The organism is Nioella nitratireducens, assembly GCF_001879715.1.
Lineage (GTDB): Bacteria > Pseudomonadota > Alphaproteobacteria > Rhodobacterales > Rhodobacteraceae > Nioella > Nioella nitratireducens.
The window spans coordinates 1-54,807 of record NZ_MNBW01000020.1; the positions used below are offsets into that span (position 1 = coordinate 1).

Annotated in this window: 54 protein-coding genes, 2 tRNA genes and 1 pseudogene; 21 read left to right on the forward strand and 36 right to left on the reverse strand. The window is 63.1% G+C overall.

The window, feature by feature from the left end:
• Positions 1 to 202 precede the first annotated feature (202 nt).
• The 5 genes from BKY27_RS19970 to BKY27_RS16330 all read left to right on the forward strand — a co-directional run bounded on the left by BKY27_RS19970 (position 203) and on the right by BKY27_RS16330 (position 6,070).
• A complete protein-coding gene (locus BKY27_RS19970) occupies positions 203 to 1,669 on the forward strand; it encodes a DUF6212 domain-containing protein (RefSeq protein WP_146636276.1) in 1,467 nt (488 codons plus the stop codon).
• Positions 1,670 to 1,673: 4 nt separating this feature from the next.
• Positions 1,674 to 4,268, forward strand: a complete 2,595-nt coding sequence (locus tag BKY27_RS16315; protein WP_071675556.1) for a glycosyltransferase — start codon at positions 1,674 to 1,676, stop codon at positions 4,266 to 4,268.
• A 34-nt stretch (positions 4,269 to 4,302) separates the two neighbouring features.
• Complete coding sequence (locus BKY27_RS16320) at positions 4,303 to 5,076, forward strand: FkbM family methyltransferase (RefSeq protein WP_158514992.1); 774 nt, start codon at positions 4,303 to 4,305, stop codon at positions 5,074 to 5,076.
• On the forward strand, positions 5,076 to 5,804 hold the full coding sequence (locus tag BKY27_RS16325) for a sulfotransferase (protein ID WP_071675558.1): 729 nt from the start codon (positions 5,076 to 5,078) through the stop codon (positions 5,802 to 5,804). The genes BKY27_RS16320 and BKY27_RS16325 overlap by 1 nt, the downstream gene beginning before the upstream one ends.
• A 191-nt stretch (positions 5,805 to 5,995) precedes the next feature.
• Positions 5,996 to 6,070: transfer RNA gene (locus BKY27_RS16330), tRNA-Gly, on the forward strand.
• A gap of 54 nt (positions 6,071 to 6,124) precedes the next feature.
• On the opposite strand, the gene BKY27_RS16335 is transcribed toward BKY27_RS16330, so the two are convergent.
• Positions 6,125 to 6,964: a tetratricopeptide repeat protein gene (locus BKY27_RS16335; RefSeq protein ID WP_071675559.1), complete on the reverse strand. Its 840-nt coding sequence runs from the start codon at positions 6,962 to 6,964 to the stop codon at positions 6,125 to 6,127.
• Between the two features lie 213 nt (positions 6,965 to 7,177).
• On the opposite strand from BKY27_RS16335, the gene BKY27_RS16340 reads away from it, so the two are divergent.
• Both BKY27_RS16340 and hisB read left to right on the forward strand, forming a co-directional pair.
• The gene (locus BKY27_RS16340) at positions 7,178 to 8,128 is read left to right on the forward strand and encodes a hypothetical protein (RefSeq protein ID WP_071675560.1); all 951 of its coding nucleotides are present in this window, start codon (positions 7,178 to 7,180) and stop codon (positions 8,126 to 8,128) included.
• A gap of 116 nt (positions 8,129 to 8,244) precedes the next feature.
• A complete protein-coding gene (gene hisB, locus BKY27_RS16345; protein WP_071675561.1) occupies positions 8,245 to 8,832 on the forward strand; it encodes an imidazoleglycerol-phosphate dehydratase HisB in 588 nt (195 codons plus the stop codon).
• Here the strand turns inward: hisB and BKY27_RS16350 are convergent.
• Complete coding sequence (locus BKY27_RS16350; RefSeq protein WP_071675562.1) at positions 8,829 to 9,440, reverse strand: DUF2306 domain-containing protein; 612 nt, start codon at positions 9,438 to 9,440, stop codon at positions 8,829 to 8,831. The genes hisB and BKY27_RS16350 overlap by 4 nt on opposite strands.
• 98 nt (positions 9,441 to 9,538) lie before the next feature.
• On the opposite strand from BKY27_RS16350, the gene BKY27_RS16355 reads away from it, so the two are divergent.
• On the forward strand, positions 9,539 to 10,126 hold the full coding sequence (locus BKY27_RS16355) for a TetR/AcrR family transcriptional regulator (RefSeq protein ID WP_071675563.1): 588 nt from the start codon (positions 9,539 to 9,541) through the stop codon (positions 10,124 to 10,126).
• A gap of 68 nt (positions 10,127 to 10,194) precedes the next feature.
• On the forward strand, positions 10,195 to 10,833 hold the full coding sequence (gene hisH / locus BKY27_RS16360; RefSeq protein WP_071675564.1) for an imidazole glycerol phosphate synthase subunit HisH: 639 nt from the start codon (positions 10,195 to 10,197) through the stop codon (positions 10,831 to 10,833).
• Positions 10,834 to 10,888: 55 nt separating this feature from the next.
• Here hisH and BKY27_RS16365 read toward each other — a convergent pair whose 3' ends face one another.
• Complete coding sequence (locus BKY27_RS16365; RefSeq protein ID WP_071675565.1) at positions 10,889 to 11,278, reverse strand: DUF2147 domain-containing protein; 390 nt, start codon at positions 11,276 to 11,278, stop codon at positions 10,889 to 10,891.
• Positions 11,279 to 11,421: 143 nt separating this feature from the next.
• Between BKY27_RS16365 and hisA the strand changes: the two genes are divergently transcribed.
• The 3 genes from hisA (at position 11,422) to BKY27_RS16380 (ending at position 13,281) form a co-directional block, all read left to right on the forward strand.
• On the forward strand, positions 11,422 to 12,141 hold the full coding sequence (gene hisA, locus BKY27_RS16370; protein ID WP_071675566.1) for a 1-(5-phosphoribosyl)-5-[(5-phosphoribosylamino)methylideneamino]imidazole-4-carboxamide isomerase: 720 nt from the start codon (positions 11,422 to 11,424) through the stop codon (positions 12,139 to 12,141).
• 73 nt (positions 12,142 to 12,214) lie between these two features.
• Positions 12,215 to 12,976: an imidazole glycerol phosphate synthase subunit HisF gene (gene hisF / locus BKY27_RS16375; protein WP_071675567.1), complete on the forward strand. Its 762-nt coding sequence runs from the start codon at positions 12,215 to 12,217 to the stop codon at positions 12,974 to 12,976.
• Positions 12,973 to 13,281 (forward strand): phosphoribosyl-ATP diphosphatase, encoded by a 309-nt coding sequence (locus BKY27_RS16380; protein ID WP_071675568.1) that lies wholly within the window; start codon positions 12,973 to 12,975, stop codon positions 13,279 to 13,281. The genes hisF and BKY27_RS16380 overlap by 4 nt, the downstream gene beginning before the upstream one ends.
• 67 nt (positions 13,282 to 13,348) lie before the next feature.
• Here BKY27_RS16380 and BKY27_RS16385 read toward each other — a convergent pair whose 3' ends face one another.
• The 3 genes from BKY27_RS16385 to rlmB all read right to left on the reverse strand — a co-directional run bounded on the left by BKY27_RS16385 (position 13,349) and on the right by rlmB (position 15,120).
• Positions 13,349 to 13,819, reverse strand: coding sequence for a CoA-binding protein (locus tag BKY27_RS16385; protein WP_071675569.1), 471 nt, complete (start codon positions 13,817 to 13,819; stop codon positions 13,349 to 13,351).
• A gap of 213 nt (positions 13,820 to 14,032) precedes the next feature.
• Positions 14,033 to 14,332, reverse strand: coding sequence for a hypothetical protein (locus tag BKY27_RS16390; protein WP_071675570.1), 300 nt, complete (start codon positions 14,330 to 14,332; stop codon positions 14,033 to 14,035).
• Positions 14,329 to 15,120: a 23S rRNA (guanosine(2251)-2'-O)-methyltransferase RlmB gene (rlmB, locus tag BKY27_RS16395; protein WP_071675571.1), complete on the reverse strand. Its 792-nt coding sequence runs from the start codon at positions 15,118 to 15,120 to the stop codon at positions 14,329 to 14,331. Before rlmB ends, BKY27_RS16390 begins: the two co-directional genes overlap by 4 nt.
• Positions 15,121 to 15,262: 142 nt before the next feature.
• Between rlmB and BKY27_RS16400 the strand changes: the two genes are divergently transcribed.
• Together BKY27_RS16400 and BKY27_RS16405 are read left to right on the forward strand one after the other, a co-directional pair.
• A tRNA-Tyr gene (locus BKY27_RS16400) sits at positions 15,263 to 15,346 on the forward strand.
• Between the two features lie 652 nt (positions 15,347 to 15,998).
• A complete protein-coding gene (locus tag BKY27_RS16405) occupies positions 15,999 to 16,811 on the forward strand; it encodes an IclR family transcriptional regulator (protein ID WP_071675572.1) in 813 nt (270 codons plus the stop codon).
• Between the two features lie 3 nt (positions 16,812 to 16,814).
• Here the strand turns inward: BKY27_RS16405 and BKY27_RS16410 are convergent, their stop codons facing one another.
• From BKY27_RS16410 to BKY27_RS16490, 17 genes are all read right to left on the reverse strand, one after another.
• Positions 16,815 to 17,963 carry an FAD-dependent monooxygenase gene (locus BKY27_RS16410; protein WP_199559117.1) on the reverse strand — a complete coding sequence of 383 codons (1,149 nt, stop codon included), beginning with the start codon at positions 17,961 to 17,963 and terminating at the stop codon, positions 16,815 to 16,817.
• 27 nt (positions 17,964 to 17,990) lie between these two features.
• Positions 17,991 to 18,590 carry a pentapeptide repeat-containing protein gene (locus tag BKY27_RS16415; RefSeq protein ID WP_071675573.1) on the reverse strand — a complete coding sequence of 200 codons (600 nt, stop codon included), beginning with the start codon at positions 18,588 to 18,590 and terminating at the stop codon, positions 17,991 to 17,993.
• Positions 18,590 to 19,057 (reverse strand): flavodoxin domain-containing protein, encoded by a 468-nt coding sequence (locus BKY27_RS16420; protein ID WP_071675574.1) that lies wholly within the window; start codon positions 19,055 to 19,057, stop codon positions 18,590 to 18,592. Before BKY27_RS16420 ends, BKY27_RS16415 begins: the two co-directional genes overlap by 1 nt.
• A complete protein-coding gene (locus BKY27_RS16425) occupies positions 19,057 to 20,301 on the reverse strand; it encodes an FAD-dependent oxidoreductase (RefSeq protein WP_071675575.1) in 1,245 nt (414 codons plus the stop codon). The genes BKY27_RS16420 and BKY27_RS16425 overlap by 1 nt, the downstream gene beginning before the upstream one ends.
• Entirely contained in the window at positions 20,298 to 21,818 is a 1,521-nt protein-coding gene (locus BKY27_RS16430; protein ID WP_233491869.1) for an aldehyde dehydrogenase, read from the reverse strand. The genes BKY27_RS16425 and BKY27_RS16430 overlap by 4 nt, the downstream gene beginning before the upstream one ends.
• A 13-nt stretch (positions 21,819 to 21,831) precedes the next feature.
• The gene (locus BKY27_RS16435) at positions 21,832 to 22,647 is read right to left on the reverse strand and encodes an aspartate dehydrogenase (protein WP_071675576.1); all 816 of its coding nucleotides are present in this window, start codon (positions 22,645 to 22,647) and stop codon (positions 21,832 to 21,834) included.
• 4 nt (positions 22,648 to 22,651) lie between these two features.
• Positions 22,652 to 24,325: a thiamine pyrophosphate-binding protein gene (locus BKY27_RS16440; protein WP_071675577.1), complete on the reverse strand. Its 1,674-nt coding sequence runs from the start codon at positions 24,323 to 24,325 to the stop codon at positions 22,652 to 22,654.
• 9 nt (positions 24,326 to 24,334) lie between these two features.
• Complete coding sequence (locus BKY27_RS16445) at positions 24,335 to 25,123, reverse strand: SDR family oxidoreductase (RefSeq protein ID WP_071675578.1); 789 nt, start codon at positions 25,121 to 25,123, stop codon at positions 24,335 to 24,337.
• Complete coding sequence (locus BKY27_RS16450; protein WP_071675579.1) at positions 25,123 to 26,046, reverse strand: VOC family protein; 924 nt, start codon at positions 26,044 to 26,046, stop codon at positions 25,123 to 25,125. Before BKY27_RS16450 ends, BKY27_RS16445 begins: the two co-directional genes overlap by 1 nt.
• A 24-nt stretch (positions 26,047 to 26,070) precedes the next feature.
• Entirely contained in the window at positions 26,071 to 26,880 is an 810-nt protein-coding gene (locus BKY27_RS16455) for an alpha/beta fold hydrolase (RefSeq protein WP_071675580.1), read from the reverse strand.
• An 8-nt stretch (positions 26,881 to 26,888) separates the two neighbouring features.
• Entirely contained in the window at positions 26,889 to 27,626 is a 738-nt protein-coding gene (locus BKY27_RS16460) for an SDR family oxidoreductase (RefSeq protein ID WP_071675581.1), read from the reverse strand.
• Positions 27,626 to 28,669, reverse strand: coding sequence for a Rieske 2Fe-2S domain-containing protein (locus tag BKY27_RS16465; protein ID WP_071675582.1), 1,044 nt, complete (start codon positions 28,667 to 28,669; stop codon positions 27,626 to 27,628). Before BKY27_RS16465 ends, BKY27_RS16460 begins: the two co-directional genes overlap by 1 nt.
• A 105-nt stretch (positions 28,670 to 28,774) precedes the next feature.
• The gene (locus BKY27_RS16470) at positions 28,775 to 29,542 is read right to left on the reverse strand and encodes an ABC transporter permease (RefSeq protein WP_071675583.1); all 768 of its coding nucleotides are present in this window, start codon (positions 29,540 to 29,542) and stop codon (positions 28,775 to 28,777) included.
• 74 nt (positions 29,543 to 29,616) lie between these two features.
• Positions 29,617 to 30,591 carry an ABC transporter substrate-binding protein gene (locus tag BKY27_RS16475; RefSeq protein WP_071675584.1) on the reverse strand — a complete coding sequence of 325 codons (975 nt, stop codon included), beginning with the start codon at positions 30,589 to 30,591 and terminating at the stop codon, positions 29,617 to 29,619.
• Positions 30,592 to 30,621: 30 nt separating this feature from the next.
• The gene (locus BKY27_RS16480) at positions 30,622 to 31,398 is read right to left on the reverse strand and encodes an ABC transporter ATP-binding protein (protein WP_199559118.1); all 777 of its coding nucleotides are present in this window, start codon (positions 31,396 to 31,398) and stop codon (positions 30,622 to 30,624) included.
• Entirely contained in the window at positions 31,382 to 31,705 is a 324-nt protein-coding gene (locus BKY27_RS16485) for a recombinase-like helix-turn-helix domain-containing protein (RefSeq protein ID WP_199559119.1), read from the reverse strand. Before BKY27_RS16485 ends, BKY27_RS16480 begins: the two co-directional genes overlap by 17 nt.
• 203 nt (positions 31,706 to 31,908) lie before the next feature.
• Entirely contained in the window at positions 31,909 to 32,721 is an 813-nt protein-coding gene (locus tag BKY27_RS16490; protein WP_071675586.1) for an IclR family transcriptional regulator, read from the reverse strand.
• Between the two features lie 111 nt (positions 32,722 to 32,832).
• Here BKY27_RS16490 and BKY27_RS16495 point away from each other — a divergent pair, with 111 nt between their 5' ends.
• On the forward strand, positions 32,833 to 33,780 hold the full coding sequence (locus tag BKY27_RS16495; RefSeq protein WP_071675587.1) for a cupin domain-containing protein: 948 nt from the start codon (positions 32,833 to 32,835) through the stop codon (positions 33,778 to 33,780).
• Positions 33,781 to 33,861: 81 nt separating this feature from the next.
• On the opposite strand, the gene BKY27_RS16500 is transcribed toward BKY27_RS16495, so the two are convergent.
• Positions 33,862 to 35,250, reverse strand: a complete 1,389-nt coding sequence (locus BKY27_RS16500) for a phosphomannomutase (protein ID WP_071675588.1) — start codon at positions 35,248 to 35,250, stop codon at positions 33,862 to 33,864.
• Positions 35,251 to 35,389: 139 nt separating this feature from the next.
• On the opposite strand from BKY27_RS16500, the gene BKY27_RS16505 reads away from it, so the two are divergent.
• On the forward strand, positions 35,390 to 36,382 hold the full coding sequence (locus BKY27_RS16505) for a hypothetical protein (protein ID WP_071675589.1): 993 nt from the start codon (positions 35,390 to 35,392) through the stop codon (positions 36,380 to 36,382).
• A 3-nt stretch (positions 36,383 to 36,385) separates the two neighbouring features.
• On the opposite strand, the gene BKY27_RS20170 is transcribed toward BKY27_RS16505, so the two are convergent.
• The 5 genes from BKY27_RS20170 to BKY27_RS16525 all read right to left on the reverse strand — a co-directional run bounded on the left by BKY27_RS20170 (position 36,386) and on the right by BKY27_RS16525 (position 42,296).
• Entirely contained in the window at positions 36,386 to 36,541 is a 156-nt protein-coding gene (locus BKY27_RS20170) for a hypothetical protein (RefSeq protein WP_158514993.1), read from the reverse strand.
• Between the two features lie 42 nt (positions 36,542 to 36,583).
• On the reverse strand, positions 36,584 to 37,675 hold the full coding sequence (locus BKY27_RS16510) for a helix-turn-helix domain-containing protein (RefSeq protein ID WP_071675590.1): 1,092 nt from the start codon (positions 37,673 to 37,675) through the stop codon (positions 36,584 to 36,586).
• Between the two features lie 100 nt (positions 37,676 to 37,775).
• Positions 37,776 to 39,041 carry an ATP-dependent Clp protease ATP-binding subunit ClpX gene (clpX, locus tag BKY27_RS16515; RefSeq protein ID WP_071675591.1) on the reverse strand — a complete coding sequence of 422 codons (1,266 nt, stop codon included), beginning with the start codon at positions 39,039 to 39,041 and terminating at the stop codon, positions 37,776 to 37,778.
• Between the two features lie 188 nt (positions 39,042 to 39,229).
• Entirely contained in the window at positions 39,230 to 39,853 is a 624-nt protein-coding gene (locus tag BKY27_RS16520) for an ATP-dependent Clp protease proteolytic subunit (RefSeq protein ID WP_071675592.1), read from the reverse strand.
• A 127-nt stretch (positions 39,854 to 39,980) separates the two neighbouring features.
• On the reverse strand, positions 39,981 to 42,296 hold the full coding sequence (locus tag BKY27_RS16525; RefSeq protein WP_071675593.1) for a toll/interleukin-1 receptor domain-containing protein: 2,316 nt from the start codon (positions 42,294 to 42,296) through the stop codon (positions 39,981 to 39,983).
• 512 nt (positions 42,297 to 42,808) lie between these two features.
• Between BKY27_RS16525 and BKY27_RS16530 the strand changes: the two genes are divergently transcribed.
• Positions 42,809 to 43,468, forward strand: a complete 660-nt coding sequence (locus BKY27_RS16530) for an NUDIX hydrolase (protein ID WP_071675594.1) — start codon at positions 42,809 to 42,811, stop codon at positions 43,466 to 43,468.
• A 128-nt stretch (positions 43,469 to 43,596) separates the two neighbouring features.
• On the forward strand, positions 43,597 to 44,040 hold the full coding sequence (locus tag BKY27_RS16535) for an RrF2 family transcriptional regulator (RefSeq protein ID WP_071675595.1): 444 nt from the start codon (positions 43,597 to 43,599) through the stop codon (positions 44,038 to 44,040).
• Between the two features lie 3 nt (positions 44,041 to 44,043).
• Here the strand turns inward: BKY27_RS16535 and BKY27_RS16540 are convergent, their stop codons facing one another.
• From BKY27_RS16540 to BKY27_RS16565, 6 genes are all read right to left on the reverse strand, one after another.
• Positions 44,044 to 45,777: a SulP family inorganic anion transporter gene (locus BKY27_RS16540; RefSeq protein WP_071675596.1), complete on the reverse strand. Its 1,734-nt coding sequence runs from the start codon at positions 45,775 to 45,777 to the stop codon at positions 44,044 to 44,046.
• A 107-nt stretch (positions 45,778 to 45,884) separates the two neighbouring features.
• Positions 45,885 to 47,558: a bifunctional protein tyrosine phosphatase family protein/NAD(P)/FAD-dependent oxidoreductase gene (locus BKY27_RS16545; RefSeq protein WP_071675597.1), complete on the reverse strand. Its 1,674-nt coding sequence runs from the start codon at positions 47,556 to 47,558 to the stop codon at positions 45,885 to 45,887.
• Between the two features lie 24 nt (positions 47,559 to 47,582).
• Positions 47,583 to 48,467 carry an MBL fold metallo-hydrolase gene (locus BKY27_RS16550; protein ID WP_071675598.1) on the reverse strand — a complete coding sequence of 295 codons (885 nt, stop codon included), beginning with the start codon at positions 48,465 to 48,467 and terminating at the stop codon, positions 47,583 to 47,585.
• 34 nt (positions 48,468 to 48,501) lie between these two features.
• On the reverse strand, positions 48,502 to 48,942 hold the full coding sequence (locus BKY27_RS16555; protein WP_071675599.1) for a DUF6691 family protein: 441 nt from the start codon (positions 48,940 to 48,942) through the stop codon (positions 48,502 to 48,504).
• 4 nt (positions 48,943 to 48,946) lie between these two features.
• Complete coding sequence (locus tag BKY27_RS16560; protein ID WP_071675600.1) at positions 48,947 to 49,378, reverse strand: YeeE/YedE family protein; 432 nt, start codon at positions 49,376 to 49,378, stop codon at positions 48,947 to 48,949.
• A gap of 179 nt (positions 49,379 to 49,557) precedes the next feature.
• Positions 49,558 to 50,223, reverse strand: a complete 666-nt coding sequence (locus BKY27_RS16565; protein WP_071675601.1) for a Crp/Fnr family transcriptional regulator — start codon at positions 50,221 to 50,223, stop codon at positions 49,558 to 49,560.
• 147 nt (positions 50,224 to 50,370) lie between these two features.
• Between BKY27_RS16565 and BKY27_RS16570 the strand changes: the two genes are divergently transcribed.
• The 3 genes from BKY27_RS16570 to BKY27_RS16580 are packed head-to-tail and all read left to right on the forward strand — an operon-like array spanning position 50,371 to position 54,698.
• Positions 50,371 to 51,105, forward strand: a complete 735-nt coding sequence (locus BKY27_RS16570) for an ABC transporter ATP-binding protein (protein ID WP_071675602.1) — start codon at positions 50,371 to 50,373, stop codon at positions 51,103 to 51,105.
• Positions 51,099 to 53,465, forward strand: a complete 2,367-nt coding sequence (locus BKY27_RS16575; RefSeq protein WP_071675603.1) for an ABC transporter permease — start codon at positions 51,099 to 51,101, stop codon at positions 53,463 to 53,465. The genes BKY27_RS16570 and BKY27_RS16575 overlap by 7 nt, the downstream gene beginning before the upstream one ends.
• Positions 53,466 to 53,471: 6 nt before the next feature.
• Positions 53,472 to 54,698 (forward strand): efflux RND transporter periplasmic adaptor subunit, encoded by a 1,227-nt coding sequence (locus BKY27_RS16580; protein WP_071675604.1) that lies wholly within the window; start codon positions 53,472 to 53,474, stop codon positions 54,696 to 54,698.
• Here the strand turns inward: BKY27_RS16580 and BKY27_RS19975 are convergent.
• Positions 54,695 to 54,807, reverse strand: a pseudogene (locus BKY27_RS19975) (IS481 family transposase); the annotation flags it as partial. The gene BKY27_RS16580 and the pseudogene BKY27_RS19975 overlap by 4 nt on opposite strands.

Consider the following 54,807-nt stretch of genomic DNA (forward strand, 5'->3'; position numbering starts at 1 on the left):
GCGTGGCAGACCATCGGCCAAGCCGGGCTGGACTGGGACGTGCAGGGCCAGTTCGTGGATGAGTTCGTGTTTTGAGGAAAACTTTCCCGCAGCCGCTATCTTTCGTTGATAGGATCGAGCGCGGCTGCTATCCAATTTCCACCCGTTTTTCGGGGTGGGTTTGCATATTTGATTGTCTCACGAAACTGGGCGAAAGTGATTTATGTTGGGTCAAATAGTCGTTGCAGAAGTCGATGAGGCGGATTTCCAACACCTGGACCTCGATCTGTCGCCAGCTTTTTGCGATTCAACCGGCCAAATTTCCTCCTCGGCTCTGAGTGATGAACATCATTTGTCAGACCTTATGCTGAACGCTCTCTGCGTGTTGGCTATTTCCTCCGATGGCATGAGATCCGCGGAAGCTTTCCGTGCCAGGTTCCGACACCATATGGGAACGGAACCACCACTTCTCTTGGATTTGAGAGAAACGCGAACAGAACAAAGACGCGGTCGTGTCCTGTCATGCATCGTGCAGTCACTTCTGGAGGACCGTATTCGCCAATCCCGGCGCCAGGTCGAGCTATTTCGCGATCTTTCCCATCTGAGAACATCCTACGAGGATCTGCACAGATCGTTCAGCCTGCTGGAAACCTTTGTTGGCGCGTCCGGCCTCGACCAGCGACAACTGAACCGCGACCTTCCACCCGCTGTTAACGTGGCGCCGGTGCGCCTGCTGTCTGCTCAGCCATTGCTGCAAAGGCTGCCCCGTCAAAGCAGCGGGATTTGTGAAGTGGCCGTACATCTTGCCCGCCCCCCCGAGGGCGAGGGACATTTGCGGGTCGCCTTGTCTTCGATCGAGGCTGGTGAGGTGCTGGCGACTTGGGAATTCGAGGCTGCTGAATTGTCTCGCGGATGGGTGAATCTGCCCATGGAAATCGCGCTCGGGCCGGATGACATGACCCTGGATCTCTCTCTCGATTGGTCCGGATTGCACCCACTGGAACTGGACTGGTGCCTGCGCCATCCCGACCCACGCTATAGTCTGCGCTCGGCATCGGCCACGACCGGGGCCGCAGATGATCGCGTGCTGGCCCTGAGGATCTGGAGCTATATTCCGGGCTGCACGGTGCCCGTCGCCAGCGACAATTGGCCAACCGGACGATCGGGCACATGGATCTTACCCGGCGAGGCCCTTGCCAAAGGCATCAGCCTCAATACCGACGATGAAAATACGAGGTATCTGGAGCAATTCGACATGCTTCAGGTTCACCCCATTCAGGGAGATTTCGCCGCAGCACTCCTGTCGGGCGCCATTGATCCGGGGATAGGTCAGGTCTCGGTCAATATCGGGTCGCTGTCCGACAGTGCCGCTGCGATCGACTACGCGATCGCAATAGCACCGACAGCAAACAGGATTGCCCCCGTCAGATCGGCAAAAGGCATCCTGAGGCGCCGGGGGATGCCTCTGAAGCCTGCATTGGAACGGTTGCTGTCTCTTCCCGCAACGCGGTGTTCCGAATGGTATCGGCTGAACGCGCAGGAAAAAGGCAGAATTGACCTGTTGCTTGCCGCGCCGACCACGGAACCTTTCGACCTGTATTTGATCACCCGAATGGCGGAAGAAGCGGAGCGACCCAGTTTTGCGTGGGCCACGTTCTCTGCCGTCACGCTGCGTTCGGATCGGGGATAGCCGGATGCGGGACACGACAGCCCCGACAAGTCCGCGTGTCGCCGTCGTCATTCCGGTGTTCCGGCATTCCGGGTTGGTCGCCGAGGCGATCGAGTCCGTACTCGCGCAAGAAGCACCATTCCGGATTCTCGTGACCATCGTGAACGACGGGTGCCCCTACCCGGAAACGGACGAGGTCGGTCGCGCTTATGCCCGCGCGTACCCAGATCGTGTCCTCTACCTGCGTAAACCCAACGGTGGCCTCGCCAGTGCCCGGAATTTTGGGATCAAGACCGTGATGGACCGCGTGCCCTCGGTCGATGCGTTCTACTTTCTCGACGCTGACAACAGGCTGCGCCCGCGTGCTTTGGCGCGTGCCATGGCGGTCCTCGACGAAGACCCCGGCGTTGACTGGGTTTATCCCAGCATCGACATGTTCGGCTTGGCCAGTGCCTGGGATTACAGCGGCCCCTATTCCCTGCTCCAACACTCCGCGATCAATATCTGCGAAGCTGGCAGCCTCGTGCGACGCAACGTGTTTGAGGATGGGGTCCTGTTCGACCAGAATTTCCGCCTTGGCTGGGAGGATTGGGATTTCTTTTTGTCAGCGGCCGATGCCGGGCATCGCGGACGTTATCTTGAAAACTTCGGCTTTCGCTACCGAAAGCGACCAGAAAGCATGCTGATGGAAGCCGATCGCGAATCTTCGCGTCTCAAGGGGCAGCTTGCACTGAAGCATAAAGACCTTTTTTCGCCGCGCTGCGCTGTCCGGCTTGAGGCCGAAGAGACCCCGCGCTTTGCGATTTACCTGCCCGACCGTGGGAATGTGCTACGGTGCGTCGATCCAGTCTCGCCAACCGCCCGTACCGTGGATCTCGACCAACACCTGCGTCAGGTCTGGCACGCTCACACTCTGCCCGGGTGCACACCTAGTCCGCCCTTCACCATCGTCATGGACAGCGCGGTGATGGACAGCCTGACCGCCGTCGGAGCCCTGCATTGGGTTCTTTGGAAGATGGAACGACAGCTTCGTTCGGAGCAGATCGCCTGCCTTCACATCGAGCAGGGCGCACCAGGTCGCATCTCGATCAAGGAAACGACTTTGGCAAGCGCCGACTGGCAAGTGGGAAACGCAACGGTCGCCGCAATCGCGCCGAAGGCGTTGACAGAAGTGCTGGTGGACGAAAATTCCTACTGGATCGACTCTCTGCTCAGCGCAAAACCTTCTCCACGAGTGGCCCACAGCGGTTTGCAATTGCCAGCCGAGATGGTCGAGCTCCGTCGGGGCCGTGGAACGGCGGTGGTCAATTTGCTGCGGCTGGTGCACTCTCTTCGGTCCTCACCCTACCGCGCCGCCGCGAAACAGGCATGGCAGTGGCGAGAGATCGGAACAGCCATGCGCAACAGGGAATACGAAATCCCACGGCAAGCATTCAACGGACATCCGGTATTCCCCCGGCTCACGGAGGCTGGCCGCAACATGGGCTTCCTGTTGCCCATGGCTGAATTCGCGGGGGTGGAACGGGTCGCCTACAACATTGCCAAGGCGATGAGGGCGCGCGGATGGTCAACCCATGCGATCTTGTTGGATACCAACTCGATCAAGGTTCTACCCGACTGGCAAAACGCCTTCGACAGCGTGAATTTTCTGTCCGACCCCGATTTTCGGCTTGGTGGGGCGGGAGCGCAGGACTTCCTCGGCACGCCAATTTCAGACTGGGCGGTATCAGGGCGTCATGACACCGTGCTCAGCATGCTCTACTGGCTCGATTGCGTCCTCAATTTCCATGGCGGCGCCGTGGCCGGGACCATGGGACAACTGCGCCGGTTTGGAGTGCGGACGGTCACGTCACTGCATGTTCACGACCTGACACATTTCGGCCGCCCCACGGGAAACACCCATGTCGGTTTAGCCTACGAGCACGGATTCGACTTTTTCGCGCCCTGTTCCGAAACCATGGCAACCTGGTTGCATGGCATGGGTGTACCGCGCGAAAAAATCGTGACCGTGCCCAATGCGCCGGGATTCGATCTTCCGGTCAGCGACACCCGAGACAGGGCGGCAGAGCGGCGCAACCGTCCCACCGATCTGCCTTTGCGTGTGCTGTTCATCGGTCGGCTGGACCGACAAAAAGGTATCGACCGTCTGGATAAACTGATCCAGTCCGCTCGGGATCGAGACATGCCGATAGACTGGCGTGTCGTCGGTGGTTCCGTGATGAGGGACGGCTCGCCTACGGCGCAGCTACGACTGGCCGTGCCGCCCGAGGCGCCACTCTCCGATCCTGCGGATCTGGCGGCAGCCTATGACTGGGCAGATGTTGTAGTCTTGCTGTCGCGCTATGAAGGTCTGCCATTGACCGTGCTTGAAGCGATGCGCGCAGGCGCGGTCGTCGTGGCCACCGATGTCGGCGCAATTTCCGAAGTCGTTTGCGACGGTCATACCGGCATCTTGATCCCGGATAGCGACGACATTTCCCGGGCGCTTGATGCGTTGGCTGATCTGGCGGGTGACCGTGACAGGCTTGGAAAAATGGCCGGACGCGCCATCGACATGGCCCGACACCGGACCTGGCACGCGGCAACCCAAGGCTTGTCTGACGCGCTCGACCAAACGTAATACCCGTGATCGCCCATCAGGAGACATGCCCGACATGACGACACCAGCCACTAACGCGACGATCAGGAACGACCTGATTTTCGACCTCGGCATGCATTGGGGGCTCGATACAGATTTTTATTTGAGAAAGGGCTTCTCAGTCGTCGCGCTGGAAGCCAATCCCGAGATGTGTGCGAAGATCGGTGGCCGATTTGCGTCCGAGCACGCCGATGGCCGTTTGGTAATCGAAAACCGGGCTTTCTGGTCCACCGAGGGTGACGAAATCGCCTTCCACGTCAACCCGGTCAAGGATGACTGGAGCAGCGTCAAGAGAGGTTGGGCCGAAAAGGGTGGCCATGACTCGCAGGAAATCCGGGTCCAGACGACCACGCTGGCCGGGCTCTTTGATCGGCACGGGGTTCCGCGGTACATAAAGTGCGACATGGAAGGGGTCGATGACCTGTTCACCGAACAGTTGGCGACCGATCCGCGCCGCCCCGCCTTTGTGTCCGTCGAAGCCATGTCCGTCGAGACGGTCTGTTACCTTCGCGCTGCGGGCTATGACCGGTTTCAGATCGTCAATCAGGCCCTTCACAACATGGTCCGCCCTCTGAACCCACCCCGCGAAGGCCAGTTCGCGGAGGTGAAATTCAATGGCCACATGAGCGGCCCGTTCGGCTTGGAACTGCCCGCCGAAAAATGGATCGACGCCGAGGAGTGCCTGGAGCGATTTCAGCTGTTTCGACGGTTGCAGCTGAAGGACGGGATGTTGTGCCACGGGTGGATCGACTTCCACGCAACCACGCAGCGCGTGTTGGAGGCCGCGTAGTGGCCAAGACCGACGCCCATGTCCGCTTTGTCATTCTGAGCGCGGCGCGCTCTGGCACGTCGCTTCTGGCAGATACCCTCGACAGCCACCCACAGATTGTTTGCCACGGCGAGATTTTCCACCCCGACCCGGAATGGCATATTCGCGGCGACATGGCGGGCTGGTCCAAAGAGGATAAGCGCGCTCTGAGCAAGGACCGTGACAACCTGTTGGACCGCGCATTCACCCAACCGGGCGCAAAAGCAGTCGGTTTCAAGATGTGGCAAAATCAGGCGCCGGACATTTCTGATCGTCTTCTGGCAGACGAGTCGGTGCGAAAGATCATCTTTGAACGTCGAAACAAGTTGTCCCAATTCTCCTCGACGGCATTGGCCGTTCAGACGGGGGTTTGGAATATCGGCCTCGATGGGAACACCCGCCCGCCCAAGGTCGCACCACTGGCATTTGACGACGCCGCGTTCCACGAATTCCTGTCCTATCAGAACGACGTCTTTTCCCACTATCGGGCGACGGCCCGCGGCCCGGTATTGGACATGGCCTTTCAGGGCCTGCTGCAAGATGGCTTCGGCGGGTTGCAGACCTTTCTGGGTGTCAAGGTGGCGCCATTGCAAGCCCAGAAGCGCCGGTTGCACGGCACGGATATTCTGGCGCGGTTCCGGCCCGAGGATCACGACAGGATTCGCGCGGTTCTGGATGGGCTCGGTCAGGCGGACTGGATCAGCGAATAACACGCTGAACCGCGCCCGGGCCGCCGGAGGGGCTGCGTTTCAAACCGCTCGGGCGCATTTGGGGGGCTGGAACCGGCGGCGATGGTTAGCGCCGGACTCCGCATGCACGGATTTTTGTGAAATCCGCGTCCGACCTGCGCATTTTCCCCTTGCAGCCCATTGGCCAGACGACTAGATACCGCCTCCACAGAGCGGGCGTAGCTCAGGGGTAGAGCATAACCTTGCCAAGGTTAGGGTCGTGAGTTCGAATCTCATCGCCCGCTCCAATTCGAAAAAGCCTTCGGTTGATCCGAAGGCTTTTTTCGTTTCAGAGCATGGGTTTATTCGCCGCGCATCTCGGCCAGGCGGGCGGCGGCATCCTCATCGCCCAGCTCCAGCGCGCGTTCGAACCACAAGATGGCCAGATCGTCATCCTGCTGCACCCCATCGCCGTCGCGCACGATGATCCCCATATTATAGGCGGCGGTGGCATCGCCCAAACCGGCGGCCTCGGCCCAGACACGGGCGGCTTCGGACCGGTCTTGCGGGAAGCCGCGCCCGTAATAGTGGCCAAAGCCCACCAGGCGCATGGCGATGGCGTTGCCCTGTTCGGCGGCAAGCCCCGCCCAATGCATGGCTTGCTGATAGTCGACCGCGACCCCGCGCCCATTGTAATAGGCATAGGCAAGGTTCGACTGGCCAACGGGCTGGCCCTGATCGGCGGCCATGCGATAAAGTTCCACGGCGCGTTCCTGATCTTGATCGACCCCTTCGCCGTTCATGTAGGCGACGCCAAGATTGACCTGCGCTGCCGCATCTCCGGCAGCGGCGGCCGCGATCCGGCGGTCGATCTCTGTGTCCGCAGCCACGATCGTGCCATCGACCGCAACCGAGAACCCGTCCCGGCCGTCAACGACCACCGAACCCGGGTCCGAGATGTCGTATCGGGTGCCATCAATGACGATATGATCATCGGAAATCATCACCAGATGGTCGTTCAAGCGGGCCTCGACCCCATCCGCGACGGGGCGGGACGCGACCGATCCGTTGCCGATGATGGTGACCGACAGGTCGCCATAGGTCGATGTGACCGAAGATTGCGCCAACGCGGTCATCGGCAGGGTGGCCCCTAGGCCGACGGCAACAGCAAGGGCGCGCAGGGCGGGTGAAAAACGGGACATTGCAAGGCTCCTTTGAAAATCCGGACCCGGCTCCCTGAAAAGACCGGGAACCGATTTCAAGCAGGCAAGGCCGGATTGTAGTGTATTTTAAACACAAAGTCAATGTGACGACCCCGCAGAGTGCCCCAGAAGCCCTTTTTTCTTGCCAATCATGGGTAAGCTCCCGCAGGCTATAGGTATTCCACATGTTGTTTGACATTAGAGGAGGTTTTCATGACCCGCCTTTCCAACTGTATTTCCGTTACAATCCTGACGCTTTTGGCCGCGCCACCGGTGGCGGCAGAATCGCCCCTGACCCTCGTCGGAATGAGCGTCTATCGTTATGACAGCCTGATCGACCATTCCGGGGATTCCGGCTCTTTCTGCTGCGCGCCTTACGTGCTTGGCGACGACGCGGGGGATTTCTACTACATCCGGGCGATCTTCGACGTGGCGTGGAGCGACGATCTCGACCGTGTGTCGGTCAACTCGTCCGACATCCTGCTGACCCTGCCCGACGACGAAGAGGGCCGCCGCGCCGTCGGGCGCTACGATTGGTACGGCATCTATAACCCGTCTGCGGACTCGATCTCGGAACGTCGCCCGCGCGACTGGCCGGAAGAGACAGCGCAGGCCTTCCTCAACGGCATCTGGTATCTTCCTGCCGGTTCGACTTCGGCCACGCTGACCATCGGCGAGGCGGATGAAATCCTCGACGTGCCAGTGAATCTGGCCGTCGAGGTTTCGCCGGTGATCCAGCCATCGCAAACGATGCTTTTCGCCCTGCGCGGAATCAGCCGGGTCGATGAGATGACATCTGAGGTGCGCTACAACGGCACCTCCATTCCCGGCCATCTGGCGGCCTCCGCCGGACAGATCCTGCGCGTGGCCTTCGACGCGACCCCGGCCTTTTCGACGGATACCGATGCGCAACAGGGCGAAAACCGTGCGTTCCTGCGCAATAGCTGGTTCACGCTGGTGGGACCGGACGGGGCGATCCTGACGCTGCTCGGCAGCCAATCCAGCGCAACCTCGTCCCCGCGGATCGAGTGGACCTATTCGTCAAGCTGGGACAGTGAACCGCCGACGCGGGACGCGGAGCTGGCCTTTCTCGGGGCCGGCATGCCGGGCACCTATCGGCTCTACTTCCTCGAAGACATGATCGGTGAGGTTGTCCTGCCCTGATATGCCTCCGCCGGGGCCTGCGACAGCCCGGCCCCGGCCCTTTCGCGGGATGCGCCCTTTTCCACGCGCCTTTCGCCGCCTATAAGGCGAAGGACTTGGATCAGGCGAGGCCCCCGATGCGCACAGCGACCATCACCCGCAAAACGGCGGAAACCGAAATTTCGGTCGAGATCAATCTCGACGGAACCGGTGCCTATGACAACCAGACCGGCGTGGGCTTTTTCGACCACATGCTGGATCAGTTGTCGCGCCACTCGCTGATCGACATGACCATCCGCGCCAAGGGCGATACCCACATCGACGACCATCACACCGTCGAAGATACCGGCATCGCGCTTGGGCAAGCCTTGATGCAGGCCCTTGGCGACAAGCGCGGCATCCGGCGCTATGGCGAATGCCACCTGCCGATGGACGATGCACAGGTGCGTGCTGCGCTGGATCTGTCCGCGCGGCCCTTTCTGATATGGAATGTTGACCTGCCGACGCCGAAGATCGGAACCTTTGACACCGAGCTGGTGCGCGAGTTCTTTCAGGCGCTGGCCACTCATGGTGGCATCACGCTGCATGTGGACCAGATCCACGGCTTTAACAGCCACCACATCGCCGAGGCGGGGTTCAAGGCCGTGGCCCGTGCGTTGCGGGTGGCGGTCGAGCCCGACCCGCGCAAGGGGGACGCGATCCCTTCGACCAAGGGCGCGCTCTAAGCGGTCACCGGGGCCTGTCGCGGACGGCGGCGGATCAGCCATTCGGCCACCAGCAGGTTCGGCACCCAGCAAAGCCACGCAACAATCACATAGCCGATGTCGAACCCGAAGCCCGCTTCCAAGAACGGCAAGTAAAGCCGCAATGTGACCGCGGCAAAGGTCAGTGCGGCAGACCGGATCATCCAGGCCCGATGCGCGACGATTCTGCGCTGCATGGCCAGCCAGACCGCGCGCCCGGTTGTGCCAAGCCAGAGCAGCGCCAAAATGGCGAAGCCCAAACCGGCCACTGGCCCCGCCGTCGTCCCGGCGGCAAGCGACAGACCCGCGACGCCAGCCAGCAGGATTACCAGACCATAGACCCGCCCCATCCGGCGGTGCAGGCGCGGCCGGTGGCCGCGCAACCGGGCGGTGAATTGAAGCGGCATCAGGATCAAAGCGACCGGCGCCAGACCGATATGGGTGTAGAGCGCCAAGGCCCGTCCATCGAGATGATGCGCCACGAAGGACATGGTTGCTTCCACCCCAAAGGGCAGGAACCGCCACGACACCAGTGCGACGCCAATGGACAAGACCCAGAAAAGGGCGACGCGTGTCTTGGTCAGGATCATGGGGGACCGCCTTTGATCTGCATTTTTACACTGTAAAGTTTATCGACGGATAGGGCCATCGCCTTGACGCTGTCAAGATCGTTGCTAGGCTGCCCGGCATGGCCGACCAAAAGACCAAGACCAGACACCACCACGGCAACCTGCGCGCTGCCCTGATCGAGGCAGGGATCGACCTTTTGTCCGAGGGCGGTGTCGAGGCCCTGACTTTGCGAAAATGCGCCGCCCGAGCGGGCGTGTCGCACGCCGCCCCGGCGCATCACTTCGACGGGATCGACGGGTTGCGCGTAGCCATCGCAGAAGAGGGATTTCTTCGGTTTCGCAAGCGGATGCTAGATTTTGCCGATGCAGGGGAGCAGAGCCCGCGCGGGCGGCTCCAGGGTATCTGCAAGGGCTACCTCGCCTTCGCGCGGGAAGATCCGGCGCTCTATGACGTGATCTTCAGCTTCCGCGCCAATTCAGAGCTGATCGAACAGGTGCAAGTGAACGCTGCCCCCGCCTATCAGGTGCTGCGTGACACCTGCGCCCCGCTGGTGCCGCCGGGGACGGACCCGCTGGTGATCGAAACGCAGGTCTGGTCGCTGGTTCACGGCTACGCCCTGCTCAACATGACCGGACGATTCGGCGCCTGCACGCCACCGGATGACGCCGTGCTGGCGCTGCTCGACCGCATCGGCATCGCTGCCTGAGCTTGGCCCTTGACGCCGCGCCCTATTCGCGCGACCCCCTGCCCTGCGATTTCCCCCGGAGGTGTCCCATGCCAACCGTCCTCGTCGATTATGAAAGCGGCAACCTGCATTCCGCCGAGAAGGCGTTTCAACGCATGGCGGCCGAGGGCGGGCATGGCCCCGTGACTGTCACCGCCGACCCGGATGTGGTGGCCAAGGCGGGCCGGATCGTGCTGCCGGGCGACGGCGCTTTTCCTGCCTGCCGCCGCGGCCTGCAATCCATCGACGGGCTGGAAGAGGCGCTGATCAATGCCGTCCAAACACGGGGGGTGCCCTTCCTTGGTATATGCGTCGGGATGCAGATGCTGACCAGTTGGGGCCGCGAGTATGAAGATGTTGAGGGCTTTGGCTGGATTCCCGGCGAAGTGGTGAAGATTGCGCCTTCGGACCGCAAGCTGAAAGTCCCGCATATGGGCTGGAACGATCTGGTGATCGACCGACCGCACCCGTTGCTGGACGGGCTGGAGACAGGCGATCACGCCTATTTCGTGCATAGCTACCACATGACCGTGGGCAATTCGGCCCATCTGCTGGCCCACGTGGACTATGGCGGGCCGATCACCGCCATCGTCGGCCGCGACAACGTTGTGGGCACCCAGTTCCACCCGGAAAAGAGCCAACAGACGGGCTTGCGGTTGATCGCGAACTTCCTTGGATGGCGCCCCTGACGGTGGGGTCTCGCCGCCCGTTGGGGCGGCGATCTCAAGGGGCCGAGGCGCTACGTCAATTCACGCGAGACCAAGTGCCGCCATCTCGGCAAATCCCCAGCACACAGCCACGCACGGCCAGGCTGTTTCCGTCGATCTGGACCCGGCTGTTATAAGTCTGGTCCCGGTCGGGCGAATAGACCCGGCCACGATAGGCCCCGCTACCGCGAGGGCGCATGTCGAAAATGATCTGCCGTCCGACATTCGGGCTCGACATCTCGGACCCCGACGGATCGTAGGCTTCGATAAGGGTGCCGCAATAGGCGTCCCCGCAGGGCACAACGTCGATCAGGCCGGTATTGCCATTGTCGTCGGGGGCGGTACGCCAACGGCCCTCAATCGGATCGGCAGAGGCCATGCCAGCCAGACCGATGGCGGCGACAAGCCCGAAAATGACTGCTTTCATGGTGGTCTCCTCCCTAGAAACGCAACCAGTGTGCGGGCAAGCGCCGCAATCTGGCAAGCATGACGTGAGGTTGCCTTGGCAAGGCGCGCCGCTTGCGGCAAAAGGGCGCCTACCGCACAACGCCCAAGGAAAGGCCCTGTCCCATGATCCTCTACCCCGCCATCGACCTCAAGGACGGCCAGGCCGTGCGGCTCTACAAAGGCGAGATGGAGAAGGCGACAGTGTTCAACGACCGCCCCGCCGAGCAGGCCAAGGCGTTTCAGGACGCGGGCTGCGAGTGGCTGCATCTCGTCGACCTGAACGGCGCTTTCGCGGGCGAACCGGTAAACGGCGCGGCGGTAGAGGCGATCCTTGCTGAAACCTCGGTGCCCGCGCAGCTTGGCGGCGGCATCCGCGATATGGAGACCATCGCCATGTGGATCGAGAAGGGCATCGCCCGTGTGATCCTTGGCACAGTGGCCGTCGAAAACCCCGACCTGGTCCGTGAAGCGGCGAAGGCCTTCCCCGGCAAGGTCGCGGTAGGCATCGACGCGCGCAACGGCAAGGTCGCCACCAAGGGATGGGCCGAAGAAACCGACGTGATGGTAACGGACCTTGCCCGCAGTTTCGAGGACGCGGGTGTTGCCGCGATCATCTACACCGACATCAACCGCGACGGCGCCATGGGCGGCCCGAACGTGGAGGCGACCGAGGCATTGGCCCGCGCCGTCTCGATCCCTGTCATTGCCTCGGGCGGTGTGTCGTCTCTGGCCGACCTTATCGCGCTGCGCGACACAGGGGTGATCGCGGGGGCCATATCTGGCCGAGCGCTCTATGACGGGGCGCTTGATCTGGGCGAGGCATTGGCGGCGTTGAAGGGTTGAGGCCGACGGGAGGATTTGCAATCCCCTGCCCCGCTGCCTAAAGACGAGACGAGCACAACCGGCGGAGCCCCCCATGCTGAAAACCCGCATCATTCCCTGCCTCGACGTGGCCGACGGGCGCGTCGTCAAGGGCGTCAATTTCGTTGATCTGATCGACGCGGGCGACCCGGTGGAATCGGCCCGCGCCTATGACGCGGCGGGCGCGGACGAGCTGTGTTTTCTGGACATCCACGCCACGCACGAAAATCGCGGCACCATGTATGACCTCGCCACGCGCACAGCGGAACAATGCTTCATGCCGCTGACCATTGGCGGCGGCGTGCGGACCGTGGAAGATGTGCGCAAACTGCTCTTGGCGGGCGCCGACAAGGTCAGCTTCAATTCCGCCGCCGTGGCTGACCCCGACGTGGTGGCGCGGGCCGCCGACAAGTTCGGCAGTCAGTGCATCGTGGTGGCCATCGACGCCAAGACCGTGGCCCCCGGCAAGTGGGAAATCTTCACCCATGGCGGGCGAAAGGCGACCGGCATCGACGCGGTGGACTTCGCCAAAACGGTCGTCGCCAAGGGCGCGGGGGAAATCTTGCTGACCTCGATGGACCGCGACGGCACGAGGGCCGGGTTCAACCTGCCCCTCACCCGCGCCATATCCGACGCCGTGCCGGTGCCGGTGATCGCATCGGGCGGCGTCGGCAATCTCGACCACCTTGTCGAGGGCGTAACGATTGGCGGGGCTTCTGCCGTTCTGGCGGCCTCGATCTTCCATTTCGGCGACTACACCATTGCCGAGGCCAAAGCCCACATGGCCGCCGCCGGAATTCCCATGAGGATGTCATGACCACACTCGCACGCCTGTCTGCAACCATCGAGGCCCGTAAGGGAACCGATCCGTCCTCGTCCTGGACAGCCAAGCTGCTGGCCAAGGGGCCAGAAAAATGCGCCGAGAAGTTCGGGGAAGAGGCGGTGGAGGCCATCATCGAAGCGGTGAAGGGCGACCGCGCGCGGCTGACCTCCGAGGCGGCGGATGTGCTTTATCACCTGCTGGTGATGCTCGCGTCGCGCGACGTGTCGCTGGCCGATGTTCTGGCCGAGCTGGAACGGCGCGAGGGCACGTCCGGCATCGAGGAAAAGGCCGGGCGTTGATCGGCACGCTTTGACCAACCCATGGCCGCGTTTCCCCCGGTGTCGATTGACAAAAACGCTGCGTGGATCACAGCTTTGAGCTGATGATGCCAGTGTTGAAGCCACCCATCCGCAACTCGCCAAACAGACGCTGGTATTCGATCTTTGGGCAGCGGTTCTGGATCACCTGAACCCCTGCCGCTTCGGCCTTGGCCGCAGCCTCGGCATGTTCGACGCCGATCTGCATCCAGATGGTCCTGAGACCTGGCAGATGCGCCAATGCCTCATTGACGATGGCAGGCACCGCTTCGGGCCGGCGGAAAATATCGACCACGTCCACCGGTTCCTGGATGTCGGACAACGCACCGACCACGGTGGCCCCGAACATCTCTTTGCCGATATGGCCCGGATTGACCGGGATCACCCGGAACCCTTTGACCTTCAGATATCGCGCCACGTAATGCGAGGGCCGCACCGGATTGGGCGAGACGCCAACGCAGGCGAAGGTTTTGCTTTCGCGCAGGATTTTGCGCAGCAGGGTATCGGAGGGAGTCGTCATACCCAAGCCATTAGCACAAGAAAAAAGCGCCCGCAGCGGAAATCGCCGCGGGCGCAAGTGTGGAACGAGGGACAGTGATGGGCGCCAAGTGTTCCAAACCAAGCGCCATGAGTGTTAATTTAGCAACTCTCTGGGCTTTTAAAAGGGGTGGAAACATATTTGTGATTGATTGCTTAACGATTTCTTTGCAGCCGGACCACTCCGCATGACGCATCAGTCGAAGATATCCTCGACCACGTCAAACGCCTCCTCCAGCATCCGCGACCACATCGGCTTTTTCCGCTTTTTCCGTTTCTTTTTTGACGAATATGGCGCTTCGCTCTCGTAGCGGACACGCGGGTCCGGTGCCGGTCGCGCCCGCTTGGGCGCCGGGGCAGCAGACTCTTTCAAAGCCTTCATCTCGTGCAAAGGCGCGCCGCAACGCCCGCAGGCCAGTTCATGGCCATGCCGTGCCGTAAGCTTCAGCGCCGTGCGGGTGCCGCAATAGCTGCAAGTGGCGATCTTGGTGGTCATGGGGTCTCCGACAGTCCTCTCGTCACTGCATATAGGGAGACAGCAGCCGCATTCGAGACGTTGAGCGACCCGAATGCGCCCGCGAAGGGAATGCGCACCAAATGGTCGCACAAATCTTGTGTCCGGGCGCGCAAACCCGGCCCTTCGGCCCCAAGGACCAACGCCACCGGACGGTTGGTCAGTGTCGGTGCCAGATCGTCGATCACCTGCTCGCCCTCGCCCGCCAGACCAAGGACGGTATAACCCATCTTGCGCAGCTCTAGGATGGCGTCGCCAAGGTTCTTGATCCGCAGGTAGGGCTGGCGTTCCAACGCGCCAGAGGCGGTCTTGGCCAACGCCCCGGTTTCGGGCGCGGAATGGCGTTGCGGGGCGATGACGGCCTGTGCGCCGAAAACTTCCGCCGAGCGCAGGATCGCCCCCACATTATGCGGGTCGGTCACACGGTCGAGCAGCAACAGCCGTGGGGAGCCCTGCCCCGGTTCGCACCGCTCCGACAGAGTCCCCCAATCGAGCGGCTTCACCTCTAGCGCCGCACCCTGATGGACTGACCCCGGATCGAGCGGCACCGGGAATTTGCGCGGATCGGCGATTTCCGGCTCGATCCCGCCCACGGCCAGCGCCTCTTCCAGCTTGTCGGCCGCGTTTTTCGTCACTACGAGCCGCAGCTTTACCCGCGCCGGGTTCATCAGCGCATCGCGCACCGTGTGCAGACCGAAGAGCCAGACCGTCTCGGCAGATGCCGCCCGCTTGGCACGTTCCTTGTCAATCACCCAAGCCGGTTTTTTCATGGCGGGGCCTCCTTTTTGGCTTGCCGGGCAGCTACGCCCCCTGCCCCGGCGAACGCAAGTCAAACTTCTTCGGATTTTCGTCTTGACGCCTCCTGCCCCGCAGATTATCCCCTGCCGGCGTTCGGTCGAAGGACCAATGCAAGGGCGACGTGCTGCAAGGTGCGGCAGCGGACTGTAACTCCGCCGGGGAGACCCACGCCTGGTTCGATTCCAGGGTCGCCCACCATTTACCTTTGTTTTTATTGGATAAATTCCCCGGAAGCGGCCGTTGCCTAAGCGTCGCCTAAGCTGAATGTTCCCACACAACGGCCCTGAAAGCCCCGGCGAACGCTCACGAAGTCGTGAACGTAGCGGTTGCTTTGCGGTGCGGCTGCGCTGCGTACTATCGGGCAAGTCATGGCTAAAGTGAGGAAATGGGCGATGCATCGGGAAGCTTGAAAAGAAGCTTGAAGAACTGGTCGGGTTTGTCGGTAGCGGTGGCGGCTTTGGATCACCGGACGCCGCCGAACAACACCAACGCGAGATTGATCTTCTCAAATTCAAGATCACAAGGCGCGACAATTTTGAGATCGCATTTATCAGCGCTACTATCGGCGCATTGGTGGGCGCGGCTATCACAGCGGTTAGTCAGATTTTTGGCCATGCACCCCGCCCCGCCCGAGGGGAGCAGGTCTGATTAGGTTGCCACGCAGTAGGCAAAACCTGGTCGCGCCGTCCACGGCGCCGCGAATTTTCGTGCCGGTGTCAGCGCCGACCGTCTCTACGCCGCCGGCCCACCACAGCCTGCGCGGCATTTCATTTGCGATTGCCATGCGGACCTGACTATACGAACCTGCGTCTCCCATAGGGGAAGCGAAACGGACCAGAAAGGCAATCGGTTGGCCCAAGATTCCGACAATTCCGGCCCGACCTACACGGTGCCCCCGGTCGTGCGCGCCATATCTGTGCTGCGCCACATCGCGGCGGGAAACCGATGCCGCAGTCTTTTGGAAACGTCCAAATCCCTCGGGATCAACCGGACGACGCTGATCCGGCTGATTGCCACGCTCAAGGACGAAGGCCTGATCGAACAGATCCCCGACGGCGGCGGCTATCGGCTTGGGACCGGCCTGATCGCGCTGGCGACCGAGGCGCTCAATGAACGGGGCGTGGTGCAAGTGGCGCGGCCATATCTGGTCACCCTTGTGCGGCGGCTGAACCTGTCGACACATCTGGGTGTTCTGGAGGGGCGCGAGATCATTTACCTCGTGCGGGAAACCCCTAATTCTCACCTGGCCAGCAATGTGCGAGAAGGCACACGCCTGCCCGCTCATGCCACCACCATCGGTCGCATCCTGCTGTCGCAACTCCCGCGCGACGTTCTGCGCGGGCTCTATTCCGGCAAGGAACTGGCGGCGTTCACCGAGAAGACGCGCACGTCTCTGCCCGATCTCGAAGCGCAACTGGCCGAAGACCGCAGCCGGGGCATCGCGTGGAGCAAAGCGAATTTCGAGCCGGAAATCGGATCGGCGGCGGTCCCGGTGTTTGACCATCAGGGTAAGGCCGTGGCCGCGATCAACGTGACCGGCCATGCCAGCGTGTTCGACCCGTCAAACCCGCATCTGCCTGAAATCGAGGCAGGGTTGCGCACCACCGCGCAAGAGATTTCCGAGGCCCTTGGCTTTCGCGGATGGGCCTCGGAACAGATTTAGGCCTCAGGCCGCCTGACCGACCGGCACCGACCATGCGTCATAGGCATAGACCCAATCCGCATTGCCGCCCTTCTTGAGCCAGTCATTGGCGAGCGAGCCTTCCTGCACGCGGGCCGTGCGCGGAAGGCGCGCAGCCTCAAAGGTTTGCAGCCTTTGCGGAATGTCGCCCGTGTCAGCCCCTTGGACAGCGCGGGCCAACACCACGGCATCCTCGATGGCCATGCAGGCGCCTTGGGCCATGAACGGAACCATCGGATGTGCCGCGTCGCCAAGGATCACGGCCGAGCCCTTGGCCCACCTGGCCATTGGGGCGCGAACATGCAGGGCCGAGCGGGTAACCTCGGTGCAGGCAGCCAGCAGGGCTTTCGCTTCGGGGTGGAAATCGGCAAAGGCCGCACGCAATTCCTCGACCTCGCCTTGCAGGGTCCAGCCTTCCTCTGTCCAATCGCTCTGCGCCGTGGTGGCAAATATGAAAATCTCGGTTCCCAGATTGAGCGGAAAAGTCACGATCTGCCGATCTGCAGTCGGCCCCCACCACTTGGTAAAGCTGTCGAGGTTTGGCACGCCCTCCAGCGCCGCGCGCGGCACAACAGCCCGCCACGACACGAGGCCGGTGAACTGCGGGGCGTCCGGCCCGAACAGCGCGGCGCGCACCGGCGAATGGATGCCATCGGCACCGATCACCAGATCGGCCGCCACCCGCTCGCCGTCATCAAGAATCAGGCCAGCCCCGATACCAGTGCTGTCCGCGCCCAGAACCTTGCGGCCCATATGCACGTTCTCATCACCGACCGCGTCGCTGAGGGCCGCCAGCAGGTCGGCCCGGTGAATGGTCAGTTGCGGCGCGCCGTATTTCTCTTGTGCTGCCGCGCTCATCGGCAGGCGCGAGGTCTCTTCGCCGCTATCCCACATCCGGCTGATGCGGAACTCGGGCCGCGCCGCCGTTTCGCGCAACTGCTCACCAAGGCCCAAACCGTCCAGCGCCTTCACGGCATTGGGGGTCAGGTTCACGTCCGCTCCGACACGGGCATAGCCGCGCGCCTGTTCAAATATGCGCACCGCGTGCCCCTGCTGCGCCAGCGCAATGGCAGCCGCCATGCCGCCAACACCGCCCCCCGCAATCGCGATATCCAGCTTGTCTGCCATTTCCATTCCCTCTCTCGATTGGCCTGATCCCTGTCAGGCATATGTGTAGCCAAAGCACATGCTAAAGGCGTCGGCCCCAAGTGGGGCGTTCCCGCGCCGGGCGCCCCTGACCCACAACCGACCGTGCACCTGCGTGTCCAAAAAATCCGTGTCGCCCGGCAATTCCGCCCGGTCACACCACAAACCGCCAAGCCATTCGGAGCCCGCGAAACTCAACCGCCCCGCTGCCGACAGACCGGCGAAAGAGACGTTTCCATAGGCCACCGTCCGCTCGAAATTCGCGCCCGCCTTGGCGGATACCGCGTCAAACCGCCCAATGCCGCGAAACTCTGCCCCTGAAAAAGACACTGGCCCGTCAAACCGGGCCGTTTCGAAGCGGGCGTCATTCATGAACCGGGCACCATCGAAGTTGGCCGGACCTCCGATTTCGACGTCCCTAAACCAGCACAGTCCCATGAAGCAGGCCCCTTCCGCGTCGATCCCGTCGGGAAACCGCGCGCCGGTGAAATCCACGCCGGTCAGGTCCAAACCAGAAAGGTCGAGGCGCCCGGCGACCGTGACACCGGACAGGTCGACCACGTCGCCGTGATGCCATGGAACGTTCAGGCGGCTGCGGATATCAGTGGCCTGCATTACGCCGCCTGTCCAAGATGTTCACTGGCCTGCGCCACGACGGCCTCGGCCCAGGGAAAGGCGATGTCTTCGGCCAGATCGCTGCCCGAGGCATCATGGACCACGCGCTCGCCGATCTGCGTGGCCCCTTTTGCCGTCATCAATTCGGCCAGTCGAAAGCTGCCATTGTTGTAGGTCTCGTCATATTCGCTGTCCCCCAGTCCAAAGACCGCGAAGTGAACCCCAGCCAGCGACACGTCCGATCCGTCCATCGACTCGGCAAAGGGCTGCGCCGACGCGGGCAGATCGCCATCGCCATAGGTCGAGCACACAAGCAGATAGAATCTATCGTCAGAAATATCCGCGGGCGCAATGTCCGACAGGTTGGCACACGTGACCTCGTGCGCGCCCTCCAGCTCGGCCATGATATCCTCGGCCAGCATCTCGGCATTTCCGGTCTCGGTTCCGTAGAGAATGGCAATTTTCATCAGGTTGTCTCCTCGGTCTTGGCCACGATGGCCAGCATCTCGGCGCGGGTAGAAATCTTGTGGCGGCAGCGCCCGTCGGCGGCACCGGCCAGTTCCGCGCGGTCGATGCGCTGCCAATCGGCATAATTCACGATCCCACCACGTCCCTGCCACATGGCGTGGCCCGGTTTACCAGCCTCTGGCTGGCGTTCAAAATCCGACAGGATGCGCGCGGCCACGGCCTGCGCATCGGCGCGGTTGTCAGGGATTGTGCCGCGCGGGCCGCGTTTGAACCACCCGGCGGCATAGAGACCGGGGGCAAGGCACCCCGCCCCGTCATCCAGCGCCTCGGCCACGCGCCTGTCGCGGTCCAGCGCCTCGGGCCCGGCCCCGAACCCCACGGCGGTCAGCACGGTATCGCAGGGCAGCAAGGTCTGGGCCCCGGCCCCATCGGAAAACCGCATCCCCGTCACGCGGGTGCCCTCGCCCTCGATTGCAACAGGGGTCATGCCGAACCGGAACGCGATGGACTTCGGACCACCGCTCAGACCGGCCAGGCCACGCAGCGCGTCGATCTTCTTGGCGCCATCGGGGCTGTCCGTGTCGGGCAGGTCGGGGACCGTTATTGACACGCCGGACAATTTGCCCAGTTCCTTGATCATGACCGCATCGAATTTTGCCTGTTCGGCGGGGGACCGACCGACGATGGTGATATTTTCCACCGGGCTGTTGGCCAGCCACTCCGACGCCACAGCGCCAAGGTCGGAGCCGTCCAATTCTTCCGGGGACTTCGCCAACAGGCGCAACAGGTCGATCGCCACGTTGCCGTTGCCCACTAGAACGACTCGGCGGCCAAGCTGCGGCAAAGCGTCGGCATCGGGGTGATCGTAGAGCGCGCGGGTCACTGCCCCGGCGCCATGGACACCCGACAGATCTTCGCCGGGGATGCCAAGGCGGCGGTCCTGCGACAGGCCCCCGGCCAGCACCACCGCGTCGTAGGCGTTCTGCACCTCGACCAGCAGCGCCGCGTCGATCTCGACATTGCCGACGAACCGCGCGCCTTGCCGTTCAAACAGCCGCGCGAATTGGCGCACGACGCCCTTGGTGCCCTGATGATCTGCTGCCACACCATAGCGAACAAGGCCGTAGGGCACCGGCAGCCGGTCGATCAGGTCGACCTGTAGGTCAGGATCGGCCTTGAGCAGTGCCTGCGCCACAAAGCAGCCTGACGGACCGGCCCCGATGATGGCAACCGACCGGCTCATGTCATCACCTGCGCGGCGGCCCACGGCAAAGGCGTGCCCGAAACGTCAACGTAGAATGACTTTTGCGCCATATAGGCCCGGATACCCTGACGACCCTTCTCGCGGCCCATGCCGCTGTCTTTCTCACCGCCGAACGGGGCCGAGATCGAGAACTGCTTGTAGGTGTTGACCCAGATGGTCCCGGCATTGATTGCCCGACCAAGGCGCCAGCTTTTTGGGAAATCCCGCGAGTAGATGCCGCAGGCAAGGCCGTAGTCGTTGTCGTTGGCCAGGGCGATCAGGTCGTCTTCATCTTCGAAGGGCATCACCACCAGGACCGGGCCGAACACCTCGTCGCGGCAGATACGGTCGGCGTTGGTCACCCTCGCAAGGATCGTCGGCAGGTAGTAGGAGCCATTTTCATAAAGTTCGCCCTCTGGCGCGCCCCCGCCGCAAAGCAGCTTGGCCCCCTCGGCCAAGGCGCGGGCAACGTGATCGGCGACCTCGGCGCGGTGATCCAGATGCACCAGTGGCGCGACCTGTGTCGCCGGGTCATGCGGATGGCCGACCTTGAGCGCCTTGGTCGCCGCAACGAGGCGCGACACAAAGGCATCATAAACCGGACGCTCCACGAACAGCCGAGATCCCGCGATGCAGCTTTGCCCGGTGGATGAGAAGATGCCAAACAGCACCCCCGCCAACGCCAGATCAAGATCGGCATCGGCGCAAACGATCGTAGGCGATTTGCCCCCCAGTTCCAACGAGACCGGCATCAACTTTTCCGCCGCCTGCCGCGCAATGCGCCGCCCGGTTTCGGTGCCGCCGGTAAAGCTGACCTTGGCAATGTCGGGATGCTCGACCAGCAGGTTGCCGATCTCGCGTCCGGCGCCCGGCAGCACCGAGAACAACCCTTTTGGCAGCCCGGCCTCGTCAACGATACGGGCCAGTTCAAGGCTGACCAAGGGCGACCACGACGCAGGCTTCAGCAGCACCGCGTTGCCCGCCGCCAACGCCGGAGCCACCTTTTGCGCGTCCGAGGCAATCGGGGAATTCCATGGCGTGATCGCGGCCACCAGCCCCAGAGGTTCATGCACCGACAGCGTCAGTGCATCGCCGCGCCGCGTGGTCAGGTCCTCGTCACTGGTTTCCAGTACGGCCCCGAAATAGCGAAACGTGGCCGCAGCCGACGCCGCCAATGCGCCAGTCTCTCGCAGCGTCTTTCCGGTATCACGGGTCTGGATCGCCGCGATGCGATCGGCATTGGCTTCGATTCCGTCCGCGATGGCATAGAGGTGACGGGCGCGTTCATGAGGTTTCAGCCCGCGCCACGCCGGATCTGCCTGCGCCGCCTTGGCCCGCGCGATGGCGCGTTCCCCATCGGCGCGAGAGGCCCCTTTCAACACCCGGTTGATAGAACCGTCAGCCGGAAAGACCGAGGTAATCTCGGCCCCGGTGCCGCGTTCCCATTCGCCGGCAACGTAAAGACGTCCATCGGGCAAGGCCACGTCGGGGGCGGCGAAGGTGCTCATTTGCGTCATGTCAGTCCCCTTTTCAGATAGCGACCGGGCCAACACGGTTCCGGATTTCCCGAAACACGCTGTAGACCGTGGTGACCGAAGTCTTGATGTTTCCGGTCGAGGGCTTTCCTTCGATCCGGATCGAGTAGCGGGCCGCGGGGGCCTCGACATCGTATTCATGGATATTGCCGGTCGCGGCGGGGTCGGCCACCAGCGCCACTTCGGTTGCCTCGAACCCCGGCCCGGCCAACGCGAGGGTCGCGGCGACGTTGGCGTTCTTGGGATAGCAGCGGGCAGCCTCGCGGGCGGTGCCGGTAAAGAAGGTGGCAGGTTCTGTCAGCGCAGCAAGGTCGAGCGCGTCTTCGGCAGGGGTGCCCGCCCACGCCTGCGGCGGCTTGGTGCCCCGATAGCGGACAGACACGGCATCGGCCGCGCCAAGCGCCGCCAGCATGTCCACGCCCGCCACGGCCCCAGCAGGCAGGATCAGGCGGGCGCCGCCCTGTTGCGCCGCCTTGGTCAGTTCGGTCTGGAGTGCGGCGTCGGCCAGCGCGCCGACCGACACCACCAGCACGTCGATTCCGGCCTGCAACACCAGCGGCACATAGCTTGTCACAGCGCTGTGCCCGGCACATTCCACAACCAGGTCGGGGCGCGCGGCCAATAGGTCATCGGTGTCGGACACAACCTCGGCGGCCAGATCCGGACAACGCGTTTCTAATTCCGCCCGCACCTTGTCACCGCAGCCGGGGCGCACCTGAACCACGAGGCCTTCGGGCACGAGCCCGCCATTCTGCAACAACCCGATCAGGGTGGTGGCGATGTTTCCAAATCCGATCAGACCAAGCCGCATGGGGTTACTCCGTCTTCCCGGCGGCCCCGGCGGGCGGCCCGGCGAAGGCCTCGGCAAACGGGCCGATAGCGCACATATCGACTTCCAGAACCTGCGGCCCGTCTGCGGCCATAGCGGTGTCAAATGCCTCGGCGAAAGCGTCGACCGAGGTCACTTTGCTGTGCGGCATCCCGATCGAGGCGCAGAACCCGTCGAACGTCGGCACCGCGACCTTGGAATAGTGACGGCGGCTGTCGTATTGAGCGTCCTGAATGTTCTCGATCACTCCATAGGCCTGATCGTTCATCAACACATAGACAAGCGGTGCGTTTTCATCGACGGCAGTGATCATCTCGGCCAGCCCCAGCATGGTGCCGCCATCGCCCAAAAGGGTCACGGCCTTGGGGCCATCCGAGGCGAGCGCCGCCCCGATCCCCATCGAAACGCCCTGACCGATCCCTCCGCCAAGGGCATGGACCCCAAGACGTGGCCCCGCGATCCGCACATAGCGGTTGCCGAAGGTCGAGTTGGAGATCGTCACGTCCCGCACCCAAGGGTTCCCACCAGTCGAGACGCGTTCCGCGAGTGTATCGGCAACCACCTGATAGGGTCCAAGCGTGCCCCGCAAACGACCCTCGCCCTGCGCTCGGGCCGTGGCAATGTCAAAAGGCAGGCCGGGATCGGCGGCCAATTGCTTGGGCAGACGTTCCAGAACGCGGGCCAGCGTGTCAGCCGCATCGCCATGGGCGAAGACATCCACCGGATAGTTGCGCCCGCCCTGAGACGCATCCGCGTCGATCTGGATCAGCGTCGCGGGCAGCGGCATCTTGTTGTTGCGAGTCTCGTTGCCGCGCAGGCGCGATCCCACAACGATCATCAGGTCGCAGGTCTGGTAGAGCGCGGCTGCCTCTGGAGTCATGTTGAATGCCCCGAGGTTGGCAGGCTCGTCCTCGGATACCACGGCACGGCCATTGGTCGAGGTTACGACACCGATCCCCCGGCGCATCAGTTCGGTCGCTTCGGCCGAGGCGCCACGGGCGCCACCACCAAGCCACAGCATCGGACGCTTGGCTTTCGCGACAAGGGCTGCGATCTCGTCGATCACGCTGTCGCTGGCCACGGGGGCGACCTTCACAGCGGGATGGATCCGGGCCGGGATACGTGCCTCGGCACGTTGGACATCCACCGGAATTTCAAGGCTGACCGGGCCGGTCGGGGCCGACAGGGCCGCCGAGGCGGCAGCTGCCAGCGTGCCAAGCGTGCCGTTCGAGTCCCAGATACGGAACACCTGCTTGGACACGCCGCGCAGCATCTCGGGCTGGCGCGGAACGTCATGGATCGCGGCGCGGTCACGATCGGCAAAGCCAAGATCGACCTGGCTGGTGATGTGCAACACCGGGCTGCCCGCCGTCAGCGCCTCGGCCTGCGCACCCGCAGCGTTCCCTGCCGCTGTGCCCGTCGAGGTGAAGCAAACGCCAAGCCCGCCGCTGACCCGCGCATAGGCATCGGCCATGTTCATCGCCCCGGCTTCGCCCCGCGCGGGCACAAAGCGGATGCGCCCTTGCCGCGCGATGGCATCGAGGATCGGCATATTGTGGATCGAGATCACCCCGAAGACAGTCGTGACACCGATTTCCGCCAGATAGTGGGCGATGAAATCGCCGACCGTTCCGGTTTCGAGTTTGGTTTCCGGTTTCATTGGAGCCTCTCAGATATGGCGGGACAGTCCGCCCGAAACTTCGAGCTGTGACCCAGTGATGTAGCTTGCGGCGCGAGAGCCGAGGAAAGCGATGGCAGCGGCGGCTTCGGAGGGGTCTCCAAGGCGGCCAAGCGGGATGCCCTTGCGGGCGGCGAGGTTGCCGTACCACTCTTCGCGACTCTGGGTCTGATCCTCGCGGGCTTCGAACCGGCGGGTCCACTGACCCGAGCTGACCAGCCCCAGCAGGATGGAATTGACGCGCACCTCTGGCGCCAATTCGACGCTGAGCGATTTCAGCAGGTTCTGAACCCCGGCCCGCGCCGAGGAGGTGCAGACCATGTGCGGTTCCGGCTGATAGGCCAGCAACGAGTTCACGGCGACGATCGCGCCCTCGGACGCCTTCAATTGCGGCAGGAAGGCCCGGATCGGGTGGATCTGGCTGAACAGCTTCAGCTCATATTCCGCGTGCCAGTCGTCATCCGAGGTATCGGCAAAGGTCGACTGTCGCCCTTGCCCGGCATTGTTCACCAACAAGTCAACGCCGCCGAAGCGCGCTTTCACCATGTCGGCAAAGCCCTGCACGGCGGTGGGGTCCAGAACAGACAGCGCCTGCGCAAGGACGTTCTCGTCGCCGAAATCCCGCGCCATGACGGTGGCGACATTTTCCAGCCGACTCTCATTGCGCGCGCAAAAGGCGACCTTGGCACCCGATTGCAGCAGCAGGCGCACGGTTTCCAGTCCGATACCGGAAGAGCCGCCCGTCACCACGGCAACCTTGCCTTGGTATCCGAAATCCATCACGCGCCCTCCGGTTTCGCCAGTTCCGGCCAGCCCGGATCGGGGCGGCCCTGCATCACGGCGCGCTGTGCCGGTGTCGGTGGCCCGGCGGTCATCCAACGGTCCATGGACTCGGGGTCATTGCGCGACCAGACCTTGGCCTGGTGCACGGCCTCGTCGATTTGCTGAAGCTCGGACGTGAATTCGATCACGAAGCCAGAGGGCGACACAAAGTAGGCAAATGGGTTGTTCCCCGGACCGTGACGGCCCGGCCCCCACGTCGGCACATGGCCCTTCTGGCGCATCCGTCCAATGCCGCGCATGAACTCGTCCAGCGTCGGCATTTCAAAGGCGACGTGGTTCACGCTGGCATAGTTGCCCCGCACCAGCGCGATGGAGTGGTGATCGGAATTGCAGCGCAGGAACACCATCTGATCGGCGGAATAATCCGACACGCGAAAGCCCAGAACGGTTTCGTAAAACGCCTGCACGCCTTCCATGTCCGGGGTGTTCAGCACCACATGGCTGACCTTGCGGGGCTTGGCCCAATCGTCTTGTTCCTCCAGCGTGATCGCCTCGGTGCGAAAGCGCAGACGGCGATTGTCGGGGTCGAGGATCTCGAAGCCCCAGCCACCTGCGAAATCGTCGAACGGTGCCGGCGCGCCCAGCACGCGGGCGCCCGTCTCGGTCACCTGCCTGTGCAGCGCGGCCATGCTGTCCCGGTCGGGCATGGCAAAATGGATGTATTCGATGCCGAAGATATCGCCTTCGGCCAGCCCGTAGAGAAACGGCTCGTTCCCGGTGCCGCGCAGCAGCGCCGTGCCCGTGGTCTTGTGGGCAAGGCTCAGCCCCCACATGTCCTCGTAGAACGGCAGGGTCTGGGTCAGGCCCGGGCCACGCATCATGATGCCCCTCAGAGATCCGACTCGCACTGGATCCGCCATGTTCTGTCCTCCTTCACACCCGCTTTAGCGGGCGGTTTCCATCATTTCCGTCAGCGCGCCCGCAAAGGCAGCCGGGCATTGTTGATACAGGGCGTGGCCGCAGCCGGGCACCAGTGTCAGCCGCCCGCGCGCCGCCGCATGCAGCGTCGCGTGAACCCGCCGCGCCCCGTCCGGCGGCGTCACCACGTCTTCGGCCCCGACGATCACGTCGGTGGGCACCAGCAACCGGACCGCATCGTCCAGCAACCGCCCCGAGGCCAACATCCGCACCGCCGCGTCATAGCCCGGACTGGTCACCTGGCTCATGGCCTGCTGAACCCGCGCCACAAGCTCTGGCGCCTGCTCGGCGCGGAACACCAGCCGGTTTGCGCGGGCGGCGGCGAAAGCTTCGGGGCCCTGTGTGTGCAAGTCGTCGATCCGGGCCTGTGCCGCCGTGCTCAGTGTGCCGGGCGCCATGCCATGACCAAGTGCAGGCGAGGCCAGCAACAGTTGCGAAACCCTGTCGCGATGAGTCGCCGCATAGGCAGCGCCCACAAGCGAGCCGAGCGAATGGCCCGCAACAACCAGTTTGGTCAGCCGTAGGTCCTGGATCAGGCGCTGCAACGCCTCGGCATAGTCCAGCGCCACCGGGCACGGCTGCGCCAGCGGCTCCGACCGGCCATATCCCGGCGCGTTCCACGCGATCACGCGCCAGTCTTCGGGCAACTGCCGGATGGCTGTCTCGAAGGATTGCGCCTGAGAGCCGATGCCGTGCAGTAGCATTATCGTGGGGCCACCGGTTCCGGGCCGTTCCAGATACTCGATCCCTTGGGCGATATGTGCGTGCAGATCCATCTCGTCCCTCAGTTGAAAACAAAGCCGTTGTTCACGGGCAGACTCTGCCCGGTCAGAGTCAGGGCTCCCTCTGTCAGCAGAAAGGCGATCACGTCGGTAATCTCTTCCGGACCTTGCGGTCCGGGCACGGCACGCCCGTCGGAATACTGGCGATGCCGCGCCTCGGGCACGTAGTCGGTCGACTCGGTCGTCAGGATGCCCGGCGCCACCGCCGTGACGCCCACCCGATCCGGGCCCAATTCGCGGGCCAGCGAGCGGGTCATCGACAGGATCGCGCCTTTGGACGCGACGTAGGACATCAGCCGGGGCGCGCCCCAGAGCGCGGTGTCGGAGGCCACGTTGACGATCCGGCCCGACCCCGATGCCTTGAGCAGCGGTGCCGCGGCGCGGGTCATCAGCCAAGTGCCGCGCACATTCACCCGTTGCACCAGATCCCAACTGTCGATCTCGATCTCGTCGAAGGGCACACCGCCGATACCTGTGGCAATCGCCCCGTTGTTGACCAGCCCGTGCAGTACCCCGCCGGTCATCTCTGCCACGGCGGCCCCGACCTTGGCGATCGAGTCCGGCGCGCCCAGATCGACGGACAGGAACTCTGCTCCCGTGGCCGCAGCTGTTGCCCGGCCCTCGTCCTCGGCGATATCGGCAAGGATCAGCCGCGCGCCGTGGCCTGCAAGGGTGCGGGCAATCTCGGCCCCCAACCCCCGCGCCGCGCCGGTCAGCAGGATGGTGCGTCCCTTCAGCATCACTCGGCAGCCTCGGTCTGGGCCAGCTCCGCCTCGATCTGCGATTTTGCAGCGCGGGTCAGGATCTGCCGGATGCGGCTGACGCCAAGGTCATGCTGGTAGAGCATTTCGCGCTTGCGGGCGTCGTCGGGCATGCCTTCCAGCATCACGCGGTCCTGCTCCAGCACGTTCCAGTGCCGCTCTTCCAGATGCGCGCGGTAGAGAAACCGCCAACTGTCGCGGGCCACGCCCGACACTTCGCGCATCCGCCAGAAGAAAACCTTGCAGGTGGTGTCATCCACCGGCAACACGAAGCCGATGATCCGCATGAAGCCCCCCGGCCCCGCTGCGGGCGGATAGGGGATGTCGAGATAGCAGAACATGTCGCCGGGATGGACTTCGAACTCGGTCCAGTCGAAATTCTCGCCAACCTGTCCGACACGTTCGATACGGAAACCGTTTTCGGTCTTGTCGAGCTTCATCAAATCTTGCTTGGAGCCAAAGGCCAGCGTGAAGCTCTCGGAATGCAGGTAGCAGCCGTGCATCGGGTCGGCGAGGTTGTCCAGCGCGTAGCGATAGTTGCTTTCCCAGACCGAAGTGCAGAGAAACCCTGTCCAGTCCTCGCTGACCATTTCCTTGGGCAGCATCAGTTCGGGCGCCTCGGGGCGCTCGACCGAGGGGATGTAAACGAAAACGCAATCGTTCGACTCGGTCACTTCAAAGGATTTCAGCGCTTTGCGGCCTTCCAGCGCACAGTCCGGCATGGCGGGCACGCGAACGACCACGCCGTCGCCATCGACAATTACACCGTGATAGCGGCAGCCGATATTGCCCTCGTGCACCTCACCATAGGACAGCGGCGCGCCACGGTGCGGGCAGAAATCCTCGATACAGCGGATATTGTCAGCACCATCGCGCCACAAAACCACCTTTTGTCCAAGGACCTTGGCCCCATATGGGCGGCTGGTCTTGACCTCGACCGATTTCGCCACCGGATACCATTGCCCCAAAAGGCCGGTGTTCACCCGCTCTTCGATCAGGGATTTCTTGTCGATCGTCGTCATGGATTTCTCCTGTGTCGCTGTCTCGGAAGTGTCAGCAGCCCGCGAGGCGCCGCGCGTCCGGTATTGCTTGGGAAGGGCCGGAAACCGCCCCTGCTGAGGATGTTGTCAGTGTTGCGCCTTGGGGATGTAGTGAAGGACGCGTGCCTCGATCCGCACCAGCGCCGAGTAGAGCAGGAAGCCGATCACCGTGAGCAGCACGATTGCGTCGAACACCATCGCGGCATTGGCCTGTCCACCGCCGTAGGAAATCAGAAAGCCGAGCCCGGTATTCCCGCCCACCATCTCGCCCACGGTCACGCCGATCACGGCAAGGGTCGAGGCGATGCGCAGGCCCGCCATCAGGTTGGGCAGGGTCGAGGGCATCTCGACCTTGAAGAAGATCCCCAGCCGCGACAGGTTGTAGGCGCGGGCAAGGTTCACAAGGTCACGATCGACGGTGCGCATCGCCTGCAACACGTTGACCAACACCGGGAAAAACACGATCAGCACCGTCACCAGCAGCTTGGGCATCGAGTTATAGCCGAACCACATGATGAAGAGCGGGGCAAAGGCCACCTTGGGCGCGATCTGCAACGCAAGAATGTAGGGCGACAGCACCCGTTCCCAGAATTCCGACATGCCCAGAAGGTAGCCGAGCACAGCCCCCAAAGCGCTGCCGATCACGAAGCCGAGCACGGTATAGAGAGCCGTGGACATCAGGTGTCCCAACAGGCCCTCGGACCGCCACATCCGGTGCAGTTCGCTCAGGCAATCCGAAAGCGTCGGAATGATGTAGCGCGGAACGTCCAGCGCCGTAGGCAGGAACTGCCAGGCCAGCAACACAAGTGCCAGCAATGTCAGGCTTGCCATCATGACGGTGCGGTTAGTGCGCATGGCCGGTCCCTTCGCGGTCTTGGTCCGGGCCGGGGCGACAGGCGCCCCGGGTGCTTTTGATGCTGTCGCGTCTGTCATTGGATAAACTCGTTGGTGTAGAGGTCTTCGACCGGAACGGCGGTCTGGACGATGCCGCTGTCGAGGTAAAAGGCCTGCACGGCCTCGATACGGGCGGGGTCAAATGCACCGAGCGGCTGGTTCTCGCCTTCTGGGTAGATCAGCGTCGCGTAGGACCGCATGATCGCCTCGATGGCCGCTTCCTGACCCTCGTGCTGGGGCATGAACGAGACATAGTCGGCCGCGGCGGTTGCCGGATCGTCAACGATGTCCTGCACCGCGTGCAGCACGGCGGAGACGAAGCCCTGAACCACCTCAGGGCGTTCGGCGATGGTCTCGTCCGACGCGATAATAGCCTGCGCCATGGCCGGGAAAACGGTATCGACGGGCATTTGCTCCATCTCGACGCCGGCGCCCTCAACGGCGGCGATCCACTCTGGTACGCCCGAGAAGGCATCAAGATCACCGGCGATGGACAACTGGATGATCCCGCCCGGTCCAACCGCCTGAATATCGACGTCATCGCGCGACAGGCCAACCGAGGCGAGAACGCCCAAAAGGTTGTAGTAGGTGGTATCCTGGAAGGCGAGAACCCCCACGGTGCGCCCGGCCAGATCCTCGGGGCCGGTGATGCCGCTATCGGCGCGCCACGCAAGTTGGGTCAGGCCGCGCCCGCCGAGCAGGGCCACACCGCGAATATCGAGGCCATTGGCCCGCACGATGATCGGCGTGTCACCGATGCCACCGCCCAGATCGGCGTTACCAACCGCGACCTGCGTCGCCACATCCGCCCCACCGCGTCCGACGCGGAAGGTCACGTCGAGGCCGTTGTCGTCGAAGTAGCCATTATGCAGCGCCAGTTGGAACGGCGCGAAGGCGGGCAGGAAGTCGGGTGCCGGGAAGAGATATGTCACCTCTTCGGCAAAGGCCGCGACCCCCGAGGAAAGCACAACGGCAGCAGCAGCGAAGGTGTTGAGAAACTTGGTTTTCATGAGAGTTCCCTGTCTTTGAACGTGACGGCCTTAGGCGGCCTTTTCTTCCAGTTTGAGATGCTTGAAGAGTTGCGCGGCGTAGTCGCTGACCTCGGGCATCAGGCGCCGTTTCAGCGGCTGGTCCCGATGCGCCAGGTCCACGGCGATCTCGGCCACGATGGTGCCTGGCCGTTCGGACAAGACGATGATCCGGTCTGACATCAGCACCGCTTCCGCCAGATCATGGGTGATCAGCAGCGTGGTCTTGTTCGACTCGGCGATGGTCTGCGCAAAGCTGTTTTGCAGCACCAGCTTGGTCTGCGCATCGAGCGCCGAGAAAGGCTCGTCCAGCAAGATGATCTCGGGGTCAATGGCCAGCGTCCGGGCCAGCGCCGCGCGTTGCCGCATCCCGCCCGACAGCTGATAGGGGAAATGCCCCTCGAACCCGTCGAGATGACAATGGCGCAGCTCGGTCATGGCGCGCTGGCGCCGCTCTGCCCTGCCGACGCCACGCGATTCCAGACCGAATTCGATGTTCTGCACGATTGAGCGCCACGGCAGCAACAGGTCTTTCTGCAACATGAACCCGACATGGGTATTGGGGCCGTTGACCGGTTCATTGCTGACCAGAACCTCGCCGCGGGTCGGCTGATAGAGGCCTGCGGTCATCGACAAAAGCGTGGACTTGCCACAGCCCGACGGGCCCACAACCGAAACGAATTCGCCCTCGTCCACCTTGAAGCTGATGTCGCGCACAGCCGTCAGTTGACCGCCTGTCCGGGTGTGGAATTCCTTGGTAACGGATCGAAATTCAAGCGCCATAGCCATGTGCCTCATAGGCCGCGTCAAGCTCGGCGTTGATCGTGGCCAGTTCTTCCGCCAGCAGGTCTGCCGTCCAGTCCGTGCAGCCGGATTTGGGGGCCACCACGGCGGCCGCGCTCAACGCGTCGGCGACAGCGGCAAAGTCATGGGTTCCCTCGCCATAGATTTTCGCAAGGGCGGTAGCCAGCGCTTGTTCCGCCTCGGTCAGGTCACGCCCACGGCATTGGTGGGCAAGCGCGGGGCGGCTGGTGTCGCGGGCCCGTTGCGACAGGCGATCCTTGAATGCGTCCATGTCTGCGCTGTTGTCCATCATGGCCTCCGTCCGGTTTGACAAGAATTGTTCATATTTGAACTCTGTGTTCATAATTTATCATGCGGGTGAGTCGTCCACTTGTCAACAGAAACCAAGAACGGCCCGCGTCCGGGGTTTCGGCACGACGAACCGCGTCTCCAAAGGGTTGGCAACTCGTCAGATTTTCAAGCGATGAGAGAACGCCCCAAGACCGGGCAAAAGGCTCAGACAGGGTCGGGGGCACCAAGCAGCACGGAAATGCGCCGTGCCGATTCGACCAGTTCGGACCCAACCGGGCCATCCAGGTCGGCCAATCGGGTCACGTCCATCGGGGCCGTCACATTGATCGCGGCGACAACGCGCCCGGTCATGTCACGCACCCCTGTCGCGGCCGACGCAATCCCTGCCTCGAAATCGCCGGAATGGATGATCACCCCCTGCCCGCGACCGGATCGGGCATGGGCGACCCATTCCTTGAGAGAGGTTGTTGCCGACATCCGCCCCCCCTGCTGGCGATCACGGCGATAGAGCTCGGTCAATTCTTCCTCGCTGAGATCGGCAAGGAACACCCGCCCCATCGTGGTGGTTTGCACCGGCAGGCGACTGCCTACCTGAACGATACTGCTGCGGATATCCCGCGCTGGCACACGCAGCACGTAGAGAACCGAGGTGCCGTCCAGCACCCCCATATGCACCGACCACCCCGTCCGATCCCGCAACCGCTCCAACTCTGGTTGCGCCAGTTCCACCGTTTCCCGTGTGGCGAGGTAGCCATAGCTTAGCCGCAGCACGCCGGGCCCCTGCGAGTAGGTGTTCGTGCGGCCGTCCTGTAGCAGGCAGCCCATCTGGGTCAGCGTATAGACCGTGCGAAACGCGGCGGAACGCGATACGCCAAGTTTCTGGGCAATCTCGGACAAGGTCAGGGTCGGCTGCTCTGGCGTGAAGGCCTGCAACGCCTTCAGCCCGCGCACCAGCCCCGGCACCAGATAGCGATCTTCTGATGTGGGGTCGGTTGAAATGTCTTGCTCGGATGCCATGTCCTGCCTCCTCTTTTCGTTTCATATATAAAACGCAACGTCGCCAGTGAAACAGCCTTTGCGTAAGCTCTCCTTCATATCGACGCAACAGACTCTCTGGAGGAAACGCACATGACATTGCACAGCACGCCCAAATCGGCCCTCGCCGACGAATTGCTGGCCCACACAGGCCGCTTCACCAACAAGACATTCGACTGGGAGGCCTTCCCCTCGAATATCGGCTTCCCCGAGCTGGAACGCGCCCAGATGCGCTATATCGGGGCCGGGGGCTCGCCAAAGGTCGGTGACAACACCACCCTCAAACCCGACCACTTCACCCTTTCGCTGATCTACAAGAAGCCCGGTAAATACGCTGCCTGCCACAGCCACGAGATCGAAGAGAGTTTTCTGATCATCGACGGCACGCTGATCGTCGGCTGGGAAAAGGATGGCGAGGTGGTCGAGGTCAATCTCGGCCCAAAGGACATGATCCTGAACGCCCGCGAAATCGGCCATGGCTTTCGCGTGGACGGGGTCGAGCCGGTCCTGATGTCGATCTCGGTCGACGTGGGCAAGCCACTGCCGCCGGTCTACCACTATCACCCCAAGGAACATGCCCCGGAGCTCGCGCGCAGTTTTGGCGCAGAACCGGGCAAGACCCTACCCTTTGATCCCGATGGCAGCCACCCGCTTCAGAAACTGATGGCGCAATATGTGGTGCGCCATGCAAACCTGCCAACGATCTGGGAAGACGCAGGGTTCACCCGCAAGGTCTATGTTGGCCCCGGCGCGATTGAGAGCGACACCTGCCGCAAGGAAATGCTGGGCGTCCCGTCGCGCGTGGGTGTTCAGCCTTTCGTCCGCGATGTCGAAGATGCGTTCCTCGTCCTCGAAGGCTCGCTGACCTTGGGCTGGGAAGAGAATGGCGACGTGACCGAGGTCGAGCTTGGTCCGCGCGATCTGGTCAAGACGCCTGCCGGCCGCCCCCACTGGTTCCGCAACAACGGCGCGGGCGCAGCGACGGTCTGGTACGTGATCGGCAGCCAAGGCATGGAAACGGTCAGCTACAAAGCGGCCTGAGCCACATCAAGACCTGAGACAAAACGGGGCGTCCTAAAAGCGCCCCGTTTTCCGTTTTCGGCATCAGACCAAGCGGCAGGGTCAGGTCAGCCGCTGGTTCAGACGGTCCAGATGCAACGTGACCAGTTCCCAAGCTGCCTCGGCCGTTTCGGCCTCGGCATAGCAGCGAAACTCGGGGGCGTTTCCCGACGGGCGCAAATGCACGACGGCGCCGCCTGCGAAGGTCACCCTCAGGCCGTCCGTCTGGTCCAGCGCCTGTTCCGGCGGCAACGCCTCGAAAAAGGCCGCGCGCGCCGCACGATCGCCGGAAAGCTCGGCCAGGAAGGCGGCAGACCGGTCGGAGGCGATCCCTTGCAGCCGGTCCGCGGCGGTAAAGCGCGGCGGCAGATCGGCCACCATCTGCGCGAGGCCTTGACCCAGAGAACACGCCGCGACCAACGGGGCCACGATGGGCAACAGGCTGTCGCGCGTCATCAGGGGGCCAAGCGACCCGGCGGGCGCGGCAGCGGCGAACCCCAACAGGAACCCTCCATTGGCCTCGTAGCCCACGATCGGCGTCGTCGCGTCGTTGGCCAAGGCCGCGTCCATCGCGGCAATGACGAAGGGCGATCCGATCTTGGTGCGCACCACGCTGTCAAAGCCCATCTGGTCGACCAGGCTGTTGGAACTGACCGGGGTCACGATGTGGCGTGCCCCAAGCGCCCGCGCGGCAAGCGGCCCCAGCACATCACCCGGCACGATCCGGCCCGTGGCATCGGCGACCATGGGGCGGTCGGCATCGCCGTCGGTCGATACGATGGCATCAAGCCCGTGGGCCTTGGCCCAAGCGGCCAATTGCGTGCGGGTGCCGGGATCGACCGCTTCGGTATCGACGGGAATGAACACATCCGACCGCGCCAGCGCCACCGTCTCGGCCCCCAGCCCCTGCAACACGTCCGCCATCACGTCGCGCGCAACGCTGCTGTGTTGATAGACGCCGATCCGTTGCCCGCCGAGCGCCGTGGGCCCAAAGGCGTTCTGGTAGCGCGCGCCATAACGGGCAAGCGCCTGGTCGTCCGTTTCCAAGGCGCCGCTCAGACGCCCCGGACCAGCCCCAAGGGCCGCCACAATCGCCGCCTCGTCCGCCTTGGAGATTTCCCCGGTCGGCAGATAGAATTTCAGCCCGTTCCGGTCCGCCGGAATATGGCTGCCCGTGACCATGATGGCGGCTGCCCCGGCCTGCATCGAGGCGAGGGCCAATGCCGGCGTGGGCACCGCGCCACACGCCACAGCCCCCAGCCCGGCCCCGCGGATGGCCACCATCACCGCGCGGGCGATTTCGGGCGACGAAGGTCGCAAGTCCCACCCCACATAGACCCACCCGCCGGTAGGACAGGCCGCGATGAAGGCCTGCACGTAGTCGCGGACCAATTCCGCCGTCAAGTCGACCACGAGGCCGCGCAATCCACTGGTTCCGAATTTGGGTGCCATACTGCCCTCAGGAAATAAACAAACCGTTGGGCGCTTTATGAAAGCCAGCAGGAACGAACACAAGAAGGAGCCTTGGTCCTAGCCTTGCCTGACGCCGCCAGCTAGACTGAAGGCGAGCAGATCAAAAGGGCACCGAGGCATGAGCCCCACAGCCAAATTCAACGTCGTGATTGTCGGCCAAAACGGGCGGTTGCAATACGAAGCCGCGCTCTTTGCCGCGAGCTTTCGGCGCTTCAACCCGGATTTCCCCGGTCGGCTTTTCGTGGCTGAGCCTCAGCCCGGTCCGCTCTGGACCGGCAATCCCGCGATTGGCAATGACGATGTGCGCGCGGCGCTCGATCGGCTGGGGGCCGAGATCCTGCCCTTCGAGGCGCGCCATTTCGGACAGGCCTACCCCTATGGCAACAAGATCGAAATGCTGTCAGCCCTGCCGGACGGCGAGCCGTTCGTCTTCTTCGACACCGACACCCTGATCCTTGGCGATCTGACCGAGGTGCCGTTCGATTTCGACCGCCCGTCGGCCTCGCTGAAGGTGGAAGGCACGTGGCCGGAGATCCAGCTCTACGGCCCCGGCTACGCTCAGACATGGCGGGTGCTCTATGACCGCTTCGGGCTGGATTTCGACAGCACCCTCGACCTCAGCCAACCCGACGAATACTGGCGCCGTTATCTCTATTTTAACGCGGGCTTCTTCTACTACCGCTGTCCACGGGAATTTGGTCGGCGGTTCCTCGACTACGCCCTGTCGATCCGCGACGACAGGCCCGATGAACTGGCGTGTCAGTCGCTGGACCCGTGGCTGGATCAGGTGGCGCTGCCGTTGGTCATCCATTCCTTCGGGGGGGGCCGCGACGCACTGGAGCCGGGCTGGCTGGACGGGTCTCATAGCTGTCACTACCGCGTCCTGCCGCTGCTCTACGCCCGAGAGGCCGACCGCGTTGTCGAAGCGTTGGAAGAGGTCGCCGCGCCCAACTGGATCAAGAAGGTGCTCAAGGGCTATGAGCCGATGAAGCGCATGGTTTACCAATCCAAAGGGCAAAAGGCGCGGGCATTGTTCGACAGGGATCACCTGCCCCGCAAGGAGCAGGCGATCCGCAACAAGCTCAAACGCGAGAAACTCTGGCTGAGGTAGAGGTCACTTTCCCTGTGTGTCCAGCGAGACGATCTCCGCCCCGTCGGAGAAAATACCCGGGGCGGGCCACAGCGTCGGCGGGAAATCAATCATGTTTGCCGACGCACTCACGACAGTGGCAAGGGTGATGAGGGCGGCGAGGGTCATGGACCGGATCATGGGAGGGTCTCCTTGTTACAAGCGATGCCCTCCAGATGCGTGTCAGTGCGGTCTTGTGCGCGCAGATTCCGAAACCGGCGGGGAATTTTCGAAAACAGCGAGAGAATTCGCGGAATCGAGCGCCCGGCGCCGAAACTCTGACGGGCTTTCCCCGGTCTGATCGCGGAAGGCCTTGTTGAACGGCCCCAGCGAGGCAAAGCCGCTGTCATAGGCCACTTCCAAAATCGTCCGGCGGGCATTGGCCGGATCGGCCAGAACCTCTTTGGCCGCCGCGATCCGGTAACTGTTGATGAAGGTCGGGAAGTTGCGGAACCCGAGCCGCTTGTTGATGACCGCACGCAGCCGATGCTCGGGCACACCGATCTGCTGTCCCAAATCCGCGATCGTCAGCCCCTCGCGCCGCCAAATTCCGCTGTCGAGAGCCTCGGTCAGGGCCGAAATGACCGAGACATCCACCGCCTCGGCGCGGCGGTCGGTCTGCGGGGTCTCGGGGGTGACCGGGACGTTGCAGGCAAGGCAGGCCGTGGGTTCGGGTTTCAGCACCCACAGGGCGTGGGCAAACGCGAGCGCCAGGAAGGCAACCGCCTGCACGAAGGGCACCGCCTGCGGGATCGCAACCCTGTCATCGAGCAACTCGATGACCGAGATCGAGCCACCCAAAACCGCCATGGCCGAGAGGAAGGCCGGGCGCAGCCGCCTTCGGACATCCACGAGGTCTTCGCCCGCCGTCGAAACCGCCTTGGCCAGAAGCGCCGAGAAAAAGGCCAGCATGATGGCCGCGCGCAGCACGTCGAGCTGCGGCCACCAAAGACCCGCCAGTGCGAACACGACCGCGCCCCCCGCCGCCGCCAGCCACGGCCAACGTTCGCGCGCGGTATCAATGAAGACCGTGACGACGAGCCAACACACGGCGAGCGGGATGAAGATCGCCCCTCCCCTGAGGCTTGAGACGAGCGGCGCAGGCAGCGTCGTGACCACCGGCCCTGACACCAGCAGGAAGCAGGCCAGCGTCACCGTCAACGCCAAGAGCGGCCAGCCGATGGGCCTGGTATCGCGGTCCAGCATCAGGGCAACCGCCGAGAGCAGCGCCAGCGCGATGGTCGCGGAGCGGATGGAGATGTCGAGCAGGATCATGGAGCCCTCTGGCGAAAACGAAAACAGGGGGCCAGCTTAGGCCCCCCGTCAATACTCTTGCGCGTCGATCTTTGAAAAGCCGCAGGATTTCGGAAATCAATCAGCCTGCGGTGGCAGGTTCTTCCTTCTTCCGCTCTGTATAGATGAGCAGCGGCTGCGCGTCCGAGGTGACAGCCTCTTCGTTCACAACGACCTCTTCCACACCCTCGGTGCCGGGCAGGTCGAACATGGTGTCGAGCAGGATGTCTTCCATGATCGAGCGCAGGCCACGGGCCCCTGTCTTGCGGTCGATGGCCCGCTTGGAGATCGCCTTGAGCGCATCGTCGGTGAACTTGAGCTTGGCTTCTTCCAATTCAAACAGACGCTGGTACTGCTTGACCAAGGCGTTCTTGGGCTGGGTCAGGATCGTGACAAGTGCGTCTTCGTCCAGATCTTCAAGCGTTGCGATCACCGGCAGACGGCCAACGAATTCGGGGATCAGACCGAATTTCAACAGGTCTTCCGGTTCCAGATCCTTGAAATATTCACCAATCGTCTTCTTGCTGTCATCGCGCACATCGGCGCCAAAGCCCATGGCCGACCCTTTGCCACGCTGCGCGATGATCCGGTCGAGGCCGGCAAAGGCACCGCCGCAGATGAACAGTATATTGGTCGTGTCCACCTGAAGGAATTCCTGCTGCGGATGCTTGCGTCCGCCCTGCGGCGGGACGGAGGCCACGGTGCCTTCCATGATCTTCAACAGCGCCTGCTGCACGCCCTCTCCCGACACGTCGCGGGTGATCGAGGGGTTGTCGGATTTGCGGGTGATCTTGTCGACCTCGTCAATATAGACAATGCCGCGCTGCGCCCGATCGACGTTGTATTCGCTGGCCTGCAACAGCTTGAGTATGATGTTCTCCACATCCTCGCCCACATAACCGGCCTCGGTCAGCGTGGTGGCGTCGGCCATTGTGAACGGCACGTCAAGAATACGCGCCAGCGTCTGCGCCAGCAGCGTCTTGCCGCAGCCGGTGGGGCCGATCAGCAGGATGTTGGATTTCGCCAGCTCGATATCCGATTTGCCGGAATTGTTGAGCCGCTTGTAATGGTTGTGCACGGCGACTGATAGCACGCGCTTGGCGTGCGCCTGCCCGATCACGTAATCGTCCAGAACTTCGCAGATTTCCTTGGGCGAGGGCACGCCATCGGTTGCCTTCAGGCCGGCCGACTTGGTTTCTTCGCGGATGATATCCATGCAAAGCTCGACGCATTCATCGCAGATGAAGACGGTCGGTCCGGCAATGAGTTTGCGCACCTCGTGCTGGCTCTTGCCGCAGAAGCTGCAATAGAGCGTGTTCTTCGAGTCGCTGCCGGTTGAATTGGCCATATCGTCTTACCTCAACGGGTTTTCGCGTTGCGCCGCAGGGGCGAACCCCAAGTCTGCGACGTCGTTCCCCCAAGCCTAGAGCAGCGAAAACCGCTCCACAATGTCAAAATGAACTGGAATATTGACCCTTTGGTGATCAGCCCCGCCGGGGGTCAACGGGAAGGACGAGGCTGATCAGAGCCGTTTTCTCAGCTTTCGGTTGCCGCGCGGCTTTCGACGATCTCGTCGATCAAACCCCAGTCCTTGGCCTGCTCGGGATCCATGAAATTGTCACGTTCCAGCGCGTCGACAACGGCCTCCATCTTCTGGCCGGTGTGCTTGACGTAGATCTGGTTCAGGCGATCCTTGAGCTTTTGGGTTTCCTGCGCGTGAATCATGATATCCGTGGCCTGCCCCTGATAGCCGCCAGAGGGTTGGTGCACCATGATGCGGCTGTTGGGCAACGAGAAGCGCATGCCCGGCTCGCCCGCCGTCAGCAAGAGCGACCCCATCGACGCCGCCTGCCCGACCACGAGGGTCGAGACCTTGGGCTTGATATACTGCATGGTATCGTAGATCGACAAGCCGCTGGTCACGACACCGCCGGGGCTGTTGATGTACATGCTGATTTCCTTGGACGGGTTTTCCGCCTCAAGGTGCAGCAGCTGCGCCACGATCAGGCTGGACATGCCGTCATGCACGGGGCCAGACAGAAAGATGATCCGCTCCTTCAGAAGGCGCGAGAAGATGTCATAGGCGCGCTCGCCCCGGCTGGTCTGTTCGACCACCATCGGAACCAGCGTGTTCATGTAAATGTCGTTAGGGTCTTTCATCGGGCCTGCCTCAGGTAAGGGTCACTCGCGTTCGAGGGGGGATGCTATGGCCTCCCCATGGGGGCTGCAAGGGGGGCATGGGGCAGAAATATTGCCCGGGCGGCGCAATTCAACCGGCAGGCGGACGTCAGCGCAGGGCCAGCCACATCGGCCCGCCCCATTCGGGCACCAGCACAACCGAGTCGCAAGGGTCTTCGGCCTCTCCCGCGCCATCGACCGGGGCCAGTTCGCGCACGCCGTTTTCAAACGGCAGCAACCGACAGGCGGTCTGGAACAGGTCGCCCGACAATGGCTGTATCGCCCAGACCCGGTGTTCGCCGTTGCTGTCCCAAGACACGACGTGATCGCCATCGGGGGTGAAGTCAGCCGCAACATAGGTGACCAATGCGTCGCGCGAATGCTCGAAATCATACAGCAGCAGGCCGGTTTGCGTGTCCCAGACCCGGACCTGCCCGTCATCGGCCCCGGTTACCAACTGGCGCTCATCCGGCGAAAACGCCATAGAGGTGACCGTTCCGTCATGAACCAGCAGATCTTCGTAATAGGGCGGCACGTCTTCCCCGCTATGGCTCAAGCGCAGAACGTTTTCCTGGTTGGGCAATAGCGAGACCAGCGTGCCCGTGGCCTCCAACCGTCCGGCAGAGGCATGTTCCCCGGCCTGTGTGGTCGAGATCACCGCGTTCACCATTTCTTCGGAAATGTCCGGCACAAGATGCCCGGTCGACACATCGAAAAGACGCATGACGCCGGACGTGTCATAGGTCACCACTTCATCGCCCTGCGGCGAAAAGCGCACCTCGATCACCGGGCTGTCATGGCCAAGCAGGGTCATCATGCGCTTGCCGGTGGGCACATCGTGGATTCGCGCCCGCTTGTCGGACGCCCCCACCGCCAGCCGCATCCCATCCGGGGACAGGCCAAGGCTGACAATCTCGACATCCTGAAGGTAAAGCGCACTGGCATTCAGAATCGGCTCGAACGTGGTCAGATCCCAGACTGCCGCGATATTTCCGGTCGCGGCGGCGACCGTCGTGCCATCGGCCGAAACATCCATCGCGGCGATCGGGCCGGGCAGTTCCAGCCGACGCACAACCCCGGCCGCGCGACCATCGAAGGCGGGCAGCAGGTCCATCACCTGAAGCGTGTTGCCAGTTGCCACCACCAGCCGGGCATTGCCCGACACGAAGGCCAGCGCCGAGACATCGCTGCCAAGCGCGATCGGGTCGCGCAGCGCCCGCCCGCTGGAAACCGACTGAAAGTGCAACAGGTTATCCGCCGTCGCCACCACCAAGGTCTCGCCCCCCGGCGACAGCGCCGCCGAAAGCACCCGCTCGGTGCCCTGATACGGCAAGCCCGCCACCCGGCCCTCGCGCGGGCTCCAGACCGTCACCCGACTGTCGCGGACCAGAAGAAACCGGCCTTGATCATAAAGGATGCGGGGGGCCACCTCCGTGTCGGGCATCAAGATCCCGCCCTCTTCCCGCGCCCCGGTATGCGGGTCGATCAGCGACCCGGTGCCATCGAGAGCGGCAAACACCACCTGCCCCGTTCCGGGCAGGAAATCGACGAAATGCGCGGCAGCATTGGGCATCGTCACCTCGGCGCGCAGACGTTGCCCCTGAATCGTCTGTCCAAGCGCGCCCATCACTTCCAGCCACGCGCCCGAGCTGCGGCAAAAGCTCAGCCCGCTGAGCGGCAGAATGCTCTGGATCGCCTGCACCGGGTCCAATGCCTGCGCCTGCCGGGCATGGTCACGCAATTCCTGGCATTGCCGGTTTCCAAGCACAGTCACCCCCACGACCAGCGCCGCGCAGACCGCGACCGTGGCAAGGATCGAGCCGGTAATCTGCTGCCACTTCCGCCGTCGCATCCCGGCCTTGAAATAGCGCCAGTGGTCGGTGGTCGGATCGGGCGCGCCGCGCGGGTGGCGTTCGATCCAGCGCCGTATCGCCCGCAATTCCCGCCCGCGCGGCGGCGCCCCGATCCCGGACAGGTAACGCCCGGCCTGCTCCCCGAACCGGGTATGGTCGCGGATCCAGGCGATATCACGGTCAAGCGACGCCTCAAGACGGTCAAGCGCCTGATCCCAGTCCCGGTTCCTGCCGTAGAAGCGGACATAGTTGATGTCCCTGATCTCGTCCGGCAGGTCCGGGCCGACATCCTCGAACGCGGCCGGAACGACGCGCTTGTTCATTTCCAGCGAGACCTGCATCTCTTGTCGGCACGCAGGCGAGGTGAGCCAGTTCGGCCCCAGCACCAGCACGATCACGTCCGCTTCGTGGATCATGTCACGGATGCGGGTGGTGATCAGTTCGGTTTCCAGAATGCCTTCGCGGTCGATCGACACGTCATAACCGCGCGCAAGCAGCGACTCCCACAGGAAATCGGCCCGATCCCTATCTCGGTGCGAGTAGGATATAAAGATTCGCGAACGGTTTGCCATGCCCGCACATCAAGCCCCGCCGCGACGAAAAAATCCAGTCTTGCGCGAAGGATATAGGGCGAGTCGCGATGGATGTCTTGTGACGCGCGATCAGATCGCCCCCCCGGCTGGGGGCCTTGGGGCGCGGCTGACAAAGAAAAACTATAGTTAACTTTCAGAATGTTATGCCCGGTCGCATCGACAAATCGTGGCGCACCCCAAAAAGTGTGTTTACAACACCGCTAGTAAGTGTCATATATACATTATAAACAGCACGGCACAGCAACCAAGACGTTCCCAGCCCAAACCCTCTCTTGTCAGACCTTTTTGATCCATTTCCATTTGCCTCGTCCCCAACGATCCGTCCCTCTCCCTGTCCCGACGTCGGATCGTTTCAGGCCGGCCCCTTTGTCCCGGGGGCCGGCCTATTTGCTTGACGCGAGATTCCCCGCGTGTGACCCTTACACCATCCATGACCCCGGGACGGCATTTTCCATGAAAGGGCCGGTCACCGCATCGGCAAACGGGCAGGTATGAGCTACACCTACGACTATCCGCATCCGGCGGTCACCGCTGACATCTGCATCTTCTCGATCCGCGACGGCAAACTGCATGTGCTGTTGATCAAGCGCCTTGTCGACCCCTTCAAGGACAGTTGGGCAATCCCCGGTGGTTTCATCAAGATGGACGAAGACCTGATCGACGGGGCCCGCCGCGAGCTGGAGGAAGAAACCGGCGTCGCCGACGTTCCGCTGGAACAGCTCGGCGCCTATGGCACTCCAGACCGCGACCCGCGCGAGCGGGTGATTACCGTGGCGTTCATGGCCCTTGTCCCATCGGACCAGATGGTTCTGGCCGCGGCGACCGACGCCGCCGATGCCCGCTGGTTCGACATGGACGATCTGCCAAAGCTGGCCTTCGACCACGACCGGATTCTGGCCGACGCCCGCGAGCGGCTGGCCCACAAGGTCACCAACCGCGTGACGGAAACCGCCCGTGCGGCGTTTCAGTTCCTGCCCGAGAAATTCACCCTGGCCCAGGCCCAAGCGGTGTTCGAAACGCTCAAGGGAGAAGACCTGGACAAGCGCAATTTCCGCAAATGGATCGCGGCGAATTGGGATCTGGTTGATCTCAAGGAAAAAACCACCGGTGGCCGCCATCGCCCTGCGGCCCTCTATTCCGTGGAATTCTGACGCCCCTCGCCTCTTTGGTGAACGGCAAAGTCATCTTTTCAACCGCAAGGTGCGGATTCCATGATCTGGATCAAGGTAGCACCTGTTGCTGCCCTCCTATGGTCTGATGCATCAAAGGGATATAGCCGATGCGTCTTACCGTCAGAACCAACATTGCCATGCGCGCGCTTATGAGCTGCGCGATGAACCCGACCCGCATCATGCGCAAGGCCGAGATCGCCAAGGCGGTTGGCGCGTCCGAGGCGCATCTGGGCGTGGTCATCAACCAATTGTCCCAGACCGGGTTTATCGAGACCCTGCGCGGGCGCCACGGTGGCATCCGCCTGAAATTCCCGCCGCAGGCGATCAGCGTCGGGCGTGTTTTCCGCATCTTCGAGGCAAGCACGCCCTTTACCGAATGCTTTTCGGCGCGGGACAACCACTGCCCGATCGCCTCGGCCTGCAAGCTGCGCTCGTCGCTCGATACCGCGTTGGAGGCGTTCTACAGCAGCCTTGATGCGGTCACGCTGGAAGATCTGACATGTGGCAATACCGGGCTCGAACGCCTGTTGTCGCTCGAGCCCGCTGCCTGAGCTTCAGGCGGCCGTTCTGGCGGCCGGTCCCACCGGCCCCAATTCCGTCATCGCGGCATATTGCGACAGGTAGACCTTGCCGGTCAGCTCTTCGAGGAAATGCGCCCGCTTGAGACGGTCCATGACCGGCCCTTTCACCTCTGACAGGTTCAGCGTGATCCCCATGGAATCCAGTCGATGGTTGATGGCCTCCAGCGATTCCAGTGCCGACATGTCGACCTCGTTCACCGCCGAGAACATCAGAACCACATGCTTGATCCCCTCGCTGCCAAGCACGCGGTCGAGGATGTAGTCTTCAAGAAAACGCGCATTGGCGAAATAAAGGCTCTCATCCACACGCAGCGTCACCACGTCCGGGTGGGTCAGCACCTTGTAGCGGTTGATGTTGCGAAAGTGCTCGGACCCGTCCTGCATCAGACCGACCTCGGCGATATGCGGGCGCGACGTCTTGTAGAGGAACAGGGCCACCGACAGCAGCACACCCGCCGACACTCCAACTTCCACGCCCATGGCCAAGGTCAGCAGGATCGTCGCGGCGACGGCCGAGAAATCCGCCTTGGAATAGGCCCAGGTTTTCTTCAGGATCGAGAAATCGACAAGGCTCAGCACCGCCACGATGATCGTGGCCGCCAGCGTCGCCTTGGGCAGGAAGAAAATCAGCGGCGTCAGCGCCAGCGCGGCAATGCCCAGACCCACGGCGGTATAGGCTCCCGCAGCGGGGGTTTCGGCCCCGGCATCATAGTTGACGACCGACCGGGAAAAACCGCCCGTGACCGGGAACCCGCCCGTGAAGGCCGCCCCTAGATTGGCCGCCCCCAGACCGATCAACTCCTGATCCGGGCTGATGCGCTGGCGTTTCTTGGCGGCAAGCGTCTGCGCAACCGAGATCGATTCCACGAAACCGATGATCGAAATCAGGATCGACGGCACGATCAACTGACGCACCAGGTTCCAATCCATCGACGGCATGGTCAGCGGCGGCAGGCTTTGCGGGACTTCGCCCACGATGGCCACGCCGCGATCGCCCAGACCGAACAGCCAGACCGCAACGGTCGTGATGACAACGGCGGCCACCGGGCCGGCCTTGGCGGCGACATCGGCCAGTTTCGGCCCCATCCCCATCTTGCGCAGCAGCGGCTTCAGCCCCTTTCTCACCCAGAACAGAAACCCGGTCGCCACCACCCCGATCACCAGTGTGTAGGGGTTGGTTTCGGGCAGATGGGTCCACAGCGATTCCAGCAGTTCCAGCAGGTTATGCCCACCTGCGGAGACCCCGAGGATATGCTTGAGCTGGCTTGCAGCGATGATCACGCCCGAGGCCGTGATGAAGCCCGCGATGACCGGATGCGACAGGAAGTTCGCAAGGAACCCGAGCCGGAACACGCCGAGCGCCAGCAGGAACAGGCCCGACAGCCCCGCCAGTGTCAGCGCCGCAATCGCATAGCCAGCCGTGCCAGCCTGCGCGATTTCCCCGACTGCGGCAGCCGTCATCAACGAAACGACGGCCACCGGCCCCACGGCAAGCGCACGGCTGGTTCCGAAGACGGCGTAGAGGATGATCGGCACGATCGAGGCATAGAGACCCATTTCGGGCGGCAGTCCCGCCAGCAGGGCATAGGCCAGCGATTGCGGGATCAGCATGATCGTGACGATCACCGCGGCGACAAGGTCATTCGACAGGGCCTGCTTGTTGTAGCTCCGGCCCCAGTCGAGAATGGGCAAGTAACGGGCGATCATGGCGCACCTTTCGAAAATAGTCGGCAGAGCCGCCCGGTGCGCGCACCGGCGGGTCCGAAAGGCCCCCGCGCCCCGGTCGGGGCACGAGGGTCAAGAGAACGGGAGGATCAGCTTGCGCTGACCTTCTCGGGTTTCACCATCCACTCGCGGCCACGCAACATGGCCTTCCAGTAGACCGGCGGCAGCAGCTTGTCTTTCAGGAACCAAGACAGGCGGGACGGTTTGGTGCCGTCGATGATCCATTTCGGGAACGAGGGCAGCAGCGTGCCACCATAGCCGAACTCGGCCAGGACGATCTTGCCCCGTTCGACCGTCAGCGGGCACGACCCGTAGCCGTTGTAGATCATCGTGGGCGAGCGCCCGTCGATATCATCGGCCACGTTCTGCGCCACGATGGGCGCCTGCATCCGCGCGGCGGCGGCCGTCTTGGCATTGGGCGCGTTCATCACGTCGCCAAGCGACCAGATATTGTCATAGGTCTTGTGGCGCAGGGTAGCCTGATCCACGTCGACCCAGCCCGCGGCATCGGCCAGCGGCGACACCCGGATGAAATCCGGCGCGGTTTGCGGCGGGGTGACATGCATCATGTCGAACTCGACCGTGACCTCGGCCGGATCGGTATCGGGCTTGGCCACCTTGAAGGTGGCTTTCTTTGCGTTGCCGTCCACCGATACAAGGTTGTGAAAGAAGTTCAGGTCCGCATCGTATTTCTCGATGTATTTCTCCAGCGCCGGGACATAGTCCTTGACGCCGAACAGCACACCACCCGCATTCATGAACTGAATGTCGATATTGCGCAGCGTCCCGTTGCGAAACCAGTGGTCCGCCGAGAGATACATCGCCTTTTGCGGGGCACCGGCACATTTGATCGGCATCGGCGGCTGCGTGAACAGCGCCCGGCCTTCTTTCAACCCCTTGACCAGTTCCCAGGTGTAGGGGGCCAGATCGTAGCGATAGTTCGAGGTGACACCGTTCTTGCCAAGCGTATCGACAAGGCCCTCGACCTTGTTCCAGTCGAGCTTGATGCCCGGACAGACGATCAGCCGCGTGTAACCCACGACCCGACAGCCGTCGAGGATGACCGCGTTGTCTTTGGGCTCGAACGCCGCGACCGCCGACTTGATCCAGTGAACGCCCTTCGGGATCAGGCTACCCATGGTCTTGGCCGTTTCCTGCGCCTCGAAGATGCCGCCGCCCACCATGGTCCAGCCGGGCTGGTAGTAGTGGATATCCGCCGGATCAATGATCGCGATCTCCAGATCGGGTTTGCGCGATTTCAGGGACGCCGCGGTCGAGATGCCAGCCGCGCCGCCGCCCACGATCACCACGTCATAGCTGGCGTCGGCGCGGTCGGTGGGCGTCTTGCCCCCGTTCACGATGCGCCGCACCACGCCTGCCATGTCGTACCCCGCCGCCTTGGTCGAGGCGAGGATGTCGGCCACCGGCAGGTGATCGGCCTGGCTGAGCGACCAAAGGGTCGCGCAGCGCGTTCCCGTGCGGCAATAGGCGAAGACGGGCTTCGGCAATTCTTCCATGGCGTGAGAAAAGGCCGCAGCGTCGTCATCGCCGACCTTGCCCGAAACGACAGGCAGGTAGCGCATTTCGAGACCGGCGGCCTTGGCCGCCGCTTCGATCTCTTCGTGGTTGGGCTGATCGGCCCCTTCGCCGTCGGGGCGGTTGCAGATGATCGAGCGAAAGCCCTGATCCGCAATCCGCTGCACCTCGGCTGCGCTGATCTGCGGGCTGACCGAGATTGACGCGTTGATTGTCTTGATATCCATGACGTTTACCCTTCCGGCGTCGCCTTAAAGCTGGTTCACCGGGACTTTCAGCATAAGCCGTCCGTCCTTGTCGGTGGGGATCTCGCCGGCGCGCATGTTCACTTGCAGCGACGGAATGATGAGCCGCGGCATATCCAGTTGCGCGTCACGCTCGGTGCGGAACGTGACGAATTCTTCCTTCGTCTTGCCGCCGCCGACATGGATGTTGTGCGCTTTCTCTTCGCCGACGGTGGTTTCCCATTTGATGTCGCGGCCGTTGGGGCCGTAGTCGTGGCACATGAAAAGCCGCATCTCGTCGGGCAAAGCAAGAAGCTTCTGGATCGAGTCATAAAGCGTCCCGGCATCGCCGCCGGGGAAATCGGCGCGGGCCGAGCCACCATCGGGCATGAACAACGTGTCACCGACGAAGGACGCATCGCCCATCACATGCACCATGCAGGCCGGGGTGTGGCCGGGGGTATACATGGCCAGGGCGTCCATGTTGCCGATCTTGTAGGTGTCGCCGTCTTGGAACAGGGCATCGAACTGGCTGCCATCGCGCTGGAACTCGGTGCCTTCGTTGAAGACTTTACCGAAGGTGTCCTGCACGACCATGATGTTCGAACCGATGCCGATCTTGCCGCCCAGCTTTTGCTGGATATAGGGCGCGGCCGACAGGTGATCGGCATGGACATGGGTCTCGATCAGCCATTCCAGATTGAGGCCGTTCTTCTCGATATAGGCGATGATTTCATCGGCGTGGTCATAAGTGATCCGGCCCGCCGCGTAGTCGATATCCATGACGGAGTCGACAACAGCACAGGCATTAGAGGTCGGATCTTTCACCACGTAGCTGATGGTGTTGGTGGCCGGATCAAAGAAAGCTTCGATCTCGGGTTTGACAGACATATCAACGGGGTAGTTGGACATTTGTAAGCTCCTCCAGGTGTCAGTGTAGCAAGCATCAGGCCTGCGTCGGCGCGGTCGGGCGCCGGAAGTGCATAAGGAAGCGGGCAGCGAAGATGCCCGCGACGAGGGCGGCGGTGAACACGATCACCTCGATCCGCCCGGTGCCAAGGGCCGGCAGCGCACCACCGGGGCAGAAACCCGCGATGCCCCAGCCAACCCCGAAGACCAGCGATCCGCCAATCAGTTTCAGGTCGATGACGTTGGAACTGGGCACCAGGAATTTCCGGTCGAGGATCGGGCCGGTGGGCCGCTTCAGCACGAAGCGGTAGCCGATGAAGGCCACGATCACCGCCCCGCCCATCACGAAAATCAGGCTCGGGTCCCATGTGCCCGCCACGTCAAAGAAGTTCAGCACCTTGGCCGGGTTCGCCATGCCAGAGATGGAAATGCCGAGGCCGAAGATCAGGCCGATCAGGTAGGTCGCAAGAATACGCATTGGGTCAGCCTCCGATCACGTGACGAATGACAAAAACGGTGATCCCGGTGCCGATCATGAAACTGATCGTCGCGGTGATCGAGCGCGGCGACAGCCGCGCCATGCCGCAAACACCGTGGCCCGAGGTGCAGCCCGACCCGAAGGTCACACCGATCCCCACGATGAAGCCACCGATCAGCAGCATCGGCGTCGAGACAGGCACCTGCACGGCGGGCATCTGCCCCATCACGGCGAGGTAAGCCAAGGGCGCCGACACCATGCCGGCCAGAATTGCGGCGCGCCAATAGAAGTCTTCGCGCGAGGCCGGGCTGAAGAGGCCGGCAAGAATGCCCGTGGCGCCCATGATGCGCCCCATGAACAGCATCAACAGCACTGAAGCGGTGCCGATCAACACGCCGCCGAAGGCGCTGACAAGGGGGGTGAATTCGGTTTCCATCTATCCTGTTCTCCTTCGGCCTGCCTTGGGGATTCGCGCTTTCCCCTTTTGAATACAGGCCTTTTGGTCGTTTCCTAAGGCTCCCGTCACCGGGAATTGACATCTGTATTAGTTTGCACGCGCAACATCTTCAGTGACCATGTCACCAAAGCAAGCGCAGGCTCGGCAAATGGTCGGTTTCAGGCCGCTTCGGTTTCGGCCAGATGCGCGATGCTGTCGGGCTGCAACAGCTCGATCGTGCCCCGCGATTGCTTGATCCAATCGCGGCGCTGGAACTCCGACAACTGGCGCGAGATCACCTCGCGCGCGGTCCCCAGCTCCGCTGCCAATTGCTGATGCGTGGCCTTCACAACATCGTCCTGCCGCAAATCCAGCAGCTTTTGCGCCAGACGAATGTCCATGCGCTGGAACGCCACCTCTTCGATCACGTGAAAGAGGTCGGTGATCCGGCGCGAATAGGCCGAGAAGACGAAGGTGCGGAAATCCTTGGATTGCGAAATCAGGTCATCGAACACCGCCCGTGGAATGGCGGCGGCGGTGATGTCGGTCTCGGCCACGCCCTCGGCACTATAATCCTCGTAGGCCAGAAGACAGGCGGTCGTCAGCACACAGCTTTCGCCCGCATGAACCCGGTAGAGCACGATTTCGCGCCCGTTCTCGGCCAGTTGCTGCACGCGGACCGTGCCTTCCAGCAGGAACAGCAGGTTTTCCGGCGCCCGGCCGGGGCCGAAAATGACCGTTCCCTTGGGCAGCGAAATCACCGTCGAGCGATCACGCAGGATACCGCGCAGCCGGTCGGGCAGGCTCGACAGGCCCTGAAAGCGGAAAATCCAGTCTTCACTCATCGGCACGTTCGGCCCTCCTTGTCGCACGTTCCCCAAGTCTCCTGTCGCGCGCCCTTGCGTCAAGCCTTTCCGACAGGGCTGGCCACCGGCCTCGCGCTTGGCCATAGTTGGCGTCAGGATACGCGCGATAACACATCGTGGTGGGCCATGCCCCTTTCAAAGCGACGCCTCGACGCGGGCCATGCGGCCTTCGTCACCAAGGCACTGACCAAGACCTACGGCGCTGGCGAAGCCGCGGTGCACGCCCTGCGCGGGGTCGACCTGACGATTCCGGCGGGCGAGTTCGCTGTCCTGCTCGGACCGTCCGGATCGGGAAAATCGACGCTGCTCAACATCATCGGGGGGCTGGACAGGGCCAGTTCCGGCGAAGCGTTCTTCGGTGACAACAACCTGACCGCGATGAACGACCGGCAGTTAACCCAGTACCGGCGCAACCATGTGGGCTTCGTCTTTCAATTCTACAACCTGATGCCCTCCCTGACCGCCGAGGAAAATGTCGAACTGGTCACGGAAATCGCCCGCGATCCGATGGACCCGGCCGAGGCGCTGTCTCTGGTCGGCCTCAAGGAACGCATCCACCATTTCCCCGCACAACTGTCGGGCGGTGAGCAGCAGCGGGTGGCAATCGCGCGCGCGGTCTCGAAACGGCCCACCGTCCTGCTTTGCGACGAACCCACCGGCGCACTCGATTCCACCACCGGGCGCGAGGTGCTGCGCGTCTTGCGTGACGTCAATGAACAGCTTGGCACCACCGTGCTGATTGTCACGCACGCGGCGGCAACGGGTGGCATGGCCGACCGCGTGATCCGCTTTGCCGACGGCGCGATCCGCGACGTTGTGGTGAACGACACCAAACTGTCGCCCGAGGATATCCATTGGTAGGCCCGCTCACCCACAAGCTATTGCGCGACCTTTGGCGTATGAAGGGGCAGGCCGCCGCCATCGCCGCCGTCATCGCGGTGGGGGTGTTGCTTCTGGTCATGCAGTCCGGGCTGGTCACCTCGCTTCAGGACACCCGCGACGCCTATTACGATCGCTACCGAATGGCCGATGTCTTCGCCCCCGTGGCCCGCGCGCCCGGCTACCTGGAAACCCGGCTGGCCGACATTCCCGGTGTCGCGGCAGCCTATGGCCGGGTGACGGGCAGCGCGTTGATTGACGTCGCCGACCGCGACCTGCCGGTGCAGGCCCGCGCCGTTTCCGTCCCCGATCACGGAGAGCCGCCCGTGAACGGCTACCTCCTGGTTGATGGGCGCCACCTGGACACACGGCAGGAAGACGAGATCCTGTTGCTCAACAGTTTTGCCGTGGCCCACGGCCTGCATCCCGGTGACAGCCTGAGTGCCACGATGAACGGCGCACGGCGCATCTTTCATATCGTCGGCCTCGCGCAGGCGCCCGAGTTTCTCTACGTCACCGCGCCGGGCGAAATCATTCCCGACGACGCCCGCTTTGGTGTGATCTGGATGAGCCGCGCAGCACTGTCTGCCGCCTACGACATGCAAGGGGCCTTCAACGAGGCGCTGCTGACCCTCAGCCGCAATGCCAACGAAGCCGCCGTGATCGACGCCACCGACCGCCTGCTCGACCCGTTCGGCGGGCATGGGGCCTATGGACGCGGCGATCACCAGTCCGACCGCTTCGTGACCGAGGAAATCACCGGCCTGCGGGCCACCTCGCGCTCGGTGCCGCCGATCTTTCTCGGGGTGGCGGCCTTCCTGCTCTACATCGTGATGACCCGCATCATCCAGTCCGAGCGCGAAGAGATCGGCCTGATGAAGGCCTTTGGCTATTTCGACCGCGAGGTCGCTGCCCACTACCTGCACATGATCCTCGCCATCGCCGGTGGGGGCGCGGTGATCGGGGCCATTCTGGGCGTGCTGGCAGGCCGATTGCAGGTGCAGGTCTATCTGGAATTCTACAAGTTTCCTTTCCTCGTCTTCCGCATTGCCCCCGGCGCGGTGATCTGGGGGGTGGGTGTGTCGGTGCTGGTCGCCTCGCTTGGCGGGCTGGCGGTGTTGGCCCGCGTCTTTCGCCTGACGCCCGCCGCCGCCATGCGCCCCCCTGCCCCGCCGGACTATTCCCGCACCGGGAGGATCGGGGCCGCGCTGAACCGCTACCTCGACCAACCGTCGCGCATGGTGTTGCGCCGTCTGACCCGCCAGCCCGTTCGCATGGCAGGCTCGACCGTGGGGATCGCGTGCGGCATGGGGTTGTCGGTGGCGATGATCACGCTGATGGCCAGTTTCGATGAAACCATCGACTATGCATTCACCATTTCCGACCGCTCCGACCTCAATGTCAGCTTTACCCATGCGCTGGATCGGGACGCCCTCTATGCCTTGCGCCGGATGAACGGCGTGATCGAGGTTGAGCCGGTCCGCCATGTGCCGGTGGTCTTTCACAACGGTCTGAACAGCTATCAGGGCGCGCTGTCGGGGCTGGTTTCCACCCCCAGCCTCTACCGGGCGGTGGCCCGCGACGACAACCCGATCACGATACGCGAAGATGGCGTCATCATCGGCGGCGCGCTGGCCGACATTCTGAACATCGAGGCCGGCGACACCCTGACAGTCGAGATGCGCACCGGTCGCCGGGCAACGCTGGACTTGCCGGTGGTGGGCATCGCCCTGACCCGCATGGGCGCCCCGGCCTATATGGAGTTGTCCGCCATGAACCGGGCCATCGGCGAACCGGGGCGGGTTTCTGGCGCCTATCTGCGGATCGACCCGGACCATGCCAGCGCGATCTACCGGCAATTATCGGATATGCCCGCTGTGGCCGGTGTGGTTCTCAAGGCAGAAAGCCGTGACGCGTTCCAGCAGATCATGGATACCGGGGCGGGCGCGGTGCGCTATGTCATGGCCATCATCGCGGGGGTCATCACCTTCGGCGTGGTCTACAACGCCGCGCGCATCGCCTATGCCGAGCGGTCGCGCGATCTGGCCTCGCTGCGGGTGGTGGGATTTACCCGTGCCGAGACCAGCTTTGTCCTTCTGGGCGAGCTGGTCGTGGTGACCCTGCTTGCAATCCCGCTTGGCACCGGCTTCGGCTTTGGCCTTGCCTGGGCGGTGAGCGAGGCGTTCTCGAACGACATCTACCAGATCTCGGCCTGGCCCGACGCGCCATCTATCGGATCGGCAGCGGCGGCAGTGCTGGCCTCGGCGGCCTTTTCTGGGCTGCTGGTCAAACGTCAGATCGACAAGGCCGATCTTGTTCTGGCCCTGAAAACAAGGGAATAATCAACCATGGCCCGCAAACGTTCCAGATTGCCACTGACCATCGGCGCCAGCGTCATCGTGGCGGGGGCCCTTGTCGCTGCCTTCTGGCCGCAGCCGACGATGGTGGATATGGGCGCCGTCACCCGTGGCCCCATGATGGTCACCATCGACGAAGAGGGGCGCACCCGTGTGCATGACGCCTATATCGTCTCGACCCCCGTCGCCGGACGGCTCTTGCGGGTCGAGGTCGAGCCCGGCGATCTGGTGACGCGGGGCGAAACCGAGGTTGCGGTGATGGAACCAACCAACCCGGCCGCGCTAGACATCTCGACCCGGCAACAGGCACAGGCCGCCGTGTCGGCCGCCGAGGCCGCGCTGCAAGTGGCGCGTGCCGACCTGAACGCCGCGCAGGCACAGCAGGACCTGGCCCACAGCGATCTGGAACGCACGCGGACCCTCGCCGCCAGCGGCACCGTCAGCACCGCCGCCCTCGACCGGGCCCGGCAGGCCGCCCGCGCCGCCGACGCGACCGTGGACACCGCCAACGCCGCCATCGCCATGCGGCAGGCCGACCTCCAACTGGCTCAGGCGCGGCTGATCAGCTTTGACGATCAGGGCCTTTGGGGGGCGATTGGCGACAGCGAACACGCGATCCCGCTGATGGCCCCGGCCAATGGCAGTATCCTGCAAGTCATGCAGCAAAGCGAAACCACGCTGCCCGTGGGCACGCCGATCATGGAGATCGGCAATATCGGCAGCGACCTTGCGGTATCGGCGGCCCTGCTGTCCACAGACGCGGTGCAGGTCAGCCCCGGCGACCCCGTCATTATCGACAACTGGGGCCAGCCGCAGCACCTGCATGGCAGCGTCACCCGCATCGACCCCTATGGCACCACCCGCGTCTCGGCGCTTGGCGTTGAGGAACAACGCGTCAACGTCCTGATCGACTTCACCAGCCCGGCAGAGGACCGCGCGGGCCTTGGCCATGGCTTCCGGGTCGAGGTGCGGATCATCGTCTGGCAATCGGATGACGCGCTGATCCTGCCCTCGGCGGCGCTGTTCCGGCAGGGCGGCGATTGGGCGGTCTTTGTCGTGGTGGACGGGCGCACCGCGTTAACTCCGGTTGAGATCGGCCACAACAACGGTACCGAAGCCGAGGTGCTGTCGGGCCTTGAGGCGGGGGCAACAGTCGTGCTCTACCCGTCGTCCGCAATCACCGACGACATGGCCGTTGCCCCGCGAACGGTGAACTAGATGTGGAACGTCAACAGGTTGTTCCGATCCAATCCTAATCGGCTGATTGGTGGTTTTGACTTTAGCGCCGAGTGCGGACGGTGCCAATTGTAGAGATGCGTCCATACGG

Bases quoted from the DNA above. Each gene is read 5' to 3' on its own strand.
- BKY27_RS19970 (WP_146636276.1), top strand. From the start codon at position 203: ATGTTGGGTCAAATAGTCGTTGCAGAAGTCGATGAGGCGGATTTCCAA.
- BKY27_RS16315 (WP_071675556.1), top strand. From the start codon at position 1,674: ATGCGGGACACGACAGCCCCGACAAGTCCGCGTGTCGCCGTCGTCATT.
- BKY27_RS16320 (WP_158514992.1), top strand. From the start codon at position 4,303: ATGACGACACCAGCCACTAACGCGACGATCAGGAACGACCTGATTTTC.
- BKY27_RS16335 (WP_071675559.1), bottom strand. From the start codon at position 6,964: ATGTCCCGTTTTTCACCCGCCCTGCGCGCCCTTGCTGTTGCCGTCGGC.
- BKY27_RS16340 (WP_071675560.1), top strand. From the start codon at position 7,178: ATGACCCGCCTTTCCAACTGTATTTCCGTTACAATCCTGACGCTTTTG.
- hisB (WP_071675561.1), top strand. From the start codon at position 8,245: ATGCGCACAGCGACCATCACCCGCAAAACGGCGGAAACCGAAATTTCG.
- BKY27_RS16350 (WP_071675562.1), bottom strand. From the start codon at position 9,440: ATGATCCTGACCAAGACACGCGTCGCCCTTTTCTGGGTCTTGTCCATT.
- BKY27_RS16355 (WP_071675563.1), top strand. From the start codon at position 9,539: ATGGCCGACCAAAAGACCAAGACCAGACACCACCACGGCAACCTGCGC.
- hisH (WP_071675564.1), top strand. From the start codon at position 10,195: ATGCCAACCGTCCTCGTCGATTATGAAAGCGGCAACCTGCATTCCGCC.
- BKY27_RS16365 (WP_071675565.1), bottom strand. From the start codon at position 11,278: ATGAAAGCAGTCATTTTCGGGCTTGTCGCCGCCATCGGTCTGGCTGGC.
- hisA (WP_071675566.1), top strand. From the start codon at position 11,422: ATGATCCTCTACCCCGCCATCGACCTCAAGGACGGCCAGGCCGTGCGG.
- hisF (WP_071675567.1), top strand. From the start codon at position 12,215: ATGCTGAAAACCCGCATCATTCCCTGCCTCGACGTGGCCGACGGGCGC.
- BKY27_RS16380 (WP_071675568.1), top strand. From the start codon at position 12,973: ATGACCACACTCGCACGCCTGTCTGCAACCATCGAGGCCCGTAAGGGA.
- BKY27_RS16385 (WP_071675569.1), bottom strand. From the start codon at position 13,819: ATGACGACTCCCTCCGATACCCTGCTGCGCAAAATCCTGCGCGAAAGC.
- BKY27_RS16390 (WP_071675570.1), bottom strand. From the start codon at position 14,332: ATGACCACCAAGATCGCCACTTGCAGCTATTGCGGCACCCGCACGGCG.
- rlmB (WP_071675571.1), bottom strand. From the start codon at position 15,120: ATGAAAAAACCGGCTTGGGTGATTGACAAGGAACGTGCCAAGCGGGCG.
- BKY27_RS16410 (WP_199559117.1), bottom strand. From the start codon at position 17,963: ATGGAAATGGCAGACAAGCTGGATATCGCGATTGCGGGGGGCGGTGTT.
- BKY27_RS16415 (WP_071675573.1), bottom strand. From the start codon at position 18,590: ATGCAGGCCACTGATATCCGCAGCCGCCTGAACGTTCCATGGCATCAC.
- BKY27_RS16420 (WP_071675574.1), bottom strand. From the start codon at position 19,057: ATGAAAATTGCCATTCTCTACGGAACCGAGACCGGAAATGCCGAGATG.
- BKY27_RS16425 (WP_071675575.1), bottom strand. From the start codon at position 20,301: ATGAGCCGGTCGGTTGCCATCATCGGGGCCGGTCCGTCAGGCTGCTTT.
- BKY27_RS16430 (WP_233491869.1), bottom strand. From the start codon at position 21,818: ATGACGCAAATGAGCACCTTCGCCGCCCCCGACGTGGCCTTGCCCGAT.
- BKY27_RS16435 (WP_071675576.1), bottom strand. From the start codon at position 22,647: ATGCGGCTTGGTCTGATCGGATTTGGAAACATCGCCACCACCCTGATC.
- BKY27_RS16440 (WP_071675577.1), bottom strand. From the start codon at position 24,325: ATGAAACCGGAAACCAAACTCGAAACCGGAACGGTCGGCGATTTCATC.
- BKY27_RS16445 (WP_071675578.1), bottom strand. From the start codon at position 25,123: ATGGATTTCGGATACCAAGGCAAGGTTGCCGTGGTGACGGGCGGCTCT.
- BKY27_RS16450 (WP_071675579.1), bottom strand. From the start codon at position 26,046: ATGGCGGATCCAGTGCGAGTCGGATCTCTGAGGGGCATCATGATGCGT.
- BKY27_RS16455 (WP_071675580.1), bottom strand. From the start codon at position 26,880: ATGGATCTGCACGCACATATCGCCCAAGGGATCGAGTATCTGGAACGG.
- BKY27_RS16460 (WP_071675581.1), bottom strand. From the start codon at position 27,626: ATGCTGAAGGGACGCACCATCCTGCTGACCGGCGCGGCGCGGGGGTTG.
- BKY27_RS16465 (WP_071675582.1), bottom strand. From the start codon at position 28,669: ATGACGACGATCGACAAGAAATCCCTGATCGAAGAGCGGGTGAACACC.
- BKY27_RS16470 (WP_071675583.1), bottom strand. From the start codon at position 29,542: ATGCGCACTAACCGCACCGTCATGATGGCAAGCCTGACATTGCTGGCA.
- BKY27_RS16475 (WP_071675584.1), bottom strand. From the start codon at position 30,591: ATGAAAACCAAGTTTCTCAACACCTTCGCTGCTGCTGCCGTTGTGCTT.
- BKY27_RS16480 (WP_199559118.1), bottom strand. From the start codon at position 31,398: ATGGCTATGGCGCTTGAATTTCGATCCGTTACCAAGGAATTCCACACC.
- BKY27_RS16485 (WP_199559119.1), bottom strand. From the start codon at position 31,705: ATGATGGACAACAGCGCAGACATGGACGCATTCAAGGATCGCCTGTCG.
- BKY27_RS16490 (WP_071675586.1), bottom strand. From the start codon at position 32,721: ATGGCATCCGAGCAAGACATTTCAACCGACCCCACATCAGAAGATCGC.
- BKY27_RS16495 (WP_071675587.1), top strand. From the start codon at position 32,833: ATGACATTGCACAGCACGCCCAAATCGGCCCTCGCCGACGAATTGCTG.
- BKY27_RS16500 (WP_071675588.1), bottom strand. From the start codon at position 35,250: ATGGCACCCAAATTCGGAACCAGTGGATTGCGCGGCCTCGTGGTCGAC.
- BKY27_RS16505 (WP_071675589.1), top strand. From the start codon at position 35,390: ATGAGCCCCACAGCCAAATTCAACGTCGTGATTGTCGGCCAAAACGGG.
- BKY27_RS20170 (WP_158514993.1), bottom strand. From the start codon at position 36,541: ATGATCCGGTCCATGACCCTCGCCGCCCTCATCACCCTTGCCACTGTC.
- BKY27_RS16510 (WP_071675590.1), bottom strand. From the start codon at position 37,675: ATGATCCTGCTCGACATCTCCATCCGCTCCGCGACCATCGCGCTGGCG.
- clpX (WP_071675591.1), bottom strand. From the start codon at position 39,041: ATGGCCAATTCAACCGGCAGCGACTCGAAGAACACGCTCTATTGCAGC.
- BKY27_RS16520 (WP_071675592.1), bottom strand. From the start codon at position 39,853: ATGAAAGACCCTAACGACATTTACATGAACACGCTGGTTCCGATGGTG.
- BKY27_RS16525 (WP_071675593.1), bottom strand. From the start codon at position 42,296: ATGGCAAACCGTTCGCGAATCTTTATATCCTACTCGCACCGAGATAGG.
- BKY27_RS16530 (WP_071675594.1), top strand. From the start codon at position 42,809: ATGAGCTACACCTACGACTATCCGCATCCGGCGGTCACCGCTGACATC.
- BKY27_RS16535 (WP_071675595.1), top strand. From the start codon at position 43,597: ATGCGTCTTACCGTCAGAACCAACATTGCCATGCGCGCGCTTATGAGC.
- BKY27_RS16540 (WP_071675596.1), bottom strand. From the start codon at position 45,777: ATGATCGCCCGTTACTTGCCCATTCTCGACTGGGGCCGGAGCTACAAC.
- BKY27_RS16545 (WP_071675597.1), bottom strand. From the start codon at position 47,558: ATGGATATCAAGACAATCAACGCGTCAATCTCGGTCAGCCCGCAGATC.
- BKY27_RS16550 (WP_071675598.1), bottom strand. From the start codon at position 48,467: ATGTCCAACTACCCCGTTGATATGTCTGTCAAACCCGAGATCGAAGCT.
- BKY27_RS16555 (WP_071675599.1), bottom strand. From the start codon at position 48,942: ATGCGTATTCTTGCGACCTACCTGATCGGCCTGATCTTCGGCCTCGGC.
- BKY27_RS16560 (WP_071675600.1), bottom strand. From the start codon at position 49,378: ATGGAAACCGAATTCACCCCCCTTGTCAGCGCCTTCGGCGGCGTGTTG.
- BKY27_RS16565 (WP_071675601.1), bottom strand. From the start codon at position 50,223: ATGAGTGAAGACTGGATTTTCCGCTTTCAGGGCCTGTCGAGCCTGCCC.
- BKY27_RS16570 (WP_071675602.1), top strand. From the start codon at position 50,371: ATGCCCCTTTCAAAGCGACGCCTCGACGCGGGCCATGCGGCCTTCGTC.
- BKY27_RS16580 (WP_071675604.1), top strand. From the start codon at position 53,472: ATGGCCCGCAAACGTTCCAGATTGCCACTGACCATCGGCGCCAGCGTC.